At 37.3% G+C, this 57,671-nt stretch carries 43 protein-coding genes (2 of these 43 running past the window's edge); 18 read left to right on the top strand and 25 right to left on the bottom strand.

The window, feature by feature from the left end:
• The 16 genes in view from K5R64_RS15170 to K5R64_RS15095 are tightly spaced (at most 51 nt apart) and all read left to right on the top strand, a layout consistent with a single transcriptional unit that may run on beyond the window.
• Positions 1-15 carry the 3' end of an alpha-L-fucosidase gene (locus K5R64_RS15170; protein WP_220764628.1) on the top strand. The gene continues 1,065 nt to the left of window position 1, outside the view, so the window shows 15 of its 1,080 coding nt (coding positions 1,066-1,080); its start codon lies off the left edge, out of view; it ends in the stop codon at positions 13-15.
• A 24-nt stretch (positions 16-39) separates the two neighbouring features.
• Positions 40-1,557, top strand: coding sequence for a sulfatase-like hydrolase/transferase (locus K5R64_RS15165; RefSeq protein WP_220764626.1), 1,518 nt, complete (start codon positions 40-42; stop codon positions 1,555-1,557).
• Positions 1,558-3,180: an alpha-L-fucosidase gene (locus K5R64_RS15160; protein ID WP_220764624.1), complete on the top strand. Its 1,623-nt coding sequence runs from the start codon at positions 1,558-1,560 to the stop codon at positions 3,178-3,180. It begins immediately after the preceding gene.
• A 10-nt stretch (positions 3,181-3,190) separates the two neighbouring features.
• Positions 3,191-5,770, top strand: a complete 2,580-nt coding sequence (locus tag K5R64_RS15155; RefSeq protein WP_220764622.1) for a glycoside hydrolase family 3 C-terminal domain-containing protein — start codon at positions 3,191-3,193, stop codon at positions 5,768-5,770.
• A gap of 6 nt (positions 5,771-5,776) precedes the next feature.
• The gene (locus K5R64_RS15150) at positions 5,777-7,375 is read left to right on the top strand and encodes a sulfatase (RefSeq protein ID WP_255580399.1); all 1,599 of its coding nucleotides are present in this window, start codon (positions 5,777-5,779) and stop codon (positions 7,373-7,375) included.
• Entirely contained in the window at positions 7,368-9,668 is a 2,301-nt protein-coding gene (locus K5R64_RS15145) for a glycoside hydrolase N-terminal domain-containing protein (protein ID WP_220764620.1), read from the top strand. The genes K5R64_RS15150 and K5R64_RS15145 overlap by 8 nt, the downstream gene beginning before the upstream one ends.
• Positions 9,669-9,675: 7 nt before the next feature.
• Positions 9,676-11,052 carry a sulfatase gene (locus K5R64_RS15140; protein WP_220764618.1) on the top strand — a complete coding sequence of 459 codons (1,377 nt, stop codon included), beginning with the start codon at positions 9,676-9,678 and terminating at the stop codon, positions 11,050-11,052.
• 6 nt (positions 11,053-11,058) lie between these two features.
• On the top strand, positions 11,059-13,746 hold the full coding sequence (locus K5R64_RS15135; protein ID WP_255580398.1) for a glycoside hydrolase family 3 protein: 2,688 nt from the start codon (positions 11,059-11,061) through the stop codon (positions 13,744-13,746).
• 12 nt (positions 13,747-13,758) lie between these two features.
• Entirely contained in the window at positions 13,759-15,186 is a 1,428-nt protein-coding gene (locus K5R64_RS15130; protein ID WP_220764617.1) for a hypothetical protein, read from the top strand.
• A gap of 15 nt (positions 15,187-15,201) precedes the next feature.
• Entirely contained in the window at positions 15,202-15,990 is a 789-nt protein-coding gene (locus K5R64_RS15125) for an SGNH/GDSL hydrolase family protein (RefSeq protein WP_220764616.1), read from the top strand.
• Positions 15,991-15,992: 2 nt separating this feature from the next.
• On the top strand, positions 15,993-17,852 hold the full coding sequence (locus K5R64_RS15120; protein WP_220764615.1) for a beta-N-acetylhexosaminidase: 1,860 nt from the start codon (positions 15,993-15,995) through the stop codon (positions 17,850-17,852).
• Positions 17,853-17,855: 3 nt separating this feature from the next.
• Positions 17,856-19,340 carry an arylsulfatase gene (locus K5R64_RS15115; RefSeq protein WP_220764614.1) on the top strand — a complete coding sequence of 495 codons (1,485 nt, stop codon included), beginning with the start codon at positions 17,856-17,858 and terminating at the stop codon, positions 19,338-19,340.
• A gap of 26 nt (positions 19,341-19,366) precedes the next feature.
• Positions 19,367-21,676: a GH92 family glycosyl hydrolase gene (locus K5R64_RS15110; RefSeq protein WP_220764613.1), complete on the top strand. Its 2,310-nt coding sequence runs from the start codon at positions 19,367-19,369 to the stop codon at positions 21,674-21,676.
• A 25-nt stretch (positions 21,677-21,701) separates the two neighbouring features.
• Positions 21,702-23,003, top strand: coding sequence for an alpha-L-fucosidase (locus K5R64_RS15105; protein WP_255580397.1), 1,302 nt, complete (start codon positions 21,702-21,704; stop codon positions 23,001-23,003).
• A 51-nt stretch (positions 23,004-23,054) separates the two neighbouring features.
• Complete coding sequence (locus K5R64_RS15100; protein WP_220764611.1) at positions 23,055-25,355, top strand: family 20 glycosylhydrolase; 2,301 nt, start codon at positions 23,055-23,057, stop codon at positions 25,353-25,355.
• 7 nt (positions 25,356-25,362) lie between these two features.
• Positions 25,363-27,576: a GH92 family glycosyl hydrolase gene (locus K5R64_RS15095; protein ID WP_220764609.1), complete on the top strand. Its 2,214-nt coding sequence runs from the start codon at positions 25,363-25,365 to the stop codon at positions 27,574-27,576.
• 250 nt (positions 27,577-27,826) lie between these two features.
• Here K5R64_RS15095 and K5R64_RS15090 read toward each other — a convergent pair whose 3' ends face one another.
• Entirely contained in the window at positions 27,827-28,339 is a 513-nt protein-coding gene (locus K5R64_RS15090) for a VOC family protein (protein WP_220764607.1), read from the bottom strand.
• Between the two features lie 121 nt (positions 28,340-28,460).
• Between K5R64_RS15090 and K5R64_RS15085 the strand changes: the two genes are divergently transcribed.
• A complete protein-coding gene (locus K5R64_RS15085; RefSeq protein WP_305038840.1) occupies positions 28,461-28,772 on the top strand; it encodes a helix-turn-helix domain-containing protein in 312 nt (103 codons plus the stop codon).
• Positions 28,773-28,827: 55 nt separating this feature from the next.
• Here the strand turns inward: K5R64_RS15085 and K5R64_RS15080 are convergent, their stop codons facing one another.
• Positions 28,828-30,138 (bottom strand): DUF2254 domain-containing protein, encoded by a 1,311-nt coding sequence (locus tag K5R64_RS15080; protein ID WP_220764605.1) that lies wholly within the window; start codon positions 30,136-30,138, stop codon positions 28,828-28,830.
• 224 nt (positions 30,139-30,362) lie between these two features.
• On the opposite strand from K5R64_RS15080, the gene K5R64_RS15075 reads away from it, so the two are divergent.
• Positions 30,363-30,929, top strand: coding sequence for a DUF4142 domain-containing protein (locus K5R64_RS15075; protein WP_220764603.1), 567 nt, complete (start codon positions 30,363-30,365; stop codon positions 30,927-30,929).
• A gap of 285 nt (positions 30,930-31,214) precedes the next feature.
• On the opposite strand, the gene K5R64_RS15070 is transcribed toward K5R64_RS15075, so the two are convergent.
• From K5R64_RS15070 to K5R64_RS14960, 23 genes are all read right to left on the bottom strand, one after another.
• Positions 31,215-31,760 carry a dihydrofolate reductase family protein gene (locus K5R64_RS15070; RefSeq protein ID WP_220764601.1) on the bottom strand — a complete coding sequence of 182 codons (546 nt, stop codon included), beginning with the start codon at positions 31,758-31,760 and terminating at the stop codon, positions 31,215-31,217.
• 144 nt (positions 31,761-31,904) lie between these two features.
• Positions 31,905-32,843: a family 43 glycosylhydrolase gene (locus K5R64_RS15065; RefSeq protein WP_255580396.1), complete on the bottom strand. Its 939-nt coding sequence runs from the start codon at positions 32,841-32,843 to the stop codon at positions 31,905-31,907.
• A 302-nt stretch (positions 32,844-33,145) separates the two neighbouring features.
• Entirely contained in the window at positions 33,146-33,589 is a 444-nt protein-coding gene (locus K5R64_RS15060) for a PH domain-containing protein (RefSeq protein ID WP_220764599.1), read from the bottom strand.
• 1,349 nt (positions 33,590-34,938) lie between these two features.
• A complete protein-coding gene (locus K5R64_RS15055; protein WP_220764597.1) occupies positions 34,939-35,652 on the bottom strand; it encodes a hypothetical protein in 714 nt (237 codons plus the stop codon).
• A gap of 1,014 nt (positions 35,653-36,666) precedes the next feature.
• Entirely contained in the window at positions 36,667-37,488 is an 822-nt protein-coding gene (locus K5R64_RS15050) for an ABC transporter ATP-binding protein (protein ID WP_220764595.1), read from the bottom strand.
• A 345-nt stretch (positions 37,489-37,833) separates the two neighbouring features.
• Positions 37,834-38,673 carry an ABC transporter ATP-binding protein gene (locus K5R64_RS15045; protein WP_220764594.1) on the bottom strand — a complete coding sequence of 280 codons (840 nt, stop codon included), beginning with the start codon at positions 38,671-38,673 and terminating at the stop codon, positions 37,834-37,836.
• A gap of 92 nt (positions 38,674-38,765) precedes the next feature.
• The gene (locus K5R64_RS15040) at positions 38,766-39,854 is read right to left on the bottom strand and encodes an ABC transporter permease (RefSeq protein ID WP_220764593.1); all 1,089 of its coding nucleotides are present in this window, start codon (positions 39,852-39,854) and stop codon (positions 38,766-38,768) included.
• Between the two features lie 203 nt (positions 39,855-40,057).
• Complete coding sequence (locus K5R64_RS15035) at positions 40,058-41,434, bottom strand: CmpA/NrtA family ABC transporter substrate-binding protein (protein WP_220764592.1); 1,377 nt, start codon at positions 41,432-41,434, stop codon at positions 40,058-40,060.
• 28 nt (positions 41,435-41,462) lie between these two features.
• A complete protein-coding gene (locus K5R64_RS15030; RefSeq protein ID WP_220764591.1) occupies positions 41,463-42,728 on the bottom strand; it encodes an alginate export family protein in 1,266 nt (421 codons plus the stop codon).
• A 347-nt stretch (positions 42,729-43,075) separates the two neighbouring features.
• Entirely contained in the window at positions 43,076-43,780 is a 705-nt protein-coding gene (locus tag K5R64_RS15025; RefSeq protein ID WP_255580395.1) for a Crp/Fnr family transcriptional regulator, read from the bottom strand.
• 402 nt (positions 43,781-44,182) lie between these two features.
• On the bottom strand, positions 44,183-45,664 hold the full coding sequence (locus K5R64_RS15020; protein ID WP_220764590.1) for a nitrate/nitrite transporter: 1,482 nt from the start codon (positions 45,662-45,664) through the stop codon (positions 44,183-44,185).
• Positions 45,665-45,965: 301 nt separating this feature from the next.
• Positions 45,966-46,622 carry a response regulator transcription factor gene (locus K5R64_RS15015; RefSeq protein WP_220764589.1) on the bottom strand — a complete coding sequence of 219 codons (657 nt, stop codon included), beginning with the start codon at positions 46,620-46,622 and terminating at the stop codon, positions 45,966-45,968.
• 186 nt (positions 46,623-46,808) lie between these two features.
• The gene (locus K5R64_RS15010; RefSeq protein ID WP_220764588.1) at positions 46,809-48,620 is read right to left on the bottom strand and encodes an ATP-binding protein; all 1,812 of its coding nucleotides are present in this window, start codon (positions 48,618-48,620) and stop codon (positions 46,809-46,811) included.
• Between the two features lie 4 nt (positions 48,621-48,624).
• A complete protein-coding gene (locus K5R64_RS15005) occupies positions 48,625-49,209 on the bottom strand; it encodes a DUF4202 domain-containing protein (RefSeq protein WP_220764587.1) in 585 nt (194 codons plus the stop codon).
• A 35-nt stretch (positions 49,210-49,244) separates the two neighbouring features.
• A complete protein-coding gene (gene nirD / locus K5R64_RS15000; RefSeq protein WP_220764585.1) occupies positions 49,245-49,622 on the bottom strand; it encodes a nitrite reductase small subunit NirD in 378 nt (125 codons plus the stop codon).
• 100 nt (positions 49,623-49,722) lie between these two features.
• Positions 49,723-52,230, bottom strand: coding sequence for a nitrite reductase large subunit NirB (gene nirB, locus K5R64_RS14995; RefSeq protein WP_220764583.1), 2,508 nt, complete (start codon positions 52,228-52,230; stop codon positions 49,723-49,725).
• A gap of 546 nt (positions 52,231-52,776) precedes the next feature.
• Positions 52,777-53,928: a T9SS type A sorting domain-containing protein gene (locus K5R64_RS14990; RefSeq protein ID WP_220764581.1), complete on the bottom strand. Its 1,152-nt coding sequence runs from the start codon at positions 53,926-53,928 to the stop codon at positions 52,777-52,779.
• Between the two features lie 433 nt (positions 53,929-54,361).
• A complete protein-coding gene (gene arsB / locus K5R64_RS14985) occupies positions 54,362-55,447 on the bottom strand; it encodes an ACR3 family arsenite efflux transporter (RefSeq protein WP_220764579.1) in 1,086 nt (361 codons plus the stop codon).
• A 36-nt stretch (positions 55,448-55,483) separates the two neighbouring features.
• Entirely contained in the window at positions 55,484-56,095 is a 612-nt protein-coding gene (locus K5R64_RS14980; RefSeq protein ID WP_220764577.1) for a low molecular weight phosphatase family protein, read from the bottom strand.
• A 72-nt stretch (positions 56,096-56,167) separates the two neighbouring features.
• Positions 56,168-56,638 carry a DUF6428 family protein gene (locus K5R64_RS14975; RefSeq protein ID WP_220764576.1) on the bottom strand — a complete coding sequence of 157 codons (471 nt, stop codon included), beginning with the start codon at positions 56,636-56,638 and terminating at the stop codon, positions 56,168-56,170.
• 68 nt (positions 56,639-56,706) lie between these two features.
• Entirely contained in the window at positions 56,707-57,039 is a 333-nt protein-coding gene (locus tag K5R64_RS14970; protein WP_220764575.1) for a helix-turn-helix transcriptional regulator, read from the bottom strand.
• A 134-nt stretch (positions 57,040-57,173) separates the two neighbouring features.
• Positions 57,174-57,425: a heavy-metal-associated domain-containing protein gene (locus tag K5R64_RS14965; RefSeq protein ID WP_220764574.1), complete on the bottom strand. Its 252-nt coding sequence runs from the start codon at positions 57,423-57,425 to the stop codon at positions 57,174-57,176.
• Between the two features lie 179 nt (positions 57,426-57,604).
• A protein-coding gene (locus K5R64_RS14960; protein ID WP_220764573.1) for a heavy-metal-associated domain-containing protein crosses the window boundary here: on the bottom strand, positions 57,605-57,671 show its final stretch. Its footprint extends 194 nt past the window's final position; only the last 67 of its 261 coding nucleotides appear in the window; the start codon falls outside the window, past its right edge — the gene reads right to left on this strand; its stop codon occupies positions 57,605-57,607.

Here is a 57,671-nt window from a genome sequence, read left to right as displayed (position 1 = left end):
AAAAAGGAAAAGTAAAATTTCGATTTAAATAAAATTAAAATGCGCAATACCATCCCAATAGTACTAATTCTAAGCTTTGTCTTTTTAGGTCTTTGTACGACTAAGGCTCAAGAAGCGTCTAAAAAACCCAACATTCTTTTCTTGTTCACAGACGATCAGCGCGGAGGCACTATTGGGGCTATGGATAAATACGATGTTAAAACACCTAATATGGATAAACTGGTTCAAAGCGGAACCTCCTTTACCAATTCCTATATTTTGGGAGCTACTACAGCAGCCGTTTGTTCGCCTAGTAGAGCGATGTTGATGACGGGAAGACCTTATTTTACGATTGAACCCAATGTGTATGCTCAGTTTGCTTTTCCAAAAGAAGAGGAAGGCAAAAGCGATTTACTCACCTTTCCAGAATTTTTCAAAGACCATGGGTACACCACCTTTGCTACAGGAAAACAGCACAATGGCGAAATTTGGTTAGAAAGAGGTTTTAGTCATATCAAATCGGCCTTTATAGGCGGTATGACAACGCATTTTGGCACAAAAGTGAAAGATTATGAACCCGCTACAGGTTGGTCCGCGCCCTATTTTGATAAAGAGAAATTCAGTAGCGAAGTTTTTGGAGATGCTGCGGTTGGTTTTTTAAAAAATTACAAAGAAGCAAAACCTTTTTTAATGTATGTGGCGTTTACAGCACCGCATGACCCTCGCACACCTCCCAAGGAATACGAAGAAATGTATCCCCAAGATAAAATCAAATTGCCTAAAAATTTCATGCCGCAGCATCCATTTGAAATTGCGGATGATAAGATTAGAGATGAGGTGTTGATTCCTTTTCCTCGAACGGAAACGGCTGTCCAAAAAGAAATTGCAGATTATTATGCGATGATTACGGCAACTGACCATCAAATCGGACGTATTTTAAAAGCGCTGGAAGAAACTGGACAAGCCGATAATACTATTATTGTTTTTTCGGGTGACAATGGATTAGCGTTAGGACAACACGGATTATTAGGAAAACAAAGCGTGTATGAGCATAGCGTAAATGTACCCTTGATTTTTTGCGGTCCCCAAATCCCTAAAAACAAAAAGAACAAAGCCTTAGCTTATTTGCATGATGTGTTTCCTACCTTATGTGGTTTGACAGGATTTGAAATTCCGAGTTCAGTTCAGTCCAAAGATTTGACTCCCGTAATCAAAGGAGAGAAAAAGGAAGTTAGAAACAGTATGTTGTACGCTTACAATTCGTGGCCTGGTGATTTATTAAACCCAAAACAAACTTGGAATGCAGGTGGCGGACACAGAGCTGTTCGCAAAGGAAATTACAAATTGATTGTCAGTGCAAAACACGATGTTTTTACCTATCAATTGTTTGATGTGGTCAAAGACCCTTGGGAACTTAAAAACTTGGCTGAGGTTAAAAAATATCAAAACATTCGAAAAGATTTGTTGCAAGAATTACAAAAATTAATTAAAGAAAATGGAGACCCAGCCGATTTGTCTAAGAAAGAATTTGGACTTTTTGACTACCCTGAAGATTTTGATTTTAAAAATAAAAAATAAATGAACCGATTTTTTACAAATAAACCCAATCCTTCTTTTTTAAAGATGGTACTGCTGTGTCTAGTGCTTCTAGTTCCGGTGGAATCAGCTCTTGCGCAAGAAAAAGAGGAGTCTTGGGACAAATTGGCCAATCAATACGAATGTCCCAAATGGTTTCGGGATGCCAAATTTGGAATTTGGTTTCATTGGGGACCTCAAAGTGTACCCGAACAAGGCGGAGGTTGGTACGCAAGACATATGTATATGCAAGATGTAGGCAAACAAAAGTTTGGAAAAATGGCCTATCCATATCATCTACAAACCTATGGACATCCTTCCCAATTTGGTTTCAAAGATGTTATCAACCTTTGGAAAGCCGAAAATTTTGATGCCGAATATCTAGTCAATTTTTCAAAAGAAAACGGGGCGAAATACATAGTAGCATTGGCAAATCATCACGACCATTATGATTTGTTTGATTCTTCTTTTCATCCTTGGAATTCGGTTAATGTGGGACCTAAAAAAGATATCATTGGTGCTTTTGAAAAAGCAACTCGCAAAGCCCATTTAAAATTTGGGGTTACCAGTCATGATGATCGTTTTTTAAATTGGTGGGAACCTGCTTTTGGTTCGGATAAAACAGGGGGAAAAGCGGGAATTCCGTACGATGCTCGTTTAAAAAAAGCGGATGGCAAAGGACTTTGGTGGGAAGGATTAGACCCTGCTGATTTGTACGGTCCTGCACCAGAAAACAGAACGCCTGAAACTATCGAAAAAATCAAGAAAAACTGGCTTGAACGCCATTTAGAACTCGTTAATAAATACAAACCCGATTTATTATATAACGACGGATTAAACTTTACCTATGGCGAATACGGCAAAGAAGTAGCGCGCAAATTGTACAGCAACAGCCTTAAACAAAATGGAACCATTGATGCGGTAATGTTATTAAAAAGAAAAGAAAAAGGAACTGTTAATGAAGTGGAATCTGGCGGTAGCAATACCTTACGAGACGAACCCTGGCAATCGGAAATTACATTTACCGATTGGTTTTACAAAAAAGACCGTCATCTCACGCACAACGCTCGTACCATCTTAGAAATGCTAATTGAGGCAGTAAGCAAGAACGGAAACCTTTTGCTGAGTATGGAATTAAATCCTGATGGAACCATTCCTTACGAAATAAAAGAAGTGGTGAAAACCGTAGGTGGTTGGTTAAAAATAAATGGCGAAGCGATTTACGGCACCCGTCCTTGGAAAGTCTATGGCGATGGTAAAAGTGTTCGTGGCGAAAAAGTAGAAACCGTAGAAGGAGAACTTAGAAACGCCACTGATTCTCAAAAACAAGGCGAGCATTTTAATCAGCGTACTACAGCAACGCCAGCATTTTCAACTGATGAAGTTCGGTTTACCACAAAAGGAAATGATTTTTACATCATCGTGATGAACCCTTCCAAAGGGGAGTTTGTAATTCCTTCGTTTGGAAAATCCAGTAAAGTCAATCCGGGGAATCTTAAAACCTTAATCCAGATATACGATGGTCGTACTATATGGTTCAAACAAACCCAAGAAGGCTTAAACATCAACATGCCCGCAGTCAATGGAGAAAGTTACCCTATCGTATTAAAAGCAACATTCAAGTAAAAACAGGAATATGAATAGAATTACATTAGTTTGGTTAATTGTTTTACAGTCTTGTATCAGTTTTGCACAAGAAAAACTACCTTATTTGGATACTTCCTTATCATTTGAAAAGCGTGTCGATGATTTGGTTGCCCGAATGACTTTGGAGGAAAAAGTGGGACAAATGATGAATAATGCTCCTGCTATTCCGCGTTTACAAGTTCCTGCCCATGAATATTGGAACGAATGTTTGCATGGCGTGGCGCGAGCAGGGAAAGCAACGGTTTTTCCACAGGCTATTGGACTTGCGGCTACTTTTGATCCAGATTTAATTTTCAAATCGGCTTCTGTGATTTCTGATGAAGCACGTGCCAAACACCACGAAGCACAAAGAAACAATTCATATAAAAGATACGAAGGTTTAACCTATTGGACTCCTAATGTCAATATTTTTAGAGACCCACGTTGGGGACGCGGTCAGGAAACCTATGGTGAAGACCCGTATTTAACGGCTTTAATGGGTGTGAATTTCATCAAAGGCTTACAAGGAAACGATTCCAAATATTTGAAATTGGTTGCAACACCCAAACATTTTGCGGTGCACAGTGGTCCTGAACCTGAAAGACATTATTTTGATGCCATCACCAACAAACGAGATTTGTACGATACCTATTTACCCGCTTTTAGAGCGACTATCATGGAAGGAAAAGCCTATTCCATCATGGGGGCTTACAACCGTTATATGGGGAAACCTTGTTGTGCGAGTCATGAATTGTTGGATGATATTTTAAGAAAAAAATGGGGTTTTGAAGGTTTCGTCGTTTCGGATTGTAATGCCATTAGAGACATTCACGATTACCATAATTATGTAGATTCAAAAGAAGAAGCCGCAGCAGTTGCCGTACAAGCAGGTTGCGATTTGAATTGTGGTAATAGATACAGTTATTTGGTTTCGGCTGTTCAAAAAGGAGTAATCAAAGAGTCTGAAATTGATGTGTCGCTTAAACGTATCTTTTTAGCCCGATTTAAACTAGGTATGTTTGACCCTGTCGAACTAGTGCCTTACGCCAGTATTCCTATGCGTGTGGTGAGTTCTGAAAAGCATCGTGCTTTGGCACTAGAAACAGCTGAAAAATCGATTGTTTTATTGAAAAATGCCAATCAAACCTTGCCATTAAATAAAAATCTCAACTCGATTGCTGTTATCGGACCCAATGCCAATGATTTGGATGTTTTATTGGGGAACTACAATGGTTTTCCAGGTTCTTATATCACGCCACTTGATGGTATCAAAACAAAGGTTTCTCCAACTACTAAAGTGTATTATGAAACAGGCTGTCAGTTAATTGATACGACAGCAGCGTTATCGTTGATTCCTGCAACCTTTTTAAAAAGTGGGAAGAATGCGGGTTTAGAAGTAGCCTACTATAACAATTCGGACTTTTCGGGTAGTCCTTTACAAACCCGAATAGAAACGACGATTAATTCCAATTGGAATTTACATCCAATTCAAGGATTAAATGATAATAATTTTTCAGTAAAGGTGTCTGGTGAAATTGTAGTGGATGTTACAGGTGAGTATGTTTTTGCATTGGAAGCCGACTCCCAATACAAAATGAGCATTGGCAATTTAAAAATTGACAACTGGACGAAACCAACTCGTAAATTAATTCAAAAAAAGGTTACACTGACCAAAGGAAAAAAATATCCAATCAACATTGAATATGTTCATTCCGGTTATCCAGCCAAATTAAAATTGCTTTGGAAACAGCCTACAACATCGTCTTTTGATAATGCAATCGCCATCGCTCAAAAATCGGATGTGGTTGTTTTTGTAGGTGGGATTTCACCTAATGTGGAAGGAGAAGAAATGCCTGTGAAATGGGAAGGATTCAAAGGTGGTGACCGTACCAATATTGAGTTGCCTGAAGTGCAAAAACAATTATTGAAAAAACTTCATGCCACTGGAAAGCCAGTGGTATTGGTGTTGTTAAATGGTAGTGCTTTAGCGGTTAATTGGGAAAACGAAAATTTAGCAGCTATCGTTGAAGCTTGGTATCCAGGTGAATTAGGAGGAACGGCCCTTGCGAATGTGTTGTTTGGAGAGGTCAATCCTTCTGGAAGACTTCCAGTTACTTTTTACAAAACATTTAAAGATTTGCCTCAGTTTGTCAATTATAGCATGAAAGGAAGAACCTATCGTTATTTTGAAGGACAAACACTCTATCCTTTTGGCTATGGTTTGAGTTATACCCAATTTGAATACGCGAATGTAAAACTGTCTAAGTCTAAAATGGCAACTAATGAAACTACTGTTTTATCTGTTGATGTAAAGAATACAGGAAAATACAAAGGAGACGAAGTGGTACAGTTGTATGTAAAAGATGTAGAAAGCAAAGAAGTGCGACCTTTAAAAAGTTTAAGAGGAATCAAAAGAGTTTCGTTAAACCCACAAGAAAGTGTTAGAGTAGATTTCACTATTACTCCAGATGACCTATCTTTTTATGATTTTGCAAAAGACAAGCTGGCGGTAGAACCTGGTAAATTTGAAATAGGTGTGGGGAAATCCTCTGACGATTTTGTGAAAATTAATTTGGAAGTAATACAATAAACGACAATGAAAAAGCAGATAACAATTTATTTTTTACTACTTAATTTGATGCTATTGGGCTTCACAATACCTGTTGTTAGTCAAGTAGCATCAAGCAAAACTACAGCAGCTAACAAAAGACCCAATATTTTGTTCATCATGTCTGATGACCATACGGCTCAAGCTTGGGGAGTCTATGGAGGGATTTTAAAAGACTATTTGAAAATGCCTAACCTTGCCCGTTTAGCAAATGAAGGCACTCTTTTAGAAAATTGTTTGGCATCAAATTCCTTATGTACACCTAGCCGAGCTACCATTCTTACAGGGCAGTACAGTCACCTCAACGGGATTACAACTCTTGGTGCGGGCTTGTCTCCTGCCTATAACAACATTGCTAAGTTGATGCAACAAGGAGGCTATCAGACTTCTATTATTGGAAAATGGCATCTCAAACAAGAACCTGCGGGATTTGATTATTACTGTGTGTTGCCAGGTCAAGGCGAATATTGGGATCCGATTATGAAAACCAAAGACAACTGGCAAGATTATGAAGCGGGTGGTAAACCATACAAAGGCTACAGCACCGATATTATTGCTGATATGACCCAAGAATGGATTGAGAATAGAGACAAAGACAAACCGTTTATCGCCATGTGCCATTTTAAAGCCACACACGAACCTTACGATTATCCGGAACGTTACAAAAATTTATACCGTGATATTGATATTCCTGTTCCCGCTACTTTTTATGATAATGGAGCATCAACTACAGGGAGGTCTTTTGAAGGGCAGTCTATTAACGAATTAAAAAAACGTTATTTGGCAGCCACTGCCAATCCCTCTTTGCGAAAAGATTTTATGAACTATCCTGAATTGCCTTTTTCGGTTGATGGTTTAAGTGATGATGAGGCCAAATACAAAACCTATCAAAAACTGGTAAAAGATTTTATGCGTTGTAGTGCGGCGATCGATGATAATATTGGGCGATTGTTGGATTACCTAGATAAATCAGGTTTAGCCGAAAACACTATCGTAATTTATACAGCGGATCAAGGCTATTTTTTAGGCGAACATGGTTTTTTTGATAAACGCTTGATATTTGAAGAATCCATTCACATGCCCTTTGTTATTCGCTATCCTAAAGAAGTTAAGGCAGGTTTTCGCAACAAAGACATCATCGAAAATGTAGATTTCTCGGCACTTTTTGCAGATTATGCGGGAATTCCATATCCTAAAGCAATGCAAGGACATAGTTTTAGAGAAAACTTAAAAGGGAATACCCCTAAAAATTGGCGTAAATATGGCTATTACCGCTATTGGGAACACGAAAAAGCAAGACCAGGACATTTTGGAATCCGTGGAGAACGATACAAATTGGCCTTTTTCTATGGCAATGGCTTGAAAGAGAATAAGTATTCGAAAGAAGAGCAACCCACACAATTTTGGGATTTTTACGATTTAGAAAAAGATCCTAACGAATTGCACAATGCCTATAAAGACCCAAAATACAAGGACATCATCAAGTCGATGAAAGAGGAGATTTTGAAGCAGCGAATCGCTTTAGGAGATACGGATAAAGACAATCCTGAAATTCATGAAATAATCAAAAAACACTGGAATGATTAATATAAAAACGATACTAGCAAGCCTGTGTTGTGGTTTAGTTTTTAATACCACTATAGCCCAATCCCAGTTCAAATTGACTTATGACAAACCTGCTGTCGAGTGGACACAGGCTTTGCCTATAGGCAACGGGAGTTTGGGGGCGATGATTTTTGGTGGTGTCTCTCAAGAACATATTCAGTTTAACGAAGAAACCCTGTGGGCAGGAAAACCGCATGATTACGCACACAAAGGCGCCAGTAATTATTTAGCCGAAATAAGACAATTACTAGCGACAGGAAATCAAAGAGAAGCACAAAACTTAGCTCAAAAAGAATTTATGAGTGAGCCTCTCAAACAAGTTCCGTACCAACCTTTTGGAGATGTGTATATCGATTTCAAAGGCCACGAAATTTTCACCCATTACAACAGAACTTTAGATTTAGAAAATGCCATTCATACCGTTTCATACAAAGTAAACGGTACCGAATTCAAGCGGGAGGTATTTTCTAGTTTTCCTGATAAAATTATGGCGATTCATCTTAGCGCTTCTAAAGCAAAAGCATTGCATTTTGACCTTTGGTTGGATGCCATACACGAAACTAAATCAGTGGTTTCTAATGGAAATTCGCAAACGCTTGAGGTAAAAGTTAAGGACGGAGTGTTAAGAGGAGTTGCTACTTTAAAAATTACAACTAACGGAAAGTTGAAAGAAGTAAATGGAAAACTTCAAATAACTCAAGCCTCTCAAGCCACTGTTTACCTAGCTGCGGCAACTAATTTTGTGAATTTTAAAGACGTCTCAGGCAATCCTGAGCAATTAACGAAAGCTGTTTTGGCTCCCGTTTCAAACAAAAAATATGCTGAGGTAAAAGCAAAGCACATTCAAGATTACCAATCCTTATACAACCGCTTTCAATTGCATTTGGGGGATAACGGTAAGGCAGCAAATCCAACAGACAAACGCATTTACGACTTTTGGAAAAATCCGAACGACCCTCAACTAGTGGCCTTGTATGTGCAATATGCTCGTTATTTAACCATTGCCAGTAGTCGTCCCGGAAGCAAACCTGCTACTTTACAAGGAATATGGAATCATAAATTGATACCTCCTTGGTTTAGTAGTTATACCACCAACATCAATTTGGAAATGAATTACTGGCCAGTGGAAATGTATAACCTTAGCGAATGTCACGAACCCTTGTTTGATTTTATTGAAGAAATTGCTCAAACTGGCAAGGTCGTTGCCAAAGAACATTATAATGCCGAGGGCTGGATAGTACACCACAATGTGGATATCTGGCGCGGTGCAGCTCCTGTAAATGCTTCCCATCACGGAATATGGTTGGGTGGTGCGGCTTGGTTGAGTTCGCATATTTGGGAACATTATTTGTTCACTCAGGATAAGGAATTCTTAAAAGAAAAATATCCGCTACTACGTGATGCGGCGCTTTTTTATTCGCAGTTTTTGTACAAAGACCCTAATACGGGTTATTTGATTAGTTCCCCATCCAATTCTCCTGAAATTGGCGGTTTGGTAGCGGGACCTACCATGGATCATCAATTAATTCGAGCTTTATTTAAAGATTGTATTCAGGCCAGTGCCATTTTAAAAACAGACCAGGCTTTTGCTGAAAAGCTGCAAAACATGATTCCTCAAATAGCACCGAACAAGATTGGGAAACACGGTCAATTGCAAGAATGGTTAGAGGATGTAGATGACCCTAACAATCACCACCGCCACGTTTCTCATTTGTGGGCTGTACATCCTGGAAACGAAATTAATTATGAAGAAACCCCCGAATTAATGCAAGCTGCCAAACAATCATTAGAATATAGAGGCGATGCGGGAACGGGTTGGAGTTTGGCATGGAAAATCAATTTTTGGTCTCGTTTCAGGGATGGAGATAGAGCGTATCAATTATTACACAATCTGTTAAGCCCAGCGGAACATGAAGAGCGAAAAATTGGTGGAGGCTCATACCCCAATCTTTTTGATGCGCATCCTCCTTTTCAGATTGACGGGAACTTTGGTGGTGCCTCTGGAATTTTAGAAATGCTATTGCAAAGTCAGTTGGGTAAAATAGAATTGCTACCGGCTTTACCAGCAGCTTTACCTAGTGGAAAGGTTTCTGGAATAGTTGCTAGAGGTGGTTTTGAATTGGCTTTCGAATGGGAAAATGGTAACCTAAAAGGAGTGAAACTGCTGTCCAAAAAAGGAATGCCTTGTATTTTAAAATACAAAGATAAAGTCATCGAATTTAATACTGAAGTGGGTAAAACCTACCCGTTTGATGGAATGCTACAAAAAAAATAAAAAGAAAATGCAAAGAGTAAAAGTCATAGTCATCACCTTAGTAATGATAATTAGTTGTCTTAGTTCTGTTTTGGGACAAAAGGCAACCACACCCAATGTGATTATTGTTTTTACTGACGATCAAGGCTATCAAGATGTTGGGGTTTTTGGTTCTCCACTGATTAAAACGCCACATCTTGATAAAATGGCAGCTGAGGGTATCAAGTTTACCGATTTTTATGCGGCTTCTTCGGTTTGTTCGCCATCCAGAGCGGCTTTGTTAACGGGTTGCTATCCTCCGAGAGTGGGTGTGCCAGTGGTTTTATGGCCTAATTTGCCAGGAGGTTTGTCCAATCAAGAGCTTACAATAGCCGATTTGTTAAAAACCAAAAACTATGCTACAGCCTGTATCGGGAAATGGCATTTGGGTGATCAACCTCAATATTTGCCTACGACTCAGGGATTTGATTCCTATTATGGAATTCCGTTTAGCAACGATATGTCGGTGAATCCAAAATCTAAAGTGGCAGATAAAGTGCTTTTAAGAGAAGGCATGACACTCGATAGTTTGCGTCAGGTGAAATGGCGTGGCAAAAGAGTGCCTTTATTACAACAAGATGAAGTAATAGAATATCCTGTGGACCAATCGACCATTACCCAAAGATATACTGAGGAAGCAATTCAATTTATCCAGCAAAACAAAGAAAAACCCTTTTTCTTGTATCTGGGGCACACCATGCCTCATGTGCCTTTAGCGGCTTCGCCAAAATTCAAAGGCAAAAGTGCTCGTGGTGCGTATGGCGATGCTGTAGAAGAAATTGATTGGAGTATGGGCGAAATTTTTAAAACCCTTAACGCGCTTGGTTTGGATGAAAATACCTTGGTTATTTTTACTTCCGACAATGGGCCTTGGAATTTAAAAGACGATCAAGGCGGAAGTGCTTTTCCGCTTCGGGGGTACAAAAATCAAACCTGGGAAGGCGGTATGCGCGTACCGATGATTGCCCGATGGACTGGAAAAATAATACCGGGAAGCATTTGTCAAGAAGTAGCGTCCACGATTGATTTTTTACCAACCATCGCTTATCTAACAGGAGGAAAATTGTCCGACAAACCTATTGATGGCAAAAACATTTGGCCACTATTGGCAGGAGCCAAAAATGCAAAATCGCCACATTCCAATGTCGGATTTTATTATTACAAAGAATTAAATCTAGAAGCCGTAAGAAAAGGCGATTGGAAACTCCGAATCAGTAAAGATGAAGTAACTTTATACAATCTAAAAAAAGATGTGTCCGAAAGTACTAATGTGGCTGATGCGAATCCGAAGCTAGTAAAAAAGTTAACGAAAATGATCCATGAATTTGATGCCGATTTAAAAAAGAATCAACATCAATTTAACTAACAAATAATGAGTGTAACATATTTAAATAAAGTAGGTGTAATGGCCTGTCTAGGCTTCTTTGCTTTCGGTTCACTAACTGTTGAAGCGCAACAAAAAGCGCCCTACAAAAATCCAAAATTACCCGTTTCAGAAAGGGTAAATGATTTAATGAACCGAATGACCCTAGAAGATAAATTCTGGCAAATGTTCATGATTCCGGGCGATTTAAGTATTGGAAAAGAAAAATTAAAGCATGGTATTTTTGGTTTTCAAATTTCTTCTAAAGGAAAAAATGACAATGCTGCTGAACAAATTATGGACTATGGTTCCACAGGAACGGCTCAAAAAATGGCAGAAGAAATCAACGAATTACAACGCTATTTTTTAGAAGAAACGCCTTTGGGAATTCCGATTATTCCTTTCAACGAAGCCTTGCATGGTCTGGCGCGCGATGGAGCGACTACTTTTCCGCAAGCCATTGCTTTAGCGGCTACTTGGGATACGAATTTAGTCAGTGATGTGGCCAAAGCAATTACAAAAGAAACCAAAACCCGAGGGATTCGCCAAATTCTATCGCCTGTGCTGAATATTGCGCGCGATGTGCGTTGGGGACGAACCGAAGAAACCTATGGCGAAGACCCTTTTTTAACGACTCAAATGGCGGTTTCTTACATCAGTCAATTTGAAAAAGAAGGGGTAATCACTTCGCCTAAACATTTCGTTGCCAATGTAGGCGATGGAGGTCGTGATAGTTATCCCATTCATTTTAACGAGCGTTTGCTTGAAGAAATCTATTTTCCAGCTTTTAAAGCGGTGTTCCAAAAAGCAGGAGCTCGTTCGGTAATGACTTCGTACAATTCTCTTGACGGTACCCCTTGTACTTCCAACGAATGGTTGTTGCGAAAAAAATTAAAAGAAGACTGGGGTTTTAAAGGTTTTGTGATTTCGGATGCAGGAGCTGTCGGGGGAGCCAATGTATTGCATTTTACCGCTGCCAACTATGCCGAAGCGACGGAAGATGCGGTTGAAGCTGGATTGGATGTAATGTTTCAAACCAATTACAATCATTACCCTTTATTTTATGAAGCTTTTCAAAAAGGAATGGTCGATACCAAAGCCATTGACGAAGCCGTAAGACGCATTTTGACGATTAAGTTCGAACTGGGTTTGTTTGAAAATCCGTATGTAGATGCCAAAGAAGCTGCGCTATGGAACGGACACCAAACACACCGTGAATTGGCTAAAGTTGCTGCGGCCAAATCAATGGTGCTGTTGAAAAACCAAAACCAAGTGTTGCCTTTGTCAAAGTCGGTTAAAAAAATGGCACTGATTGGGTATGATGCGAAAGCGGCACGATTAGGTGGTTACAGTGGTCCTGGAAATAAAGTGGTTTCGATGTTAGAAGGCGTTTCCAACAAAATAGGAAAAGAAAATATTATTTACTCCTCAGGAGTTTCTTTCAAAGAAGAAAATTATAAAGTGATTGCCTCTTCCTTCTTGTCGACAGTACATGATGGGAAAAAAGTAGAAGGCTTACAAGGCGAATATTTTGATAATATCAAATTGAGCGGAAAACCGAAAGTAGAGCGCATAGACAAACAATTGCAATTTGGTTGGACGTTGTTTTCGCCTGATGAAAAATTGCCTTACGATTGGTTTTCGGCACGATGGACAGGGAAATTAAAAGCGCCAAAATCAGGTACTTTTAACATTGGTATCGAAGGGAATGATGGCTACCGCATGTATCTAGATGGTAAATTGCTTATTGACAATTGGCAAAAACAGTCGTACAACACGATTTTAAAGCCTTTTTCTTTTGAAGCAGGAAAAGAATACGACATTAAAATTGAATTTTTTGAATCGGCTGGAAATGCTAAATTCAAATTGGTTTGGGATGCCACCCACCAAAACGAATGGAAACAGCAAATCGCCGAAGCGGTGGCAGCAGCCCAAAAAAGCGAAGTAGCTGTAGTAGTGGCAGGAATTCACGAAGGCGAATTTCAAGACCGTGCGTTGTTATCCCTTCCGGGACATCAGGAAGCGTTAATCAAAGCAGTAGCTCAAACTGGGAAACCTACCGTTGTGGTTTTAGTGGGCGGTAGCGCTATCACAATGGCCAATTGGATAAACGAGGTCGATGGCATCATTATGGCTTGGTATTCGGGTGAAAATGGAGGAAATGGTTTTGCCGATATTCTTTTTGGTGACGAAAGTCCGGCGGGGCGATTGCCCATTACTTTTCCAGTAGATGCGGCCCAATGTCCGTTGTATTACAACAACAAACCCACGGGTAGAGGCGATAATTACCACAACCTAACAGGGCAACCTTTGTTTCCTTTTGGGTACGGTTTGAGTTATACAAGCTTTGAATATGCTGATTTACAATTCAGCAAAAACAACATTAATCCGAATGACAAAATAACGGTTTCGTTTACGGTTAAAAACACCGGTGCCGTTGCAGGTGATGAGGTGGTTCAATTGTATATTAGAGACGAATTGGCCTCAGTTTCTAGACCGATAAAAGAATTAAAAGGGTTTCAACGCATCAACTTAAAAGCAGGCGAAACCAAAAAACTAAGTTTTCAAGTAGGACCAGATGAACTGTCAATGCTCGATAAGGATTTAAAAAGATTGGTAGAAGCGGGCGATTTCCGCATCATGATTGGAGCTTCGTCCAAAGACATTCGTTTAAGAGGAATTTTAACTGTGAAGTAATACATAATAAGCATGAAAATAGTAAAAATAACAACCGCACTGTTGTTCTTAAGCCTAACGGTAATGGCACAAAAAAACAAAGTAAGTTGGGTAAGTACAACCAATGATAAAGTTTGGGTGACTAAAACTTATATCCCTGAAAATAATAAAAAGGCAGCTGATTTGTCCATTAGTATTGACACCAAAAACCAAAAACAAAAAATAGATGGTTTTGGTGGTTGTTTTAACGAATTGGGTTGGGATGCTTTAGGCATGGTAACGCCAAAAGAGAAACAGCAAATTCTGAATGATTTATTCGATTTAAAATCGGGTTGTAAATTCAATATTTGTCGCATGCCTATTGGTGCCAATGATTATGCGGTAAATTGGTACAGCCATAACGAAACAGCGGGCGATTTTGCAATGACTAATTTTTCGATCGACAGAGATAAAAAAAGATTGATTCCGTATATCAAAGAAGCACAAAAAATCAACCCGAAGATGGCCATTTGGGCTTCTCCTTGGTGTCCTCCCGCTTGGATGAAGCACAGCAAACATTATGCTTGTAAAGCGAATCCCGAATTCAATGATTTGCCTAAAGAATGGAGCTCAACAGAAGAATTAGTTTCTCGTTTCATCACAGAACCCAACTATTTTGAGGCCTATGCCTTATATTTTTCAAAATTTGTCAAAGCATACGAAAAAGAAGGGATTCCTATTTATGCGGTTCATGTACAAAACGAATACAATTCGGCTCAAAACTTTCCTTCTTGTGTGTGGAAACCGCAAGATTTAGGGATTTTTATCTCCGATTATTTGGGACCTAAATTCAAAAAAGAAAATCCAAAAACTCAAATTTGGTTAGGAACGGTTGAACGTCCGCAATTGGAGCGTGTGACGGATATTTTAGAATATAAAAATGCCAAAGATTATGTTACGGGTGTTGGTTTTCAATGGGCTGGAAAAGGAGCTATAAAAGCAGTACATGCAGAATATCCTAAGATGCAATTGATGCAAACCGAAACTGAATGTGGAGATGGTTCGAATGACTGGAAAGCCGCAGAACACACCTTTGGACTGATGAAACATTATTTTGAAAACGGGGCCAATTCGTATATGTATTGGAATATGGTTTTGGATGAAACCGGTAAAAGCCAATGGGGGTGGAAACAAAATTCCATGATTTCCATTGACAGTAAAACCAAAGCGATAAGATACAATCCTGAGTTTTACTTGATGAAGCATTTAAGCTCTTTTGTAGCACCGGGTTCAGTAAAATTAGCCACTACGGGTAATGATGAAAATGCAATTGTTTTTTACAATGCAAAGGAAAACAAAGTAATCGTTTTGGCTTACAACAACCTTGACGACAAACAAGATTTACAATTAAATATAAATAACAAAAATCTGAAAATGGAATTGGATGCAAAATCATTCAACACCTTTACGATTGGTTTGTAACGATAAAAAACAGGAATGAAAAGGAGAGCATTTGTAAAATATATAGGCGCTACCACACTTTATATGGGAGCTGTTTCTTGTGGGGCATCACGCCTATTTGGGAACAGTTGTGATGAAGCAGTGTGTAAAGAAGCTTGGAAAAAATTGGCCAACAAAGAAGAAGCTTTTAAATACGTAACTCCTGAGCCTAAACTACCCAAGGTCTTGTTGTATGGTGATTCTATTTCTATAGGATACACACCTACGGTTCAAGCAAAATTAGAAGGTAAAGCCAACGTATTTAGAATTTTTAATAATGGGGGTTCTAGTGATACCTTTATTCCTAAAATGGAGAAAATGAAACAAACCATGTTTGAACCTTATTTAAAAGGAGGTTGGGATTTCAAATGGGATGTGATTCATTTTAATGTGGGCTTACATGATTTAAAGTATTTAAAAGAGGGCAAATTGGATGCAAAAAATGGCAAACAAGTAAATAGTATCGAAACCTATAAGCAAAACCTAAACGAAATTTGTCTTTACCTACAAAAAGAGTTTCCTAAAGCCAAATTGATTTTTGCCACGACCACCGCCGTTCCTGATGAAGGCGCCGATGGAAGGCTTGCGGGTGATAGCGAACGCTACAATGTAGCAGCTAGAGAGGTTTTAGCGAATTATCCTTCGATTAGTATTAATGATTTGTATAGTTTTACAAAGCCACATGCCAAAGAATGGCACATAAAACCACACGATGTTCATTACAATAATTTAGGAAAAACTGCTCAAGGAGAACAGGTTGCCCAAATAATTGCTCAAAATTTATAAACATGAAAAGAATATTCATAGTCATAGTCGCTTTTCTTTTTACCATTGCAGGAAGGACACAAGAGTCTCAAAACACCTTTATTCCGCAACCGCAGTCGGTGGTGTTTCAACAAGGGGGTTTTCTATTGAGTCAAGATACCCAAGTGTTTGTTCCTAAAATGTTTAGTGCCGACTTGAAACCTATCGTAGAATCAAAATTTAAGAGTGATGCGGGGTTAAATCTGTCGGTTAAAACAGGTTCAGCTAAGGCAACCAATTGTATTCTTTTTGAAAAAGTTAAAAGCAAAGCTATTGCTACAGAAGGCTATGAATTAGAGGTAACACCCTCTAAAATCATCATAAAAGCGATAGACTATGCTGGATTGTTCAATGGGTTACAAACCTTAGCACAAGCGATTCCTTTAGTAAAAACGGATAAATTTGTGATACCAAGTATGAGTATTAAAGACAATCCGAGGTTTCATTGGAGAGGGGTTTTGTTTGATGTATCGCGTCATTTTCAAACCAAAGAATTTATTTTAAAACAAATAGAGGTCTTGTCTTCGTATAAAATAAATAAATTCCATTGGCATTTAACGGATGATCAAGGCTGGCGAATCGAAATCAAAAAATACCCAAATTTAACTCAAAAAGGCGCTTGGAGAGCTGATAGAACAGGAATTGCTTGGTGGTCTCGGGAGCTAGCTACTGCTGATGAACCCAAAACGGTGGGTGGTTTTTATACCCAAGAGGAAATTAAAGAAGTGATTGCTTTTGCCCAAAAAAGGAATGTCGAAATTATTCCAGAAATCGATGTGCCAGCGCATAGCAAAGCCTTAATTGCTTCCTATCCCGAATTGTTTTGTTATGATGTGGTGCCTGATGGAGTTAATTTTGAAGTGGCTGTAGGTGGAAAAGCGCCTGATAATGCCTTGTGCGCTGGGAAAGAAACAACCTATGCTTTTTTAGAAAATGTGATTAAAGAAGTTGTGGCTTTATTTCCGTCAAAATATTTCCACATCGGAGGCGACGAATGCAACAAGAGCAATTGGAAAAAATGCCCACATTGTCAGAAAGTTATGCAAGACCATAATCTAAAAGATGTGGAAGAATTACAAAGTTATTTTATTCAACGCATGTATAAAATAGTAAGCGCCCAAAAGAAAACCATGATTGCTTGGGACGAAGTTTTAAGCGGTAAGGGCGTTAAAGGAGCCACTATTATGGCTTGGCGAAGAGGCATGCATACCCCCGAATTACAAGCTCCCCGTGAAGGCTATCCCACGATTATGACCTCTTATTTGCATTCCTATATCAGCCGTGTTCAAGGGCCCACTTTTATGGAACCTGAAGGCCCTAACTCGGTTTTGCCTTTGTCTGTAGTCTATAACCACGAACCTATTCCAGCCGAATTGACCAAGGAAGAAGCCCATAGGGTTTTAGGTAATCAAGCGAGTTTGTGGGCTGAGTTTACGCCTACAGAATCTCAATTTGAATACATGTTATATCCCAGAACATTAGCCAGTGCTGAGGTGTCATGGAGTATGCCAGAAGTCAAGAATTGGCAACGTTTTCAAGATGCCTTAGAATTTGATCATTTTGCACGATTAGAAAGAGCCAAAGTCAATTTTTCTAAAAGCATGTTCACAGTTTATCCAGCCTTTGCGATTGACCAATTGAACAATGAAGCCATTGTTTTCTTAAAAACAGAAACAATAGGCTATGACATCTATTACACGCTCAATGGTGAGGAACCAACCATCACAAACGGAAAGAAATACGAAGGCCAATTCAAAACCGTACCCAGAACGCTTTTGAAAGCCGGCTTATTCACTAAAAAAGGAAAATTACTAAGTACCATAACCGAAATAAGACTAAAATAAACAATGAAATTCTCTAAATTATTCACCCTGTGTTTGTTGATGGCCACTGTTGCATCAGCACAAAAAAAGCCTAATATCATTTACATTATTTGTGATGATTTGGGTTATGGAGATGTACAAGCTTTAAATCCTGAGAGAGGGAAAATTTTGACTCCCAAAATTGATGCTTTTGCCAAAGAATCGATGACCTTTACCGATGCCCATTCGGCCTCATCCGTCTGTACGCCTTCCCGCTATGCGGTTTTGACGGGGCGTTACGCTTGGCGTTCTCGATTGCAAGAAGGAGTGTTAAACGGAGATGAATCGGTTCCTTTGATTGCGGACCAATTAGAGACCGTACCTTCGATGCTTAAAAAAGCAGGCTATAAAACGACAGCCATAGGCAAATGGCATTTGGGTTTTAGCTTTTTGGATGCAAACGGAAAAGAATACGAGCTGTATCAAGGTAAAAAAGTAATGGATATTCCTATTGGGGCTCAGGTGCCTAACGGACCTATAACGCGCGGATTTGATTCTTATATTGGTTTTCACCATGCGGCAACCATCAATACAATTATTAAAGATGATAAGGTCATCGCTCACATGGAACCTGTTAAAATGCTTCAATTATTAACGGACAATGCTACTGATTATATTGCCAAAGAAGCCAAAACAGAAGCTCCCTTTTTTATGTACTTGGCTTTGAATTCGCCGCACAGTCCCGTAGTTCCCTCTGAAAAATGGAAAGGCAAAAGTGGCATGGGCGATTATGCCGATTTTGTAATGGAAACAGATGATGCTGTAGGACAAGTAATAAAAGCTTTAAAAGACAATGGCATAGCCGAAAACACCTTGGTGTTTTTTACCAGTGATAATGGTTGCTCTTATCCAGCAGCGAAAGGAAGCAAACTAGAAAAAGATTTTGGTCATTATCCAAGTGCTCAATTCCGTGGTTCCAAATCGGATATCTGGGAAGGAGGGCATCGAATTCCATTTATTGTGGGATGGCCGGGGCAAATCGAAGCCAATTCAAAGAACAACAACCTCATTTGTCAAACCAGTTTGATGGCAACTTGTGCCGAAATTATTGGAGCAAAACTTTCAGGAAATTCCGGTGTGGACTCGTACAGTATTTTACCCTTATTGAAAAATAATAAAGCCAAAACCGATTATAAATTAGTCGTGCATCATTCGATTCAAGGCAAATTTTCAATTCGGAACAAACAATGGAAATTAGAATTGACACCAGGTTCAGGAGGTTGGAGCAATCCTACAGATGTTAAAGCTAGAAAAGAAAACCTACCCGAAATCCAATTGTACAACATGGAAAAGGATGAAGCAGAAACGACCAACCTGTTCGACAAATATCCTAAGGTGGTAAAAAAACTGACCCAACAACTTGAAGAGATTGTCCAAAACGGACGAACTACTTCGGGCCAACAACAACAAAATGACGTGCCAGTGGATATTTATAAAACCAAAATTACTGAGGCTGCTGTAGAAAATTAATCAAAGTAATAACACAAGAGATGAAAATGAATTATAGAAAAAAACAACGAAAATGGTTGGTCACACTAAGTGCTTTAGTGATGGTTTCTTGTGCTTCCTCTCAAATTAAGAATGAAAAACCAGCGGTCGATTATATAAATCCAATTATTGGTGCAATTTCGTATGGCAAAATGTCCAAGGATGCGCATGGCTTTGGGAAAACATTTCCAGGGGCAGCAACTCCTTTTGGTTTGGTACAACTCAGTCCCGATACGTTTACGGGGGGCGATAATGGTTCGGGGTATTCGTATGAGCATCCCACTATCGAAGGATTTAGTTTTACTCACATGAGTGGAGTAGGCTGGTTTGGCGATTTAGGTAATTTTTTGGTGACTCCCACAACAGGAAAATTGCATACCAATCGAGGCGTTCCTGAAAATCCAGAAGAAGGCTATCGTTCCCGTTACTCCCATGATACCGAAATTACCCAAGCGGGCTATTATGCGGTAACGCTAGAGGATTATAAAGTAAGAACCGAGTTGACGGCGGCACCTAGAGCAGGAATCATTCGTTTTACCTATCCAGAAAACAAGGAATCGCGCATCCAAATTGATTTGGCACGTCGTGTAGCGGGAACTTCAACAGAACAATACATCAAAGTTGTGGACGATTATACCATCAAAGGCTGGATGAAATGCCCGCCCGAAGGTGGTGGTTGGGGTGCTGGCGAAGGAAAAGCCGATTATGTAGTCTATTTCTATTGCCAATTTAGCAAACCCTTAAAAGACTACGGCATTTGGAGTGCCACCATTCCCGATGTGCCTCGCAAAATGCGTTTTATTGCCAAAGACGACTACCAACTGGCGGTTAAAAATGCAGCAATTTTTAAAGGTAAAAAAGAAATGCAAGGAAAGCATCTCGGGTTTTACACCAATTTTAGTACCAAAGAAGGGGAACAAGTTTTGATGAAAAGTGGAATTTCTTTTGTGAATATCGAAGGAGCCAAAGCAAATTTAGAACACGATATCAAGCATTGGGATTTTGATAAAACTAAAAAAGAAGCTCGCGAACTTTGGAGCAAAGCCATCTCAAATATTTCGGTTTCTGGCGGAACGGATGCTGAAAAAACAGTTTTTTATACCTCGCTTTACCACACCTTAATTGACCCACGCGCCTTTTCGGATGTAAACGGAAATTATATTGGTGCTGATAAAAAAATACATCAAACCAAAGATTTTACGTATCGAACTATTTTTAGCGGTTGGGATGTGTTTCGTTCACAATTTCCGTTGCAAACCATTATCAATCCTAGTTTGGTCAATGATGAAATCAATTCGCTGTTGCAAATGGCAGAATGGAGTGGCAGAGGCTATTTGCCTCGTTGGGAAATGCTCAATTCCTATTCAGGGGTGATGTTAGGTAATCCTGCGGTTTCAGTAATTAATGATGCGTACCAAAAAGGCATTCGCAATTACGATATTGACAAAGCGTTTGAATACGCTAAAAATACGGTTGACAATACGGGTAATGGAACATTGGGTTATTTCAACAAACATATTTCTAAAACTTTAGAGTATGCTTATTCCGATTGGGCTTTGGCAACAATGGCAAAATCATTAGGGAAAGATGCGATAGCCGAGGAATATTTTAAGAAAAGTAAAAATTACAAAAACATTTGGAACGAGGAAGTCAATTGGTTTAGAGCCAAAGACAGCGCTGGAGTTTGGATGGAATGGAAAGGAAAAACGGTTCACGGTCAAGGTTGTATCGAGAGCAATCCGTTTCAACAAGGATGGTTTGTTCCACATGATATTGAGGGTTTAAAAACCTTGATGGGTGGTGAAAAGGCTTTCAGAAACGAATTGATTAGTTTTTTCGAAAACACACCCGAAGATTTCCTTTGGAACAACTACTACAACCATGCTAACGAACCCGTTCATCATGTACCTTTTTTGTTTAACGAAGCCAGTGCGCCTCATTTAACTCAAAAATACACTCGTAAAATTTGCGATAAAGCCTATGGAACCGATGCTTATGGTTTGTGTGGGAACGAAGATGTAGGACAAATGTCGGCTTGGTATGTGTTGGCTTCCATTGGGATTCACCCCATCAATCCGGGAGATAACAAATACCAGATTACCAGTCCCGTTTTTAGCGAGATTGAAATAAAATTAGACCCTAGCTATTACAAAGGGAAAACCTTTAAGATTAAGGCTAAGAATAATTCTAAAGAAAATATTTACATCCAATCGATGAAATTGAATGGGAAACCCTTTAACCGTTATTGGATTACGCATCAAGAAATTACCCAAGGGGGCGTTTTAGAAATGGAAATGGGGTCGCAACCCCATCATTAATTATGAAAAATAAAAATCAATCAATATGAAGAAAATAATTATTAGTTGTCTATTCGCATTTGGTACATTACAAGTTAGTGCCCAAAAACATTATGCTTTCCCTATGCCCGAATACACACCGACTAAAGGCAATTTAGAAGCGCGTACCGCTTTTCAGGACATGAAATTTGGGATGTTTATTCATTGGGGAATTTATAGTGTATTGGGAGATGGGGAATGGGTCATGTTTCAACAAAAAATACCTGCTGAAACCTATGGGAAATTAACGAAATTTTTCAATCCATTAGATTTTAATGCCAAAGAATGGGTGGCCATTGCCAAATCTGCGGGGATGAAATACATCACCATTACTTCTCGTCATCACGATAGTTTTAGCATGTTTGATTCTAAAGCTACCGATTTTGATATTATTGATGCCACTCGTTTCAAAAGAGACCCTTTGAAAGAATTGGCAGCAGAATGTAAAAAAGAAGGTATTAAATTGAATTTTTACTATTCGTTACTCGATTGGAAACGTGAGGATTATAAAAATGGTAAAAAAGGAGACAAAGAAGCTTGGAATGACTATATCGCATTTATGAAAGCACAATTAACCGAATTGCTGACCAATTATGGTGAAATTGGCATGATTTGGTTTGATGGTCATTGGGATCAAAAAGAAGCCAACTGGCACTACGACGAAATTTATTCGTTGATTCATAAGTTGAGCCCCAATACGTTGATTGCCAACAACCACCACATTCAACCTATAGCAGGAGAAGACATTCAAACATTTGAAAGAGACCTGCCAGGTGAAAATCACGGAGGATTTAGTGAGGGCGTACACGTTAGTAAATTGCCTTTAGAGTCTTGTGCCACTATGGCAAAAGCTTGGGGTTTTGATTTGAATGATAAAAGTTTCAAAACTAAAAAACAACTGATTGACTTTTTGGTGAAAGCAGCGGGAAAAAATGGCAATTTGCTTTTAAATGTGGGGCCAATGCCAAATGGTGAAATTCAACCCGAGTTTGTAAAAAGCTTAAAAGAAATAGGCGAATGGACTTCTAAATATGGCGAAAGTATTTATGGAACCCGAGGAGATGTAATTAAAACCCAAGATTGGGGAACCATCACTAAAAAAGGCAATACTTTGTATGTGCATATTTTAAAACCTTCTCAGGAACCGTATATTTTTCTGCCTGAACTCAAAGACAAAATCATATCCGCTACTTCATTTGATGGAAAAAGAAAAATCAAATTCAATCAGGTGAAAGAAGGCGCGTTTCTCTATGTGGACCACAATTCCCTAGATGCTATTGATGAGATTATCAAACTAAATATTAAATAAGTTTTTTGAAGAAACGAAGAATTAAGTAATCGAATGAAAATATTGGACAAGATGAAAAAATATACCACTTTGCTATTTATAATGCTGTTTTTTGTAGCCAATGCACAAACAAAATCGGCTTTTAATCGAGACAATATTTCATTGTTGCCAAAGCCTTCAAGTTTAGAATTTAATGAAGGCGAGTTCCAATTTGTGGCCAATACAAAAATCATCCAGCAAGACCCAAGCCAGCAAAAGGCCATAAATTACTTGAAAGGCTTATTTAGTAAGGCTGCGGGATATCATTTGGCGGTTAGCAAATCTAAAAAAAGCGGGGCAGTAATTTTTGAAAAAACAGCGGGTTTAAAAAACGGCGGTTATACATTAGCTATAAATCCAAAAGGAATTACGGTAAAAGCCTCTGAAGAAACAGGCTATTTTAATGCCGTTCAAACTCTTCGTCAATTATTACCTAAGGAAATAGAAAGCAAAACCATTCAAAAAATGCGTTGGGCTGTTCCCGCAGTAGTTGTTAAGGACGAACCTCGTTTTGCATGGCGTGGCATGCACATGGATTTTAGCCGTCACTTTTTTGATATAGATGAGGTAAAAACCTTTTTGGACTATATGGCATTGTACAAATTGAATACTTACCACATGCACCTGACTGACGACCAAGGTTGGCGCATTGAAATCAAAAAATATCCTTTGTTGACAGAAAAAGGCGCTTGGAGAATTCCAAACAATCAAGATACCATCTGCATGGATAGAGCCAAGGAAAACAAACTTTATACTATTGATGAACGAAAATTTAAAATGATTGATGGCGAGCGTAAATATGGTGGTTTTTTTACACAGGAGCAAATCAAAGAGATTGTGGCGTATGCTACCGAACGTTGTATTACAGTAGTTCCAGAAATAGACATGCCGGGTCATTTTAAATCGGCAATTGATAATTATCCTTTTTTATCTTGTGATGAAAAATCGGGTTGGGATACCGTGTTTACCTATCCTACTTGCTTAGGAAAACCTACGACCTATGAATTCATGAAAAATGTATTAGCTGAAGTGATTCCGTTATTTCCTGCTGAGTATGTTCATATTGGTGGGGATGAGGTGAACATCAAATCATGGGAAAAATGTCCACATTGCCAGAAAGCCATTAAAGAAAACGGACTGAAAAACGAACACGAATTGCAATCTTTTTTCAATAGAGATATCGAACAATTTTTGAAATCCAAAGGCAAAAAGTTCCTTGGTTGGGACGAAATTGTAGAAGGAGGTTTGACCAAAGAAGCTACAGTGATGTGGTGGAGAGGTTGGCGTCCTGAAGCGCCAAAAAAAGCCGCTGAAAACGGAAATGATGTAGTCATCACCACTACGGATGTGTATTATTTTGACTATCTAAACGAAGGAACAAAGCTGGAACGAATTTATAATTATGAACCTATTCCTAAGGATTTTACCGCTGCCGAGGCCAATAACGTTTTAGGAGTGCAGGCCAATCTTTGGGCGGAAACGATTCCGAGTTTTACACGATTGGAATACCAAGCTTTTCCTAGAATCTTGGCCTTAGCCGAAAATGCTTGGGCACCAAAAGAGAATAAAGATTTCAAAGCCTTCAATCAAAGAGTGGAAAAACAATACGACCGTTTGGATGTGCTCGATGTGCATTATTACATTCCTGCGGTGGAAGGTTTGGACAAAGAAATTGCTTTTGTGGACCAAACAGCCGTAAACTTGAAATTAGCCTATCCTTTAGAAGGAACTAAAATCTATTATACGCTGGATGGAACGGTGCCTACCCAAAAATCATTACTATACAAGGAGCCGTTTATGGTAAAAGATACGGCTACAATAAAAGCCCGTTCTTATCGTGGAGACCTATTTAATGATTTAAAAACCACCAAGGTTATCCGTAAAAATTACATCGCATCTGTACATGCGAATACTACCGAAAAAGGACTGAAAAAGTGGGTGGTGAAAGGGACTTTCAAAAAAGTGGAAGACATTAAAACACCAACCACTTCGGATTACACCAAGGTCAGCAGCATTGAATTAGGGGATTTAAAAGACGAAAAAGACTTTTCAATTATCTACCAAGGCTATTTCAATGCGGAAAAAGACGGAATTTATGAGTTTGAAACCCGTTCCGATGGGGGGAATTTATTGTTCATTGGTGATGAAATAGTGGTGGATAATGGTGGTTATCATGGTCCTCGAAAAAAATATGCTAAAGTAGCCTTAAAGAAAGGGGTACATCCTATAAAAATTCATTATAAAGCGAGTGCCAATCCTAAGATGATTGATGTTTGGTACACCCTTCAAGGAGAAGAATTAAAACCATTGACGAGCGCAGTTACCCTTTTTTAAATTGAAAATGAAAAAAATAACTTATATATTTCTACTAGCTGTTTTGTTTATTTTGTCTTGCAAAAGCGAGAAACAAAATAAGCAAGTCTTTTCAGATCGCTTAACGAGCTATGTCAATACTTTTACGGGAACCGATGGCCCAGGAAATACTTATCCCGGAGCGGTTGTTCCTTTTGGGATGGTTCAATTAAGTCCTGATAACGGCTTGCCCGGTTGGGACAGAATAGCGGGTTATTTTTATCCTGATTCTACGATAGCGGGCTTTAGTCACACCCATCTTTCAGGAACGGGAGCGGGCGATATGTATGATTTGTTGGTGATGCCAATGAACAGTAGGTTTAGCGAAAGCTTGACTAAAGAGGGACCGTACCGACCTTATTCCAAATTCTCACACGACAGAGAAAAAGCGAGTCCAGGTTATTATTCGGTTGATTTGTTGAGCTCGGGAATCAAGGCCGAATTAACTACCACGGCTCGTGTAGGTTTTCATCAATATACTTTTCCTAAGGATGACAAAAGCCAAATTATTCTGGATTTGGGCTATAGTTTAAATTGGGACAAACCCACAGACACGCAAATTACCATTGAGGATAACCAAACGATTTCAGGCTTTCGAAAATCAAAAGGTTGGGCCAAAGACCAGCGCGTGTATTTTGTAATGAAATTTTCAAAACCATTTGATAAAGCGCAACTTTATGAAAATGCTACAGCAAAAGAAACAAAATCCGTAAACGGAAAATTCACCCGAATTGTAGCGAATTATAAAACAAAAGAGGGCGAAAAAATTCTGGTGAAAGTAGCGTTATCTTCTGCCAGTATTGCTGGGGCACGTAAAAGTTTAGAGGCCGAAATACCACATTGGGATTTTAATAAAACAGTTCAAGAAGCCGACCAGATTTGGGAACAATACCTTTCTAAAATAAAAATTGGAGGTACTCCAGCACAAAAAGAATTGTTTTATACCAATTTGTATCATGTGTTTTTAACTCCTTCCTTACACAGTGATCTTGATGGAGCTTACAAAGGAGCCGATGGAAATAATCACATTGCCAAAGGCTATAACAAATACGATACATTTTCGCTTTGGGACACCTTTAGAGCGACTCATCCTCTTTATACGTTAATAGCTCCAAAAGAAACCCAAGACATGATCAAGTCGTTTTTATCACATTATGACGAAACGGGTTTGTTGCCTGTATGGTCATTGGCAGGAAATGAAACGAATATGATGATTGGCTACCATGCCGTTCCCGTTATCGTAGATGCGTATTTTAAAGGCATTCCGATTGATGCTAAAAAAGCGTTGCAGGCTTGTGTCGCTTCGGCAACTGAAAAAGGCAGACAAATTGATACCTATATGAAATTGGGTTATGTGCCTACAGGAGAGCATCATGAGAATTGGTCGGTATCCAAGACTTTAGAATATGCCTATAACGATTGGTGTATCGCGCAGTTGGCAAAAGCATTGGGAGAAAAACAAATCGAAAAAACATTTGCCCAAAGAGCCAACAACTGGAAAAATTTATACGATTCCGAATCGACTTTTTTCCGTCCAAAAGATGAAAAAGGAATCTTTACAAGTCCATTTTCACCCAAAGAATATACCAAGGAATTTTGTGAAAGCAACGCCTGGCAGTATTTCTGGTTTGTGCCTCATGATATTGATGGGTTGATAACTACCTTGGGTAAAGAACGTTTCACACAAAAACTGGATTCGATGTTTACGTATTATCCTAGCAAAGAGGATAAGTTGCCTATTTTTAGCACGGGAATGATTGGTCAATACGCTCATGGGAACGAACCCAGTCATCATGTTGCCTATTTGTACAACAACATTGGACAGCCTTGGAAAACACAGGAAATGGTGCGTAAAATCATCAATACCCAATACAGCACCAAACCCGATGGCTATTGCGGAAACGAAGATTGCGGACAAATGTCGGCTTGGCTCGTGTTTTCTGCAATTGGAATGTATCCTATCAATCCCGCAGATGGAGTCTATAGTTTGACTTCGCCCTATGTAAAAGAAGCCACCATCCCATTAGAAAACGGAAAACAGTTTAAGATTACCACCGAAAACCAATCTGATGAAAATCAATACATACAAAGTATAACGTTAAATGGAAAACCATACCCATCACTGGTAATAACGCACAAGCAAATTGTAGCTGGTGGTAGTCTTCATTTTGTGTTAGGAAACCAACCTAAACGGAGTAAATAAACTTTTTAGAATAAAAGGATGAGACGATGATTTATAGCCGAAGCTTCGCAAATTTTAAAAAGAAAATCATGGCGCATCTGTGGTATGAAATTTTTAGAAGTGAAAGCCTAGTGCACTAAAAAGGTACCGTTCTAATTTCGATTGCAGACTCATGAAATAAAATGGTTTAGCAGTTGGCACTCAAAATGCATCCCATCTTGATAAGGCTCCGTCAGTTGTGATGGAGCCTTTGGTATGAGATGGAACAATTTTATTTGGCGTAAGCACCAGAAGAATACGTCAATTCGTAACTGTGCGTATAGATTTCAAATACAATCCCAAAAGGGTCTTCAACATAACACATTTTGAAAGGTTTGTTATCAGGATAGTACGCACGTATAGGCATGCGTTGTTTTCCTCCGTAGGCTACAATTTTGTCCACTAGCGCTTCTATATTAGGGTCTTGCACGCAAAAATGAAACAAGCCTGTGTTGAAAGGATTGAATTCAGGAGCTTCTTTAACTCCATTTGGAAAAGAAAACAATTCGACCCCAATTCCGTCTGAAGTGGCTAAATGTGCGATTTCAAATTCTGTCCAATTGTCTCCAAAAACATCAATACACATTTGGCCAATGGCCGTTTCCTTTTCTTTTTTAATTTTTGAAGGTTCCATAATCAGGTACCATCCCATTACTTCGGAATAAAATGCTACGGCTTTGTGGATATCTGGTACTGTTATCCCAATATGCGAAAATGATTTTGGATAATCTTTATTTGTTGTCATAACTATTATTTTTTGTTTGCAAAATTACTTTATATTTGCCTGTTGGGCAATAACTTACTAAAAAGTGCTATAGTTACCTAAACGAGTAAAATAATGATAATCAAATTTATAGATATTAATTTTGAGTAAAAAAAACAGCTGTCCGTTACATTATACCATGAATTTAATAGGTACAAAATGGAAACCTTTGATTTTATTTCATTTGTTAGAAGGCGATTTGCGTTCTGGAATATTGCAAAAGTTGGTTCCCGATATTTCCAATAAAATGTTTACCCAAACGGTAAGAGAATTGGAGCAAGACGGCTTGATTTCTAGAAAAATTTACCCAGTAGTACCACCAAAAGTGGAGTATGGCCTGACCTCAAGAGGGAAATCATTAGAAAAGATTTTAAGAAGTTTGGATAAATGGGGCATGGAAGACTGTCCAGAGTAGTAAAAAAGAAGTTGTAAAGCTTGTGATTTGTGGTACAAGACTTTTGAAACACGGTTTATTGCGTTAAAATCTTTTTGGCTCTTTCTTCTAAATCATTCAAATCCACGATTTCTGGTATCGATTGTTTTCCCAGATTTAAAACCATTTGGGCATGTTTTTTAACGGCTTTTTGGTGGTTTTCTTTGCTAACAAAACCATTAATAGTAATCAATCCTTCCATTAATCGAATGATGACAGCAGGACTTCCAGCCGAAAATTGCCGTATTTGATTGAAAGCAGCATCTAGTAAGCCTTCAAAGTCAGTGGTATGGGCAATAACTCGTAGGTTTTGATGCGCGTCAGTTCGGTATTTAGAGGGGAAATCAATTTGCGAGAGCTGACAAAGCGCTGCGGTCAAATTGTCAATACAAGTAATTGCTGTAAAAGGATCATTTACGCCCGGCGAAAGGGCTCGTGAAGCAATTTCGACCATTTGCAAAATGGAAAATTCTAAATCTTGCTGGCCATCCTTTATTTTACCAATAACAAACTGATGGCAAATGCTTTGTATCTGTTCTTTTTCTAAGGTTTGGTTGGAGTATAATTTTGCCATAGCTATTCCTTCCACCAGATGATCTCCCGGTCTGTACTGCAATTCGATGAGGGCGTCAAGGGTACAGGCTGCTTGAATAAGCGAGTCACTGTCAATATACTGCAAATAGCCACTTTTTTGTGATTTAACGACTAAAGTATGTAGGTATTTTGATTTGATGGTTTCTACAATAGCTATTTTTTCTGGTTGGAGTTCATCGCCCATTTTATAGGGATACATGGTGTTGACTTGGCTACAAATAACAGCCGAAATATCCGAAATTACTTTGTCAGCCTGAATGCTGGTCGCTATTTTATGGATAAAAACAATCAGTAGTAAAATATTAATCAAAGCTGCAATTATGGCAAAGAGAATGGAAAGCACAGGCATAAAAGTATAAGCATCATTTTCTTTAATCGCATTCAAAACAAAAAGACAATACAGATAAGTAGCCACATACGAACCTAAAACCACTTGATTCAGTCTGACATACATGAAGTTTTTAATCAATCGGGGGCCAAATTGCGAAGAAGCCAAGGTCAATGCCACCAAGGTAACCGAGAAAACAGTTCCCGCTACGCCTATCATCGCTCCTGAAATGGTGGATAATATACTGCGCGCTGAATCAGCACTGTTGACAAAAATATATTTGCCCAATCCTTCTTGTGACATTGGAATGGCTTGATCGACCATCACTAACCCAATAGCAAGTACTATCGAACTGAGGATAATCAAGGCAGGAATAAACCAAAAGCTAGCCATTAATTTATTGAAGAAAAACAGTGTTTTTTTCATAGCAGGATGTTTTTTTAACGAATAACCATGTCTTACTTTATTCAGGGAAGCAATAAATATAAGTTATTCTAGTCAATTTTAGGGGTTGCCTCGGATTTTAGAAACAGAATTATTTTTTTTAAAAGAGCACTAGCCTAGAATGTTGTAATCTTTCTCTAAAATTATATAAGTGTTTTAAGTCTTGCAACACCTAACTTTGAGAGAAACGTTTAAAAGATTAAAATATGAAAAAGATAGTATTTTGTAGTAAGATAGTTTTAGGTGCGGGATTGTTATTATTTGGCCTAAATTCTTGTAAAAACGAAACAAAACAGGAAGAAACTCCCATGACGGTGGAAGAGGTGAATGCGCCACCCGTAGAAAACGAGGAGGTAGAAAATGATACTCAGTATTTGGAAGAGGCTGTAGCCATTGGTTCTTATGAAATGGCGCTGGGGAAACTAGCGTTGCAAAAAGGATTGAGTAAAGAGGTAAGAGATTATGGTAAAATGCTGGTTGCTGATAATACAAAATCAATGGAAGAAGCCAAAGCCCTGTCTAATAAAATCACTGTCACCATGCCAGATGAAAATGCTGAAATGAATAACGAGAATTACAACAAGTTAAAAGCCCAATCAGGAATGGATTTTGACAAATTGTTTGTAGAGGTGATTGTGCAAGAACAGGAAAAAGCCTTGGATAAAATGACTGAAATTTCTCAAAAAGCAAAGGATAACGACCTTCAACTTTGGGCTTCTCGCCAAGTCATTGGGTTAACGACCCATTACGAGCAAGCCAAAAAAATACAATAAAAATTAGTGTTAGATTATTTAGAGTAGTTTTGGGTAAAAGCTGTTGTTTAGGCAACAGCTTTTTTTTTTTTTTGAATTTATAGCTAAAGCTAAGCACTTAGTTCATTTCGCTTGAGTTAAAACTAAACACTCACAAACCTTTCTGCCGACAGTTCATTGGTAAACTTTTTGTCTGACACCCCAATCGATGAACTTCAGTACACAGTAGTTTAATTTTTGATAATCAGGCAATTCGATTTTGTAGGCGTTATTTTTTAAGTTCAAAAAAATTTGAGCGACATATTCTTATAGTTGTTTGTAATAATGGATAACAGCACCAGAAGCAAAAGGTTTGGCCTTTAATAATTTAAAAACCGTTCGCTCTTGTATTTTGTCAAAAAGCGGTAACCCAGTACCAATGACGACTGGATGGATACACAATTGGTATTCGTCAATCAAATTAAGGTTTGTCAACTGTACAATCAAACTTCGACTACCAATTAAAATAGGACCTCCAGACTGTTGCTTTAATTCTGAAACCACTTGTTCAATAGGCTGGTTGGCTAAGCTTGCACTTTCCCAATCAACATTTTTTAGTGTGGTTGAAAAGACAATTTTGTGAATGGTATCAATTGCTTTTGCAAATTCATCCATAGCTTTTTCTCCCGAAGGCTTTTCGATATAGGCCTGCCAAAATTGCATCAGTTCAAATGTAGTTCTTCCGTACAAAATTACATGGGCTTGATTTAATAAATCAGTGTAATGCTGGTGCATTTCGGCATCTGGTATGCCAGCAGTATGGTCGCAAAAACCATCAATAGTGAGGTTTAGTGCTGCTATAATTTTTCTCATGCTTTTACTTTTTGAGGCGTTACGAACTAATAAAAGACTATTGGTTTGTAGCGTCTTCCTCTTTGCGTGATTTTATTAGTAGGTTTAGCTAGTCTTCACGCAGGCAGTTTGTTCACATTAAATTATTATCTTCTGAATTAGCCATTATTTCGTGGGAATAACCTGTTGAATAGTGCCGTCTTCATTATAAAATAATTTATCAAAACAGATAGACCTGCGATAAGGGTGCGGACTTCCTTCATGACCCCAGCCAAATTTTTGTTCTACCTCAGGATGGTTTCTGTAATACAAGTCGGAGTTGTGGTAAAACATATACCATTGCCCTTTGTATTCCACTATAGAATGGTGGTTGGTACCACTATTCATTTTTTCCAGAATCACACCTTTGTATTCAAAAGGGCCTAAAGGATTGTCAGACATGCAATACTTTATTTCGCCACTTGTTCCCACATACGATAAATAGTATTTTCCGTTGTATTTATGCATCCATGATGCTTCAAAAAAATCATCGGTACCTTTCAGCAGATGAACGTTGCCATCGTATGAAATCATGTCCTTGTTGAGCTTAATAGCATTTACAACCAGTTGACCCATATACAAATACGCTTGTCCATCATCGTCTATAAATACCCCTGGGTCAATAAAATCCCTATTGCACACCACGCCTTTGGTATCCATTGAAATTAATGGTTTTCCAATGGGGTCAACAAACGGCCCCGTAGGGTGATCACTTACCGCCACTCCTATATGAAATTGATCCGTTGGGAAATAAAAGTAGTACTTTCCATTTGCTTGAATACAGTCTGGAGCCCAGGCATATTTTTTGGCCCATTTCACATCTTTAATGTCTAAAGCCACACCATGGTCGGTCCAGTTTACCATATCCGTCGTGGAGAACACATGCCAATCAACCATATCGAACCAATCCGCTTTGTCTGGGTCGTGAGAGGGGTAAACATACAGCGTATTGTTAAACACACGAGCCGATGGGTCAGCCGTGTACATGTGGGTAATAAAAGGATTTTGAGCAAAGCACATATTTCCAATAATAAGGGTTAAAAAAATAGGACTAAAAAGGTTCATATATTTTCTTTTTTAGGAGACAATTCATTTATATAAAAACGACTGTCACGTTTTATTTAAAATCAAATATATTATTTTTTTCTTACAATCGAACCTGCGACAATAGTAGTAGCAAATAGCTCAAGTAGCTGCTCGTACAATCGTTAATAGGTTTGTATGCTGTTCTTTATATTCTAACGGCTATCGGATGTTCCTTTAGCTCAAAGGGGGAAGGTTTTGGTACGATTTTTTTCAAATAAAAAATACGCCAAGTATTAGAGTCATTTGCAGACTGGACAGAATTGAATACAAGGTGATTGTGATTACTTCTTGTGGGCTGTGGTCAGTTGATTGTCTATTGTTGGGTTTATTTGTGTCAAGTCCTTAGCAAATTCTATTTCATTCTTGGGGGAAATAATGATGAGATCAAATTTTTCATACGTCATTTCTATCCTATCCAAAGAAGGCGCAGGCGAGGAAATCAGATTGTTCGATTTTTTAATGGAGGTTATTTTGTTGATGTCAAACGATTTGTTATAAAAGAAACCACATTTGACTTTTAAAATGCCCTTGTCTGTAATGATGTATTGAGTCGAAAAATTGAGATAGAGACAATAGCCATATACCAACAAATGTATACCAGCAGCCGATAAAAGGGCTTCTTGGGGTTCGTTTTGGTAAGCCATATAGCCTAGAATAGATAAGAATAACAAGCTCAAAAAGCCCATTATTACATAACCGAATTTTGATTGGTATGTTTTCATCATTGTTTGTTTTTTGTTATCGAATGCGTAATGGTTAGAACAATGTTTTGTGCTTTTCATAGAAGTGCTAGCATTGGAAATACCACGTTTCAAGTCTCCTACTTATTTGTTTCACAAAGTTACACAAAGAAAAAATACAAAGATTCATTAAGTTTTAAGCCTTGTAAACCCCAATCTTGCCTTGGCTGTAAATTTATTTGTTTCACAAAGATACACGAAGAAAAAAACAAAGATTCACCAAGTTTTAAGCTTTGTATCCCCAATTTTGTTTTCGCTGTAAATTTATTTCTTTCACAAAGGTACACGAAGAAAAAAAACAAAGATTCACCAAGTTTTAAGCCTTGTGACCCCATTTTTGTCTTAGTTGTAAATTTATTTGTTTCACAAAGCTACACGAAGTAAAAACACAAAGATTCACCAAGTTTCAAGCCTTGTACCCACAATCTTGTCTTCGCTATAAAGTTTTTTGTTTCACAAAGCTACACGAAGTAAAAAAACAAAGATTCACTAAGTTTTAAGCCTTGTAACACCAATTTTGCCTTCGTTGTAAATTTATTTGTTTCACAAAGATACACGAAGTAAAAACACAAAGATTCACCAAGTTTTAAGCCTTGTAACCCCTATTTTGTCTTCGTTGTAAATTTATTTGTTTCACAAAGATACACTAAGAAAAACACAAAGATTCACCAAGTTTCAAGTCTTGTATCCCCAATCTTGTCTTCCCTATAAAGTTTTTTGTTTCACAAAGCTACACGAAGTAAAAACACAAAGATTCACCATGTTTCAAGCCTTGTAACCCCAATCTTATCTTCCCTATAAAGTTTTTTGTTTCACAAAGATTCACCATGTTTCAAGCCTTGTAACCCCAATTTTGTCTTCCCGACGATAGGAGGGAACTCCGTAAGTAACTCTACAAAGGATGTCTATGATTTGTTCCTTTTTATGGGTTTTGAAAATGTTTTTTGCAAAAGTCAGGAGACTTTGGGGCGATTTCGTTTTTTATAAACAAAAAAAATGTACAAAGTCAGAGACATTTGCGCAGTGATTAGAAGAATGTTTTGTACTCTTCGGAGAGCGGAGAAATACCTGAAATTTATCAGCCGAAAAACGAAAATAAAAGCCGGAGTTGTAAGTGAACTACAAGCAAAAGTACCAACCTCTCTAAAAACTGCTTTCTATAACTTGAAATACTCGATTTTAAGCCTTTCATTTTTTAAAGCCTCTAACTTACAAACAAAAATAAACCTCGTTTAAATGTGCTTAAACGAGGTTGTTTTTTATGATTCTTATGAAAATTTATTTTTTGAAAGGGTTGTGCAACGGTTACGTGTGTTGTGCGATGTCTATATTTTTCAGCGTTTTGTATATGTCAAATTTTGAATATCACTCTTTTTATATATTGTTGTTTCTGATTGTTTTTTAGCGAAGAAAAATATATAATTCGAAGTCTCTCCAATATAAATATTTTCTGAACTGGACTTAATGAGCCTATTTATGTAAGTAAATTTTATTTCTGTATTTTGTTCGTTTTCAATAATCTCTTTAGCATTTTCTTTGCTGAAATATTTAACTTTTAAATGGAAATATCCAAAAATAAAAAGAAACGCAAGTAATATTTTTATTTTTGATTGATCTATGTTTTTTATAATATTTAAGTATATAAAAGCATACGGGAAAGTACATAAGAGGTCAAAGTAAATATTAGATATTTTATAATTTGTGAATTCATTTATTGCGAAGACAATTATTGCAATTGCAACATATATATAGATTATCCAATTAAAATTTATTTTTTTTTTGTCAAAACCCAACGCATAGTATAATATTAGTACTGAAAATAACAGTTCAAATATTATGCTTAAATATTCAAAAAAAAATGTGTAAAAATTAAAAAACAAATCTTCTATTGTAATATAATTATAAATATTTATACTAAAATATTTATAATATGCGAAAAGCTCTGCAGATGAAAAAAACAGAAAAAGGAAAGAGATAACAGGTATATATTTTATAGTTTTATTTATAAAGTCGACAATTTCATTTATTAAAATATTGTTCTTTTCCATTCAGTTTTTTTAGATATCGCACAACTATTTTATAGGCGCATAAACTATACTAGTTTTATTCTAAAATGGCATGTTGTGCGCAATTTTTTGTGTTTATGATTGCGTATTATTTATAATTTCAAATATATTATTTTTTTTCTTACAACGGAGTACAAGAAAATAGTATTTGTAAGATATTTTGCTAAACGAAATTGTGATAATAAAAACGCGATTTTTAGCCCTGATGGAGCGGTATCCTTTGTATTTTGTTTTTAAAACTCGGGTTAACTCAGTATGATGTTGCTATTTGAAAAAGGCTTCGACAGGCTCAGCTTGACAAAATAAAAAGATAAAGTTGTCCCGAAGAAGTTTCGGGAGCAGGAGGGAAGCTTGTTTTGAAAACCAGTCAAACTACTTAAAAAGATTCAAATTTGCCAGAGGTGAATACATGAATTTTTTTTTAAGGCCGTGTTTAGTTCTAAATAAGTTTACCTATCTACATAAGTGGGGTTATAGAATTTTTTAATAAATCCTATAGGGATTAAAAATAGTAAACAATTGCCAAAAGAAATAAGTAAATGGAGTTGGTTAGTCGGAAAGAGCAAAATGAAATTGTAATCTTTTATAGTGGCTGAATAACTAGATACACAAAATGGAAATAAGAAGAGTCTGACTTTAATCCAGATATCTTGTTTTGTGCCTTGTTGACTGGTGGACAAGATAAGAGCAAATCCAATAATAAAAGAAATACCAATTGAGCTAGCCCATAATTTTAAGGAAGGTTCAAAGTATATCGATATAATAGTGAAATACCAAATTAGATAACACCACAAAATAATTTTTTGGAATGCAATGTTTTTGAAGTAGTTAAGAAAATTTGTTTTCATAACATCACTTTTTTAATTAAACGTTTGGGACTTGTGTTTTAGCTGCTAGCTCTATTATTCTCAAGCTAGCATCTTTTTTAATTTCAAAAAAATCGAACGAGCGTAGGTAGCTGTTCGATTTTGGGAGGAATAGATTTGGGGCAAAATATTAATGCTCAAGGAAATTGATAAGGTGTTCCCTGTTGGCGTAATAAGTTTCGTGCTCTAGGATGGCTTTACGGTTGCGGGGGCGATCGTAGGTGATGTCGAGGATGTCGCCAATTTGGGCTCTTGGACCTGAGGTCATCATGATGACTCTGTCGGCTAGGAAAATCGATTCATCCACATCGTGGGTAATCATGATTCCTGTTGTTTTTTCTTTGTCTAAAACCTCTAGTAATACATCTTGCAATTCGCCACGAGTTAGGGAATCTAGCATACCGAAGGGTTCGTCCAAAAGCAATATTTGCGGTTTCAAGGCCAAGGCTCTGGCGATGCCCACACGTTGTTTCATTCCTTGGGAAAGGTCTTTGGCTTTTTTGTCGAATGCACCGTCGAGACCTACTTTGCTTAAATAATATTTGCAAATGTCTTGGCGTTGTTTTTTGGTAGCAAAAGCAAAAACCTTGTCCACACCCAATTGTACGTTTTCGAGTGCACTCATCCAAGGCAGTAAACTAGGGGACTGAAAGATAACGCCACGGTCTGGGCCTGGTCCCGAAATAGGGGTTCCGTCCAAGATGATTTCACCGCTGGTGATAGGATTGAGTCCCGCTATCATCGAGAGCAAGGTGGTTTTTCCACAGCCTGAGTGTCCGATGATAGAAATGAATTCCCCTTCTTTAATTTTGAGATTCAAATTTTCTATTACCACAAAGTCGCCATTTGGGGTAGGATAAACTTTGGTAAGGTTCGATAATTCGAGCATGTATTTTTCGAAACCGAGTGCGTCTCTTGCTATATCTTGTGTGTGTAGTTGTGTGTCTGTCATGTTTTCTGTTTTTTATTTTTTAAACACTTAGAATCCTAGATTTCTTAGTTTGTATTTTTAGTTGTTTTACTCTCATAGGACTGATAATACTATGCGTATTCAACTTGTTGAACTAAGGATTCTTTTTTTTGAACACAGATTTGAGAAATTTAAATCATTTTCTCTGATAGAAATTGAAGTTAATTAATAGTAATCCGTTGCTAAAATCAAGTCAACTCTAGGATGGCTATTGCAGTGAAACGCTTTTTTAAGTTCAACGAACATCTTTGAATCTATGTGTTTCAATTTTTATTTACTAGAAAGGATAATCTGTGTCAATCTGTGAAATCTGTGTTCCAAAAAAAATCAATCAAATTTCATTGGAACCAAATCAGGTAATTCATATTGCGCTACCTCTAATCCTGCGGTTCTTTCTTGTCCTATTTCCATCAAATACTCAATGATTTCGTTACGCAATTTCTTGAAATTATCGTTGTGGTTCATGGCTACTTTATCACGTGGACGTTCGATTTTGATATCAAATTCTGGCCCTAAAGTCGCGCGTGGTCCTGGTCGTAACGGAATGACTCTGTCGGCCATAAATACGCCTTCGTCCACATCATTGGTAATTAATAGTGCGGTGCGTTTGTCTTCGCTCCAGATGGAAAGGATTTCTTCTTGTAAATTTCCTCTGGTCAAAGCATCCAAAGCTCCTAGTGGTTCGTCCATCAAAATCAATTCGGGTTGCATCGCCAAAGCTCTCGCCACTGCCACACGCTGACGCATTCCTCCTGAAAGTTCTTTTGGTTTTTTGTGCGTAGCATGCGAAAGATTTACTTTGGCAATGAAGCTTTTTACTTGCTCATCGACTTGTTTTTCGTTCCAATCTTTGAATACGGCTTTCACAGCCATTGCGATATTGTCGTACACACTTAACCAAGGGAGTAAGGAATAGTTTTGGAAAATGATGCCACGCTCGTGGCTTGGACCTGAAATAGGTTTGCCCTTGAAAAGGATTTCGCCTGAATCGGGTTCTATTAATCCTGCTAGCAAATTGACTAAGGTCGTTTTACCACTTCCGGTAAAGCCTACAATAGCCACAAATTCGCCTTCGTTTATTCTTAAGTTGATGTTTATTAACACTTCGGTTTTGTTTTTTCCTTCACCGTAGGATTTACAAACATTTTTTAGTTCTAAATAAGCCATGATTTTTCTTTTTTAGGTTCTAAGGTTCTGAGTTGCTCAGGCGCTGAGGTTCTTAGTCTCAGTGTCTTAGCCTCTAAGTCTCTTCAAATAAATTAATCCGTAAACGTTAGTAATTTTTGGAAAATCATCATGATTCTGTCCAACATAAATCCGATGATACCAATTACAAACATGGCAACAATAATTTTAGAGTTGGAATCACTTGAACCGTTTTGGAATTCTTCCCAAACAAAAGTTCCTAAACCAGGGCTTTGTGCTAATAATTCAATGGCAATCAAGACCATCCAAGCTACTGAAAGCGTGATGCGCAATCCAGTAAAAATCATCGGAAATGACGATGGAAGGATGATTTTAAATATTTTTTTGAAAGTACCCAGTTGCAATACTTTGGCCACATTCATATAATCTTTATCTACAGAAGAAACTCCAACACTAGTGTTTACCAAGGTGGCCCACATAGAACACAATCCCACACTGATGAACGAAATCACAAATGATTTTTCGACATCTACATTGGTCAAAATGGTTTTTACAATCATCGAAACCAATAACAACCATACTACTGGTGAAACGGGTTTGAAAATTTGAACAATCCAGTTGAAAGACGTACGCAAGGTGTTACTCAATCCTAATACAATTCCAAACGGTACAGCAATCACGATGGATAATAAAAATCCAGCAAATACGGTTTTTAAACTCGTTTTGATTTGGTCCACAAAAGAAGGACGCCCCGTATAAACAATTTCAGTTTCGCCACGGGCAACTCTTTCGGCATTAATTGATTCGTATTGGGCAATAAAATCGGCTTTTTTAGCCGCCATTATTAAGTGATCGTCCCATAATTTACCCACAGCTCCCACTACCATAGTAGGGGATGGCAAGGAATTAGGACGACAACTTACATCGCCAGAAGCAATACATTCTTCTAATCGTTTGGCTGCTTCAGGACCTTGGTCTTTCAATGCTTTTTCGATTTTTACAGTCGATTCCACATTCGCTAAATAATCTGAAAATGATTGCCACAATAAGATAAATGCGACAACAGAAAGCAAAGGAATTAAGATTTTTTTGAAACAATCTGTTGCGTTCTTTTTTACTTCTTCACCAGTAAGTAATCGAATGAGAGGCTCTAGATAACCCAATCCCATAAATTTTACGGTTTTTATTGTTAATGTCTTCATAGTCTTTTTATTTAAAAATGTTGGTTTAAAAAGAGGGTATTTATTTCGGGAAATAAGCACCAACTCTTTAAATACTGTGGTCTAGTTGTAATTTGTTTGGCTACTCATCTTTCAGAATAATTAGCCGTTTTGTTTGTTGTTTGTTGTTTGTGAAAGTTGTAATTGAGGATGCGTGGGGCACATCCTCAATTAAGAAATTAGGTTTAGTTTTTGTTCCCTATTTTCATGCTTTTGATATATTCTAATGGTTTTTTACCATCATAACTCAATCCGTCGATGAAGTCTGTCGTCGCTGGTTTGTAACCATCTGTAGTAGGAATGTCCGCTTGGTCTAAGTTGCCTTCTTTTACTAACAATTCAGCTGCTTTAGTCCAAATTTCAGGTTTGTACACCTCTTTGATTTTAGCATCGTACCAAGCTGCTGGTTGTGCTTCTGTGATTTGTCCCCAACGTCTCATTTGCGTCATGTACCATACACCATCAGAGTAAAATGGGTAAGTTGCGTGGTTTTTGAAGAATACGTTAAAGTCTGGCTCGTCACGTTTGTCTCCTTTTTCATATTCAAAAGTACCTGTCATAGAGTTTCCTAGTACTGCTTCATCAGCACCTACATAAGCTGGGCTTGATAATATTTTTACCGCTTCGGCTCTGTTTTTTGGGTCGTCTAACCATTTACCAGCTCTAATCAAGGCTTTGGTAATCGCAATAGCCGTATTTGGGTTTTTCTCCACAAAAGCTTTTGTCATTACGAATACTTTTTCAGGATGGTTTTTCCAAATGTCGTTTGATGTAATCACAGGTACTCCAATTCCTTTAGCAACCGCTTGTTGGTTCCAAGGTTCTCCTACACAGTATCCGTTGATGGTTCCTGCTTCAAGAGTGGCTGGCATTTGTGGTGGTGGTGTTACTGACAGTAAAGCCTCTGCATTGATCATCCCTTGTACGTTGTCTTTCGTGTACATTCCAGGGTTGATTCCTCCTGCTGCTAACCAATATCTTAATTGGTAATTGTGTGTAGATACTGGGAATACCATACCCATTTTGAAGGGTTTGTTGCTGTTTTTGTATTCTTTGATTACAGGAAGTAAGGCACTAGCACTGATTGGGTGTACTGGTTTTCCATCTTTCAATGGCAATCCTGGTTTCATTTTTGACCAAACATCGTTAGAAACGGTAATGGCGTTTCCGTTTAAGTCCATGGAGAAAGTAGTTACCAATTTGGCTTGTCTTCCAAAACCAACAGCTGCCGCAATCGGTTGACCTGCTAACATGTGCGAACCATCAATTTGTTCGTCAATCACACGGTCCAAAACGTTTTTCCAGTTGGATTGTGCTTCTAGTGTTACAAACAAACCTTCGTCTTCAAAGAATCCTTTTTCTTTGGCTATGGCCAAGGGTGCCATATCGGTTAATTTGATGAAACCTAAAGTTACTTGTGGTTTCTCTAAAGTTAATTTTTCTGTTTTAGAAGCCGTAGTTGCTTCTGTGCTTGTCGCTTCTTTTTTGGCTTCGTTTTTACAGCTGATAGCTCCTAGAGCAGCTATAGCTAGTAATGAAATTTTGAATACTAATTTTTTCATCTTAATTTGTTTTAGTTCTATTTCTAAATTATTTTTTTGTCGAAAAGATTTGTGGGTTGATGTTAATCATCAAATAAGCCCAGTTGTTTGTAGCATCTTTCAATCCTGTTCCACCTTTTAGAGCCACCATAGCATCCGAAGCAAACATTTGAGAATATCCAGCGATTAATGTAATGTCTTTATATACTTTGTAAGTTGCTGTTAAGTCGATTTCAGTTCCTAAGTATTTATCATCTGTGGCAGCTAATTCGTTTGCAGTGTAAAAAATATGAGGTGCAACAGATAGGTTTACTTTTTTGATTGGGAAATCTAATTTTAAAGACAAATCTTGTAATCCTACAGAACCAATATGGTTTCCTACATAGAAGTAATCCATGAATCCGTTGAAAGCGTGGTTTGTACCAAAAATAGGGTTGAATGATTTTACCATGCTTGAAGTTGAAGTTTGGTCTTTACCAGAAAGGAATTCATATCCTACAGTTGCTTTGAATTTAGGAGTGAAAGCATAGCCTAAATTGGCTGCTGCTTCATAAGCTGATACTTTGTTTGCACCAATTTTTCCCGTTTGTCCGTAGAAACTAAAGTCAAAACTCGCTTTTTTACCTGCATAGTTTGCATAAGTACCAAAAGTTTGAGAATAATTGGTCTCTATTTCAGAAGGCGCTTTTAAATATTCTCTTCCTAAGTTTAAGACTAGGAAACTAACTCCTAATTTTTTAATGTTGGTGTGGTACCAAGCGTATTGCATGTCTTTGAAATCGGTTGCATAAGGCGTTGTAGGTGCTACTTTTGCTTCTGAATCCGCATTTAAGGCAAAACCTAAATCCAATTGGTTTTTTGCATCTTTAAATTTGATTAAAGCAGCATCAAAGCTACGCCCTTGATTAGCCCAATCCAATCCTCCAAGGATTCTTTGATTGTCATACGATAAAGGCTGGCGACCTACTTTGGTGCTCCATTTATCAGAAAAACTGTAATGTGCCCATCCTTCAAATAATACAAAACTGTTAGTGGCATTTGAGATTCCTCCTGTAAGGTTGTTCACTGCTCCCCACGTACGTACGTTTTGCAAAGCTACTTTTAGTTTTAATTTCGAATCTCCATAGTTGAAATTAACTCTTGTACGATTGCCAATAAAAGAGGTATGGTCAGTTGTTGGAGTGATTAAAGTTCCAAAGCCGTTGGTGTATTCATAACGAGGTCTTATTTGAATATCGGCATTGAATTCTTGTGCATACGTACTAGCACTAATTAGTCCTAAAAGGGAAAAGGAAATTTTTTTTAGTAACTTCATAATAGTTGATTTTAATTGATATTGGTGTTCTACTTATTTACTTTACAAATGTACGTACGTATTTATACGTATATATAAGGTAAATAACAGCTAAAAACAGGTTTTTGTATGGGTAAAATAGAAAGTTATAACAGTTTATAACTTGTGTTTTGGCAGGTCTTTGAATTAATCACCTGTTTATTAGGTACTTGTATTGCTTTGTTTTTTAAATTAGCGTAGGTAAGCGTACGTACGTAAAGAGGTCAAGAAGGGTGAAAATAAAAAAAGTCCCTTACGGACTTTCAATTTAGATGTAGCTATGATTGCTGGAAATGAGAATATAGAGCAAGGGTTCTTTTGTAGTGCGTTTACAACTGGGTGTGTTCGATAATTTCGCTTTGCAATTTGCCTATTTCAATGAGACTTATTTTTTTTCCCACAATATTTATTAAGGATTCTTTTTTTAGACTGGAAAAAATTCGAGTGACTTGTTCGTCTGTAGTGCCAGCAAAATCGGCAATTTCTTTTCGTGATAAATAAACGTTGAGGTAATGATTTGTTTGTCCAAATTTTTTATGCAAATGCAATAAAGTATCAATGACTCTTTCGCGTACGTTCATCTGAGCAATTTTTTTGACCTTATTTTCGCTTTTGTTTAGTTCTTCGGCGTAAAAGAGCATCATGTCGTACGTAAATTCAGGAATAGTTTTCAAGATGTCTTGCATGACGTCATTGCTAAAATTACATAAAATACTGTCTTCTATCGTAGCAGCTCCAATCAAATAACGGTTGCGCGTACCAAAACCTCTGAATCCAATTGTGTCGCCCTCAGAAGACAAGCGCACAATTTGTTCTTTACCATAAATACCGGTTTTAATGATTTTAACTTTGCCTTCGTACAAGAAATACAGCCCTTGTAAAGGGGCACCTTCAATCATGAATTGCTGTCCTTTTTTACACGAAAAGGTGTTTTTTTGCGCGGCAAAATCCTGCATTTTTTCCAAATGCAAATGCTTTTTTATAAAACAATTGGTGTTCGTGCAGTGGGTACAGTCGGTATTGATTCTTTTCATGGTGTATTGAATTAAGAAATATTCCAGATTGGTAAAACAAATGTAGTTAAAATAAGTAGTAATACGTATTTTTTAAATTGAGATTTCTGTTTGCTAGGTTCGAATTGAGAATGTTGTATTTATCGTTAGAAATTTTTCAAAATCAGTAATTTATCTATTCGTAAATTGACAGAATGTTATTTTGGTAAGATTTACTAAGAAGTGTCTTTTTTTACTCCTGGTATTTGTTTTAGAGGTATATCAATCTTATTTAGGGGTATAGTGCATGGAAATCCAAATCGGTGTAAGTGATGATTGATATGATAATTATTCGCCGTAATAAAAAAGCTGTCAGAAAATGCAATTTCCTGACAGCTCAAAAAAAAAGGATTTAACTGTTATTCCGTTTGGGTACAGTATGTTTTAGTTTTTTCTGTCCATATCATTGGCCATAGCCAATTGTTTTTCGTTCATCATTTTTGTAATGGTGATATGCATCCAAACCAAACAAATGATAGAGAACAGTAAAATAAATATCCAAGAGCTAGACCAAATTCCAGTAGTGGTCAATAAGTAACTAAAGATGATAGGGCCAAAAAATCCACCCAATCCACCAAGTAATCCGACCATACCACCTACTACACCTATTTCGTTAGGGAAATATTCAGGAATGTGTTTGTAAACAGCTGCTTTACCAATACCCCAAGAGATACCTATTAGGATGACTAAAACGAGATATACCCACATGTTAGCATCAAAATTGATTCGGGTTACTCCTTTGGCAATAAGTTCTTTTTTATTTACTTCTTGGTTTTGTGCTACAATGATTTTTTGCCAAGATGATTTTGATGGAAAAATACTTCCTGTTTGGATAGCTTCTGGTTTTGAGTCGATGGCATGGTCTTTACCGTCAATGCTAATATTTGTTGGGCTTACGGATGTGATTACTCCTTTTTTGGTAGCCATAACTCCTGGACCAGCTGTTGTGATTTCCATTTTTGGTATCATTAATAAGGTACTCAAAAATACTGAGGATCCCAGTACCCAGTACATTACTGTACGAGCGCCAAATTTATCAGAAAGATAACCTCCAAAAGCACGAATAACACCTGAAGGTAAGCTGAACATAGTGGCAAACATACCTCCCATAACTAAGCTGGTTTGATAAACGTTCATGAAATTAGGTAGCAACCATTGCGAATAAGCAACAAAACAACCAAATACCAAGAAATAATAAGCTCCAAAACGCCATACTCTCGGGCTCTTTAAGGTCGTAAGCATTTGAGGAATTGTTCGATTTGGTTTGTCTAATTTTCTGTTTTCAGCAAAAAATAAAAACAGTAACCCAATGGTTAATAAAACCGCTCCATAAGCAATAGGTAGTAATTTCCAGCCATTTTGTGGGTCGTCAATGGAGAATTGATTTAATAAAGAAGGGGCTATAAATGTTGTAATAGCGGCACCTGCATTTCCCATACCAAAAATCCCCAATGCTCTACCTTGCCATTCTTTTGGATAAAAAATTGAAGTGTATCCTATTCCAACGGCAAAGCTAGTTCCGACCATTCCAAATAGAAAACTTAAGACAGCAAACATGAAAAAGCTGTCGGCTAGAGGTAAAAGAAACAGCGGTATTGAGCAAAGGAGAAGTAAGGTTGCGAAAACATATTTTCCGCCAAACTTGTCTGTTAATATTCCTATAGGTAAGCGCATGATAGAACCTGTTAAGATAGGAATACCTAACAGCCAACCTACCTGTACTACGCTCCAATTGTAAATGCCTTTGTCAACTAAAAAGGTTACTAATACTCCATTTAAAGTCCAGCAGGCAAAACATACAGTGAATGCAAATGTGTTAAGAAATAACATTCGGTGTGACTTGGATAAAGAAACTGAATTTTCCATATATACTTATATTTTTTTACAAATGTAAGTAGTAAAAACTAGTTAAAACCTGCGAAAACGCAGGTTTTTGAAAATAATTACGTATTTATACGTAATTGTTTTACGTAAATATTTGTTTTGCAAAATAAGTACTTTGGATTGTAGGTTTTTTATTGTTTCTAATGTAGGGTTATTGCGTTGATTAAGACAGGAACTCCAAGGTGTTGGTTTACGCTATTGGAAAATTGAGGTAAAAAAAATCCGTTTAGTCAAATGGGTGTAAAATCATTTGACTAAACGGATGTTTTGGACGAAAGTGCTGTTATATCAGAGCGTATTCGGTTGCTTTGTTAGAAAGTTCCATTAAGTTTTTCACTTTTAGTTTTTTCATCAAGTTAAAACGATGTACTTCTGCGGTACGTTTACTGATTTCCAATGTTTCGGCAATTTCTTTGTTGCCTTTACCAGAAAGCAATAGCTTTAATATTTCTTTTTCTCTTTTGGTTATCGTCAATTCTTCAGTAGGAGTATTTTTGGCTTCGATACCAGAGCTATTTGACAATTGATTGATAAGAATGGAGGAGATGTCCCCTGTAAAATATTTACCCCCATTTATTACGGTGTGAAGTGCTTTTAAAAACTCTTCTTTACTAGAACCTTTAAGTAAGTAGCCGTCGGCACCTGCGTTAATGGATTTAAGTACGTATTCTTCAGAATCGTGCATAGAAAGCACAATTGTTTTTACAAAATTACCTGATTTACGTAATGCATCAACTACTTCAATTCCGGTCAAATGAGGCATGCGGATGTCTATAATCAAAAGGTCGGGTTGGTTGTCTTTCACCACAGTAAGGGCTTCTTGTCCGTCAGTCGCTTCACCCACCACTACTATATTTTCTTCTGATTCTAATAAGGATTTAACGCCGTCTCTCACAAAAACATGGTCGTCAGCTAGAACAACTCGTATTGTATTACTCATAATTAGTTACGTAATTTAAAAACAATTAGTGTTACGTAGTAAACACTAAAATAATACGCAATATACGTATTTATTCATTAGTTTGAAAAAAAAATAATACGAGTAGAATTAAAGCGTTGTATGGGGTTTCTAAATAAGCTCGTAGGAAAAAGAGTGGGGAGTGAGGAGGCTTTTTTAGAATTGAAATTAAATAGGAATGTTGAAGGTAATGCGGGTGCCTTCGCCTACAATAGAATTGAAAAACACACGTCCGTTGATGTATTGAATTCTTTCTTTCATGAACAACAATCCCATTCCGCCAGATTCACTGTTTTTATTTTGGCTCACGGTGTTTAAGTCAAAGCCTTTGCCATTGTCGTCAATGGTAATGCTGAGTAAGTTGTTGCTGTGCGAAAGTTGCACGATTATATGCGTAGAATCAGCGTATTTGATGGCATTGTTGATGGCTTCTTGAGTAAGTCGATAGAGGTTGATCTCGATAAGTGAATCCAAACGTTGGTCAAAATTAGTTTTATTGTAAAACAGAATGTTTTTTCCAGTTAATTTGGATAATTCTTGGGTAAGTTTGGTGATAGAAGAAACAATACCATGGTCACTTAATTCAGGAGGCATCAAATTGAATGTAGCGGTTCGAACACCTTTGATGATATCCAAAGATAATTTTTTAAGGTATTCGATTTTTTGAGCTGATTTTTCTTTGTCGTCCAAATTGATGCTTTCGAGACTGAATTTTAATCCAGTTAGCATTTGACCAATTCCGTCGTGAATTTCTCTGGCAATACGATTTTGTTCGTTCTCTTGGTTTTCTACAATTTTGCTCGAAATGATTTTTTGTTGGTTGATTTTTTCGGCTATGTTTTCGGCATTCAGTCGTTCTACTTCCTGTTCAGCGTTTTTTCGGATGGTGATGTCAAAACAAATTACCAATAGTTCCGACTCTTCTTTACGGATACTCACTGGTATCATTGATAAATCCAGCCAAATGGATTCTTCGGCTGAACGGGTCAGGTGTAATTCTCCTTGCCAGCCACTTTTTTGTTTTTCAGCTATGATACGATCTATAAATGCTTGCTCCTTTTCGATAGGGGTAAGTACTTCTGAGAATTTTTTTTCTGCTTGAAAAGCGGTATAGTTGATGAGTTTTGCAAATTTTTCACCTATATGAATGATGCTACCGTCATTTGTAATTCGGCAATACAATAGGGTGTTTTCCATTGCGTAATTCAAAGACTTCAATTCCTTAACAGAGTTTTCTTTGAGTTGGCTAATGACTTCAGTGTCGTGGGCTAATTTGAGTGCTTTCTTTTCTGAATACAATAGTTTTGTGATGAGCTGTTCTATTTTTTGATTCGTAGGTTTGAATATAAATTGCAACTCTAGAAGTAAAACCAATAGCGTAAAAAATAGAATCCCATATTCCATATTGCGTTGCAGGGTTACTTTGTGAAATGCTTCTTTTTCATATTGTCCTACAATTTGATTCATTTTTTTTAAAAAAATGACTTGGTTGTCCAGTACTGTTTGTATCAAAGATTGATTGGTTTCAGGGTCGCCACCTGTTTTACGGTGTTTCAAAATCAAACCTGTAGTATGTACAATGGTATCAAAATTAGGTTGGATGGCTTGGTACAGTTGTGCTAGTTGTGGGCTTTTTTGAGTAGGGAATTGCAAACTGTCATTTCCGTACTGAAGCGCATTTTGGGTGGTTTTCCAAAGCAAAAGAGTTTCGTTGATGTTGGAGATTTGTTGTTGGGTTTTAGCCGAATCAGATACCGCATTGAGAATCAAAATTTCTTTTACTAATTTTTGACTCAACATTCGTTGCTTCCCTGAAATATTAATTAATCGGGAATCGTTTAGTTGTGTGTTGATGTTGTATTGAATCAATAACTGGCTCATTAAAACCGTTATTGCAATAGTAACTAAGGCAAAAATATAGCGTTGTTTTAACTTTTTGAAGTTAAAATTCCGAGTAGATTCTGAAAGGCTTTTCTCCATACAATTATAATCCTAACGCTTCTTTGATTAATTCAAGATTGGCTTCGCTGTAGTTGATTTTTAACGCAGCCTGCTGTCCTTTTTCCGACATTTTGTTCCACGTTTTTAGGATGATGTTTTTTAGTTTTTCTCTGTCGTGTTTTTCAACAAAAGGTTCAAGGTAGAATTCTAAAAAGACCAAACAAATTACGTCTTCTAATAATTGCGTTTCAGCATCTTTCTTGAGTAATTTTTTTTCAATTAAAAAAGAAACTCTAGCGATAAAAGTTTCGTCATAACCTGCCTTTTCCAAAATGGAAGCGGTGGTTTTGGCGTGGAATTTTTTTAAATCTTCTCTCCATTTTAGGTAGCCTACACGATCCATAGGATAGGATTCTCGGGCTATTTTCCAACGGCAAATGTGTTGGGCTTTGGCAGCAATTTGTACTTCTTCTGAGGCTGAAGGACAAAAATCCATAAGCTTTTCGGTCATTCTATTAGAGTATAATAGTTCTTTAGGAAAGCTTATGGATTCGTGAATTTCTATATTAGGATCTTGTGCATTTTCGGCATCAATCCATTGGCAGGCTTGTTGAAAAGGTGTTGTCATTTGGAGTGGTTTTATCATACTCCAAATATACGTATTTAATCGATAAACCCAATCAATACTTCGCCTTCCACAATTTTTACCGGATAAGTTGCAATTTTTAAATCGTCACCACTTAGATTGCTTCCGTCTTTAAGAGAGAAGGTTTTTTTGTGGATAGGACAAGCAATTTTTGGTATTTCATCGGCGGACCCAATCATTCCTCTTGAAAGTACCATTTCCATTTTATGAGGACATACGTTTTGACAAGCATACCATTCGTTTCTTCTTTCAAAATTGATAACGGCAATTTGTTTGTTTTTGTATTTAATACATCCACCACCGTCAGCTGGGAAATCGGAAGTTTTACCTGCTTTAAACCAAGTTTTTACATCATTTAATGCTACTGTTTCGTATTGATTTAGTACGTTTTCCATGATTGCTATTTTTGTTTTCCACAACTCCACTTCCTTGTAAATCGGAAGCGGAGATAGGAAAGGTTATTTTTAGTGTATTTGAATTCGGTTGATTATTGGATTACCAAGCTTTAGGCATTTTTTGTTCTCTAAGCGGGATGTATTCAATATTGTCATCACGGTCATCAGAGTTGGTGAAATGGCTAAAACGTTTCATCATTTCAGGATCTTCAATGGCTTGTTTCCATTCGCATTCGAAAGTGTCAACCAATTGTTGCATCTCAGCTTCAAGGGTGGCGTTGAGACCTAAACTGTCATTGATTACTACGTCTTTCAAATAATCAATTCCACCTTCTAATTTTTCTAACCAAGTAGAAGTACGTACCAAAGGTCCAGCAGTACGGATGTAGTACATAAGGAATCGGTCCATGTATTTGAATACGGTTTCTTTGTCAATTTGCTCAGCTAAAAGAACAGCATGTTTTGGGTTAGCTCCTCCATTTCCACAGATGTATAAGTTCCAGCCTCCTTCAACCGCAATAACTCCAAAGTCTTTTCCTCTTGCCTCGGCACATTCACGGATACAAGCAGAAACACCACCTTTTAATTTATGTGGAGAACGAATACCTCTGTAACGGTTTTCTAATTCGATGGCCAGAGTTGTACTATCGTCCATACCGTAACGGCACCAAGCATTTCCAACACAACTTTTTACAGCTCTCAAGGATTTTCCGTAAGCATGACCACTTTCAAAACCATGGTCAATCAATTTGCGCCAGATAGCTGGTAGGTCATTTAGTTCGGCACCAAACAAATCCACACGTTGTGCTCCTGTAATTTTAGTGTATAAGTTATATTCTTTGGCTACTTCCCCAATAGCGATTAGTTTTTCGGCAGTTACCTCACCACCAGCCATTCTTGGAACAACTGAATAGGTTCCATTTCGTTGAATATTGGCTAAGAATCTATCATTAGAATCTTGTGATGTAACGTGTTTATTAGCGGTGTCATTATAAATACTAGAAAATATAGAAGATACAACAGGGCGACACACTTCGCAACCATCTCCTTTACCTACAGTTCCAAGAACTTCATTGTGGTTGGTGAATTTGTTGATTTTTATAATATCAAATAATTCTTGACGGGTGTAGGCAAAATGCTCGCAGATAACGTCTTTGACTTCTTTACCTAACGATTTTTGAGCTTCTTTCACTAAATCCACTACCATTGGTTTACAACCCCCACATCCAGAAGTGGCTTTAGTAGCCTTTACCACATCGCCAAAAGTTTCGCAACTTCCATCAGTAATTGAACAACAGATAGCGCCTTTGGTTACATTTTCACATGAACAAATTACCGCAGTATCAGGTAAATCCATAGCACTACCCATAGCAGATGATTCGCCACCTCTAGCTCCTAAGATTAAATCTTCAGGGTTTTTAGGAATAGCCATTCCGTTGATGTAGATTTGGAATAACGTATTGTAATCGCTAGAATCGCCTACTAAGATACCACCAAGTAGCTTGGTTCCGTCTTTAGAAATGTTGATTCTTTTGTAAATTCCGCTTACTTTGTTTTCGTAAACAATTGGAGTTCCGTCTTGGTGCTCAATAAATGGGTCTCCAAAACTAGCCACTTCAACACCAATCAATTTTAATTGAGTGGACATATCGATGCTTTCTCTCATCGTTTTTTCACCTTCCATGATTTGGTCAGCAGCTACATCGGCCATTTCGTAACCAGGAGCAACTAAACCATAAATCATGTGGTTGTACAAAGCAACTTCACCTATAGCAAAAATGTTAGGGTCAGAGGTTTGCATTTTATTGTTTACTACAATCCCGCCACGTACGCCTACTTCAAGGCCTGCGCCTCTTCCTAGTTCATCACGTGGTTTGATTCCCGCTGATATTACTAGCATATCCACTTTTAATAACTCTTCTTCTTCAAACATCATTCCAGTGATGTAATCGTCACCGTCGATGAACTGAGTTGATTTGCTAAGGTGGATTTTGATGTTTAGTTCTTCGATTTTTGAACGCAACATATTACTGGCGCCTTTGTCTAATTGTCTCGGCATTAAGCGTGGTGCAAATTCGACAACGTGAGGGTTTAATCCTAAATCACGTACGGCTTTAGCAGCTTCAAGTCCTAAAAGTCCTCCTCCTAAAACAGCAGCTTCAGTAGCGCCGTTTTGTTTTATTTTTTTTGCATACGCCATAATAGCGTCCAAATCTTCGATGGTTCTGTAAACAAAAACACCTTCTTTTTCGACTCCATCGATAGGAGGAACGAAAGCAGATGAACCTGTTGCCAAAACCAGATAATCGTAGGAATAAGTTTTTTCTAAATGTGTCGTAATCGTTTTGGTTTCTTTATGAATGTCGGTTACTAATTCAGAAGTATTTAAAATGATATTATTTTCTTCGTACCAGGAAGCAGTTGACATTGATAAGTCATCAGCAGATTTTCCAGCAAAGTATTCACTAAGGTGAACACGATCATAAGCGCGTCTTGGTTCTTCACCAAACACGGTAATTTGATATTTTTCCTGTCCAGATTTTGAGATGAATTTTTCACAAAACTTGTACCCCACCATGCCGTTTCCGACTACAATTATTTTAATCATAATATCATTAATTAAGTATTACGTAGCAAATATACGTAGTTATACTTAATTAAAATACATATTTATCTATTTTTTGAAACTATTTGAGAATTTCTTAAAAAACGTATTTCAAAATATCTATAATACAATTTTTTTAGGGTTTATTGATTAAAAATGATTTGTTTTGAAGGGGTATCTATGTTTTTTAACGGGTTGTTGTCAATTTTTTTTATTTATTGGGTTGTGAAAAGCGTATCTTTTTTTGTTTTAAATACGTAGTTTTTGTATTTTTTTTATTGCTTTATTGGAGGGGAGTTAGTGGATTTACGTAGGTGTTACGTAAGGAGAAGGTTTGATTATGTGGTGGTTGCGGTAAAAAAAGTATCCTAATGATCTTGTCTTTTTAGGGGAAACACTAACTAAGGTGAAATGACAACATGAGGCTGTTTGATTATTTCTGTTAGCAGTGATAAAAAGAAAGCATTAGGATACTTTTATATAAAGGAATGTCCTTATTGTTGTTTTAGTTTATTCCGTAGTTGTATGAAAGGTTTAATTGATTTTGGATTAAATCTTTATGAATTTTACCGTTTTTTGATTTTCTATATTGAATAGGTAAACTCCTTTTGATAAAGTGCTTATGTCTATTAAATTGTTGTTAGGGGATAGTTTTTTAGAAATCAATTTTTGTCCTGAAAGGTTGTAAATTGTAGTGTTTACTGTGTCTTCGAAGCCACTAGCATACAATTTGTTTTTAGTGTTGTAAATGGTGATATCATTAAAATTAGATGCAAATTCGTCAGTCCCTAATGATGTATCTACGACTTTAAGTACTTTACCTTGATTGGATAAAGTCATGTAAATTGTGTTCCCAATAATAGCGACATCTCTAAAGTTGGCATTAAATGGAGAGCCGTTATTAGAGTCTTGATACGTAGTATTTTTCGCTACTGCAATAGGAGAAGATAATGAAGAATCTAATGGGAATTTATTAATAAGATGACCTCCGGCAAAATATAAAACATTGTTGTGTAAAAAGATACCTCTATTGAAACTAAGACCACTTAACAATGTTTGGGCTGTTGGTGTTCCTTGGGTAACATCAATATTGAATATGACACTATCATCAGCTGAGGAGATGAAAAGTTGATTGTTGTAAAATTGAATGTCTCTTGCTACGCTATCCGTATTAAGGTTAGCGATTATAGTTTCAGCGATAGGGCTGGGGGTACTAGCGTCGATTTTATCGACATGAGTGGTGAAAGGTTCAAAGCTAGGAGGATTTGTTAATGTTTCAGAAGTGAAGTAAATGATAGAGCCGTTATTGGTCAAAGAGCTAATATATTCAGGACTAGTGAAGATTAAACTAGCTGGCGCTAAAAGATTGCTTAAGTTTAGGGAAAAGATTCTTCCGCCTAGAAAGCTATCGGTAGATACTTGATAATTTTCTTGCGCCATGTACATTGTGTTGCCATTAATGCAAATGTTTACTAAGTAGTGATCAGCAGCAGTATTGTATATAGATACGGGGGTAGGGGTGGGGGATGTGGTGTCAATTTTATAGATGTTTGTGGCTCCCATTACATATAAGTCTGTACCGTTTGCTACCATAATTGTGGGGTCGTCCATACCAGAAGCGTAGTCTGTTCCTTCGGTTTGGGAATACGTAATCGTACTAAATACGAGTAAAAATAAGAGAGAAAGTAGTTTTGTTTTCATATTAAAATATTTAAGGTTAAAAATAAAAATTTAATACTTTTTTTACAATACCTATTTTAGGGTATTCTGATGCTAGTAAATTGCTAGTTAAATTAGTTATAGGAGCTTTAAGAAATGTAAAGCTGGAATAATATTGCGCTACAAAAACGAAAAGAAAATGAACGCGTTGTTTGTCAAAAATAATAAATACGTTCCGTGGTACCAATTTTTTGTAAGTAATATAATAAAATAATCGATAAAGTGCAGTTTTTTTGAAAATTAACACGTACAAAATGCGTTTGATAGAGTGATTTTTTAATTCCTAATTAAGGTCAAAAAACATAGAGGAGAGGTGTTTGGTGGTGCTTGAATATCTGGTATTTCTATAAAAAAAGGACTTTTCGCAATAGAGCGAAAAATCCTTTTTTTTAACGGTATAAAATGCGGTTTCTTCCTAGAGGTTGGTAGAAGCTAATTTAGGGCTATAGTATTTTTTTTGAAACCAAAAGGCCAAATTTACTAGTGCGATTAAAGCAGGAACTTCGACTAAAGGACCTATTACCCCAGCAAAGGCTTGTCCGCTATTGATTCCAAAAACACCTATGGCAACTGCAATAGCAAGTTCAAAATTGTTGCCTGTGGCTGTAAAAGCAATGGCAGTCGCTTTGGAATAATCAGCTCCAAAATACTTACCCAGTAGAAAACTACTCACAAACATTAGAGCAAAATAAATAACTAAAGGGATTGCTATGCGTACAACGTCCATCGGAATTTCTACAATCAATTCACCTTTTAGACTAAACATTAATACGATAGTAAATAGTAAAGCAATTAAAGTGATAGGAGAAATTACTGGAATGTATTGCTCTTGAAACCATTTTTCTCCTTTAATAGCAATCAGGCTATACCTACTAATGATGCCTAGTGCAAATGGAATTCCTAAATAGATACCTACGCTTTCGGCAATAGCTGCTATACTTATATCAACTTCAAAGCCGTTGTAGCCAAAAAATGGAGGTAAAACAGTAATGAAAAGGTAGGCGTAGAAGCTGTATAATAGTACTTGAAAAATAGAATTCAAGGCAATTAAACCTGCAGCGTATTCCCTATTTCCGTCGGCGAGGTCGTTCCATACTACTACCATGGCGATACAACGAGCGAGGCCAATAAGAATAACTCCTATCATATATTCGGGATAGTCACTTAAAAAAAGGAGTGCTAAAAAAAACATGAGTATAGGACCAATAATCCAATTAAGTAATAAGGAAGTGCCTAGGATTTTGGTGTTTTTGAAAACCTTTCCCATTTGAGAATAATTGACTTTGGCAAGTGGTGGGTACATCATCAAAATAAGTCCAATAGCTAACGGGATGTTTGTAGTTCCTGAGGACATAGCATTGATATAGTTACTGCTGGATGGTGCAAAATACCCAATAGAGACGCCAATTGCCATAGCGAGAAATATCCATAAAGTAAGGAAGCGGTCTAAAAAAGAAAGTTTTTTTCGATTTGCAGCTGGTGCGCAATTATTTGCAGACATAGTTTTAAAGTTTACTCGTTTATTGTTGGTGAAAAATTATACAATTGACGAAAATACATAACACAACTCAGTAGCAATTTGCAAGCTGCGTTCTAGGTATTTCTCTGCCTGAAGAGGAGTGTTGTCAAATGCTTTTGGATCGTCAAAGGTAATTGGAATGCGTTTTTCAGCACCTGCAATAAAAGGGCATCCTCCATCCGCTTGTGAACAAGTCATAATGGCTGCAAATTGACCTTCAGGATTGAAAGAGGCTTCGTAGGTTTTGGAAAAACCAATGATAGGGTGTGCATTTGGGGTGTATTTAATGGCGTAAATGGGGTTGTTGCCTTCTGATAAAGTTTCGATTTGAAAACCTGAGTTTTGCAATGTTTGTGCTACCATAGGAAATAAGGCGGTTGCTTCAGTTCCACCTGAATAGGTGTAAACAGAAGGAATGTTGTAGTAAGCAGCTGCCGTTTGTGCCCACACTTGGGAGAGGTGGCTTCGTCGGGAGTTATGTGTACAAATAAAGTTTAAGTTGATGTCTTTTTTGACGCTGTGTTTGGCTTGGATGTAATCAATTAGGGGTTGAAGTACTTCTTTTCTTTCTGATGAAATTGTATTGAAGTCTAGGGAAGCAACTATTTTTTGAATGGATTCGAATAGCATGGTATGATGATGAATTAAAGTGTTTGTTTTGTAAATCGAGAGGAAAATTAGTCTTAATTAGGAAAGGTTGTTTTAGCAACAACTACTTCCAGGCGTGCAACAGCTTGTTGCTGATTTTGTTTCGGTTGTGTTGTTTTTTTGTTTTTCGACAGGAATACCACAAGCGTCTTCTGCTAAGCAAGCTGTTGTTTTGTTCAATAAAGTAAATGCTGTTCCGTTGAAATCTAAATCGTATTTACCGATGGTTTCGCCTTGGTATTCTACTTCAATTTCGTAATCGCCTATATTTAAAACCTTTTCGGATAGGGCAATTATTTGTTGCAATTTCGATGGTTTTAAACGGTGTTCGTAATCGTTAGCGTCCCACAATTGAAAATTTACGACGGTTTCTTGACGGACTTTACCGCCACAATCGATAAAGTTTTTGGTAATTTGTCCCACTTCGGTTACATGGAAATGTTCGGGTACTAATTGTCCGTTGGGTAAAATAAAAGTAACTGTTTCAACAGTTTCTAATATGGGTTTGATTGCTGAAAGTTTCATAATGCTTGATTTTAATTGTTTTTATCTAATGGATTGAGATTAAAATGTACAGTAGGTTGTATTTTGATTTAGCAACAACTGGTGTTTTTACTTTCTAAGTAGGTATTGACGGTTTGAAAAAAATCTTTGATCTTAGCAAATCCATCCTCGTCTAGGCAATAACAAATGGTGTTTCCTTCTAAGTTGCCTTTGATTAAACCTGCGTTTTTTAGTTCTTTTAAATGTTGAGAAACCGTGGGTTGTGAAAGAGGTAATTCATTTACAATAGCCCCGCATATACAACTATTTACTTTGATGAGGTGTTGAATGATTGCAATTCGTGCCGGATGGGCGATGGCTTTGAGTAAGGTTGCCCATTCGTTTTGTTCTGTCGTGAAATGTGCGGTTTTTGTAGTTCCCATTGTGATATATTTATATTGCAATATTACGATATAGTTGGTTGTGAAAAAAATTTTATACCTGTTTTTTTTTATTTTTTTTAAAAAGGAGTAGAGGTGTAAAGAAGTTGTTTGTATGGTTCAGAGGTCTTGTTAGGTTAGACTTCTTTTGGGATGGCATGAAATCCTACTGATTTTACTTTTTTTTCTACTTCTTCAATGGAAATGATTTTGTCGGAGTAAACCGTTATTTCACGAGGAAAGACATGGGTGTTTATGGCTACCTCTATGATTCCGTCGATAGCTAAAATGCTTTTTTGAATTGCTTCTAAATCGGAGTCTTCTTTTGCGTTAGTCCCAAAAACGCGTCCGTGGTTTCCAGGGATAATATTGCTTGATAATAAACTCATGGTAATGATTTTTTTGGAGTTAAAAGAATAGGATTTTAGGTTCTTTAAATTTAATCATTAATAAGTAAATAATCAATGAATAATTGATTATTAGTTGTGAATTGGGGTTGTGAAAAAAAAACATCCTTTAACTATAGCAGTATAAAGGATGTTTTTTGAATGTAAATTCAGAGGTTGTTTTATTTGTAAAAGGAATCTTTGCTTACAGCGTGGAATCCTACGGATTTAACTTTTGTTTCAATTAAT

This window comes from Flavobacterium sp. UMI-01, from assembly GCF_019656315.1.
Taxonomy (GTDB): domain Bacteria; phylum Bacteroidota; class Bacteroidia; order Flavobacteriales; family Flavobacteriaceae; genus Flavobacterium.
Note: the sequence above shows the minus strand (reverse complement) of the source record. Positions and strands in the feature narration are given on the sequence as shown.

Coding starts and splice junctions, on each gene's coding strand:
- nirD (WP_220764585.1), bottom strand. CDS start 49,622: ATGGAAAACGTACTAAATCAATACGAAACAGTAGCATTAAATGATGTA.
- K5R64_RS14965 (WP_220764574.1), bottom strand. CDS start 57,425: ATGAGTTTATTATCAAGCAATATTATCCCTGGAAACCACGGACGCGTT.
- K5R64_RS15050 (WP_220764595.1), bottom strand. CDS start 37,488: ATGACAGACACACAACTACACACACAAGATATAGCAAGAGACGCACTC.
- arsB (WP_220764579.1), bottom strand. CDS start 55,447: ATGTCTGCAAATAATTGCGCACCAGCTGCAAATCGAAAAAAACTTTCT.
- nirB (WP_220764583.1), bottom strand. CDS start 52,230: ATGATTAAAATAATTGTAGTCGGAAACGGCATGGTGGGGTACAAGTTT.
- K5R64_RS15020 (WP_220764590.1), bottom strand. CDS start 45,664: ATGGAAAATTCAGTTTCTTTATCCAAGTCACACCGAATGTTATTTCTT.
- K5R64_RS14970 (WP_220764575.1), bottom strand. CDS start 57,039: ATGGGAACTACAAAAACCGCACATTTCACGACAGAACAAAACGAATGG.
- K5R64_RS15040 (WP_220764593.1), bottom strand. CDS start 39,854: ATGAAGACATTAACAATAAAAACCGTAAAATTTATGGGATTGGGTTAT.
- K5R64_RS15080 (WP_220764605.1), bottom strand. CDS start 30,138: ATGAAAAAAACACTGTTTTTCTTCAATAAATTAATGGCTAGCTTTTGG.
- K5R64_RS15030 (WP_220764591.1), bottom strand. CDS start 42,728: ATGAAGTTACTAAAAAAAATTTCCTTTTCCCTTTTAGGACTAATTAGT.
- K5R64_RS15105 (WP_255580397.1), top strand. CDS start 21,702: ATGAAGAAAATAATTATTAGTTGTCTATTCGCATTTGGTACATTACAA.
- K5R64_RS15010 (WP_220764588.1), bottom strand. CDS start 48,620: ATGGAGAAAAGCCTTTCAGAATCTACTCGGAATTTTAACTTCAAAAAG.
- K5R64_RS15125 (WP_220764616.1), top strand. CDS start 15,202: ATGAAAAGGAGAGCATTTGTAAAATATATAGGCGCTACCACACTTTAT.
- K5R64_RS14975 (WP_220764576.1), bottom strand. CDS start 56,638: ATGAAACTTTCAGCAATCAAACCCATATTAGAAACTGTTGAAACAGTT.
- K5R64_RS15015 (WP_220764589.1), bottom strand. CDS start 46,622: ATGAGTAATACAATACGAGTTGTTCTAGCTGACGACCATGTTTTTGTG.
- K5R64_RS15115 (WP_220764614.1), top strand. CDS start 17,856: ATGAAATTCTCTAAATTATTCACCCTGTGTTTGTTGATGGCCACTGTT.
- K5R64_RS15070 (WP_220764601.1), bottom strand. CDS start 31,760: ATGAGAAAAATTATAGCAGCACTAAACCTCACTATTGATGGTTTTTGC.
- K5R64_RS15145 (WP_220764620.1), top strand. CDS start 7,368: ATGATTAATATAAAAACGATACTAGCAAGCCTGTGTTGTGGTTTAGTT.
- K5R64_RS15055 (WP_220764597.1), bottom strand. CDS start 35,652: ATGGAAAAGAACAATATTTTAATAAATGAAATTGTCGACTTTATAAAT.
- K5R64_RS15150 (WP_255580399.1), top strand. CDS start 5,777: ATGAAAAAGCAGATAACAATTTATTTTTTACTACTTAATTTGATGCTA.
- K5R64_RS14980 (WP_220764577.1), bottom strand. CDS start 56,095: ATGCTATTCGAATCCATTCAAAAAATAGTTGCTTCCCTAGACTTCAAT.
- K5R64_RS15005 (WP_220764587.1), bottom strand. CDS start 49,209: ATGACAACACCTTTTCAACAAGCCTGCCAATGGATTGATGCCGAAAAT.
- K5R64_RS15075 (WP_220764603.1), top strand. CDS start 30,363: ATGAAAAAGATAGTATTTTGTAGTAAGATAGTTTTAGGTGCGGGATTG.
- K5R64_RS15100 (WP_220764611.1), top strand. CDS start 23,055: ATGAAAAAATATACCACTTTGCTATTTATAATGCTGTTTTTTGTAGCC.
- K5R64_RS15135 (WP_255580398.1), top strand. CDS start 11,059: ATGAGTGTAACATATTTAAATAAAGTAGGTGTAATGGCCTGTCTAGGC.
- K5R64_RS15155 (WP_220764622.1), top strand. CDS start 3,191: ATGAATAGAATTACATTAGTTTGGTTAATTGTTTTACAGTCTTGTATC.
- K5R64_RS15120 (WP_220764615.1), top strand. CDS start 15,993: ATGAAAAGAATATTCATAGTCATAGTCGCTTTTCTTTTTACCATTGCA.
- K5R64_RS15110 (WP_220764613.1), top strand. CDS start 19,367: ATGAATTATAGAAAAAAACAACGAAAATGGTTGGTCACACTAAGTGCT.
- K5R64_RS15060 (WP_220764599.1), bottom strand. CDS start 33,589: ATGATGAAAACATACCAATCAAAATTCGGTTATGTAATAATGGGCTTT.
- K5R64_RS14990 (WP_220764581.1), bottom strand. CDS start 53,928: ATGAAAACAAAACTACTTTCTCTCTTATTTTTACTCGTATTTAGTACG.
- K5R64_RS15140 (WP_220764618.1), top strand. CDS start 9,676: ATGCAAAGAGTAAAAGTCATAGTCATCACCTTAGTAATGATAATTAGT.
- K5R64_RS15165 (WP_220764626.1), top strand. CDS start 40: ATGCGCAATACCATCCCAATAGTACTAATTCTAAGCTTTGTCTTTTTA.
- K5R64_RS15035 (WP_220764592.1), bottom strand. CDS start 41,434: ATGAAAAAATTAGTATTCAAAATTTCATTACTAGCTATAGCTGCTCTA.
- K5R64_RS15130 (WP_220764617.1), top strand. CDS start 13,759: ATGAAAATAGTAAAAATAACAACCGCACTGTTGTTCTTAAGCCTAACG.
- K5R64_RS15160 (WP_220764624.1), top strand. CDS start 1,558: ATGAACCGATTTTTTACAAATAAACCCAATCCTTCTTTTTTAAAGATG.
- K5R64_RS15045 (WP_220764594.1), bottom strand. CDS start 38,673: ATGGCTTATTTAGAACTAAAAAATGTTTGTAAATCCTACGGTGAAGGA.
- K5R64_RS15065 (WP_255580396.1), bottom strand. CDS start 32,843: ATGAACCTTTTTAGTCCTATTTTTTTAACCCTTATTATTGGAAATATG.
- K5R64_RS15025 (WP_255580395.1), bottom strand. CDS start 43,780: ATGAAAAGAATCAATACCGACTGTACCCACTGCACGAACACCAATTGT.
- K5R64_RS15090 (WP_220764607.1), bottom strand. CDS start 28,339: ATGACAACAAATAAAGATTATCCAAAATCATTTTCGCATATTGGGATA.
- K5R64_RS15095 (WP_220764609.1), top strand. CDS start 25,363: ATGAAAAAAATAACTTATATATTTCTACTAGCTGTTTTGTTTATTTTG.